General features: G+C 74.2%; 51 protein-coding genes, 1 other RNA gene and 1 pseudogene (1 of these 53 running past the window's edge). 29 read left to right on the top strand and 24 right to left on the bottom strand.

Features of this window, described 5'->3' with window-relative positions:
• Positions 1-602 precede the first annotated feature (602 nt).
• The 3 genes and pseudogenes from OG994_RS01575 to OG994_RS01565 all read left to right on the top strand — a co-directional run.
• Positions 603-1,778 (top strand): annotated as a pseudogene (locus OG994_RS01575) (quaternary amine ABC transporter ATP-binding protein); the annotation flags it as partial.
• Between the two features lie 74 nt (positions 1,779-1,852).
• Positions 1,853-2,746 (top strand): ABC transporter permease, encoded by an 894-nt coding sequence (locus OG994_RS01570; RefSeq protein ID WP_120327144.1) that lies wholly within the window; start codon positions 1,853-1,855, stop codon positions 2,744-2,746.
• Positions 2,747-2,825: 79 nt separating this feature from the next.
• Entirely contained in the window at positions 2,826-3,710 is an 885-nt protein-coding gene (locus OG994_RS01565) for a glycine betaine ABC transporter substrate-binding protein (protein WP_328851980.1), read from the top strand.
• A 57-nt stretch (positions 3,711-3,767) separates the two neighbouring features.
• Here OG994_RS01565 and OG994_RS01560 read toward each other — a convergent pair whose 3' ends face one another.
• Entirely contained in the window at positions 3,768-4,718 is a 951-nt protein-coding gene (locus OG994_RS01560; protein ID WP_328853638.1) for an SDR family NAD(P)-dependent oxidoreductase, read from the bottom strand.
• Positions 4,719-4,863: 145 nt separating this feature from the next.
• Here OG994_RS01560 and OG994_RS01555 point away from each other — a divergent pair, with 145 nt between their 5' ends.
• From OG994_RS01555 to OG994_RS01535, 5 genes are all read left to right on the top strand, one after another.
• Positions 4,864-5,442 (top strand): TetR/AcrR family transcriptional regulator, encoded by a 579-nt coding sequence (locus tag OG994_RS01555; protein WP_328851979.1) that lies wholly within the window; start codon positions 4,864-4,866, stop codon positions 5,440-5,442.
• 46 nt (positions 5,443-5,488) lie between these two features.
• A complete protein-coding gene (locus OG994_RS01550; RefSeq protein WP_328851978.1) occupies positions 5,489-6,823 on the top strand; it encodes a low temperature requirement protein A in 1,335 nt (444 codons plus the stop codon).
• 85 nt (positions 6,824-6,908) lie between these two features.
• A complete protein-coding gene (locus OG994_RS01545; protein WP_328851977.1) occupies positions 6,909-7,832 on the top strand; it encodes an LLM class flavin-dependent oxidoreductase in 924 nt (307 codons plus the stop codon).
• A 170-nt stretch (positions 7,833-8,002) separates the two neighbouring features.
• Positions 8,003-8,362 (top strand): hypothetical protein, encoded by a 360-nt coding sequence (locus OG994_RS01540; RefSeq protein WP_328851976.1) that lies wholly within the window; start codon positions 8,003-8,005, stop codon positions 8,360-8,362.
• Positions 8,363-8,380: 18 nt separating this feature from the next.
• Entirely contained in the window at positions 8,381-9,856 is a 1,476-nt protein-coding gene (locus OG994_RS01535) for a hypothetical protein (RefSeq protein WP_328851975.1), read from the top strand.
• A gap of 40 nt (positions 9,857-9,896) precedes the next feature.
• Here the strand turns inward: OG994_RS01535 and OG994_RS01530 are convergent, their stop codons facing one another.
• Positions 9,897-10,124 (bottom strand): GntR family transcriptional regulator, encoded by a 228-nt coding sequence (locus OG994_RS01530; protein ID WP_328851974.1) that lies wholly within the window; start codon positions 10,122-10,124, stop codon positions 9,897-9,899.
• Positions 10,125-10,643: 519 nt separating this feature from the next.
• On the opposite strand from OG994_RS01530, the gene OG994_RS01525 reads away from it, so the two are divergent.
• Complete coding sequence (locus OG994_RS01525) at positions 10,644-11,006, top strand: hypothetical protein (protein ID WP_328851973.1); 363 nt, start codon at positions 10,644-10,646, stop codon at positions 11,004-11,006.
• On the opposite strand, the gene OG994_RS01520 is transcribed toward OG994_RS01525, so the two are convergent.
• Entirely contained in the window at positions 10,982-11,341 is a 360-nt protein-coding gene (locus OG994_RS01520; protein WP_120327136.1) for a MerR family transcriptional regulator, read from the bottom strand. The two genes, OG994_RS01525 and OG994_RS01520, sit on opposite strands and share 25 nt — an antisense overlap.
• Positions 11,342-11,394: 53 nt before the next feature.
• Between OG994_RS01520 and OG994_RS01515 the strand changes: the two genes are divergently transcribed.
• Complete coding sequence (locus tag OG994_RS01515) at positions 11,395-12,393, top strand: aldo/keto reductase (protein ID WP_328851972.1); 999 nt, start codon at positions 11,395-11,397, stop codon at positions 12,391-12,393.
• Between the two features lie 91 nt (positions 12,394-12,484).
• Complete coding sequence (locus tag OG994_RS01510; RefSeq protein WP_120327134.1) at positions 12,485-13,384, top strand: TIGR01777 family oxidoreductase; 900 nt, start codon at positions 12,485-12,487, stop codon at positions 13,382-13,384.
• Between the two features lie 135 nt (positions 13,385-13,519).
• Here the strand turns inward: OG994_RS01510 and OG994_RS01505 are convergent, their stop codons facing one another.
• The gene (locus OG994_RS01505; RefSeq protein WP_120327133.1) at positions 13,520-14,716 is read right to left on the bottom strand and encodes an extracellular catalytic domain type 1 short-chain-length polyhydroxyalkanoate depolymerase; all 1,197 of its coding nucleotides are present in this window, start codon (positions 14,714-14,716) and stop codon (positions 13,520-13,522) included.
• A 241-nt stretch (positions 14,717-14,957) separates the two neighbouring features.
• Here OG994_RS01505 and OG994_RS01500 point away from each other — a divergent pair, with 241 nt between their 5' ends.
• The 3 genes from OG994_RS01500 to OG994_RS01490 all read left to right on the top strand — a co-directional run bounded on the left by OG994_RS01500 (position 14,958) and on the right by OG994_RS01490 (position 18,056).
• Entirely contained in the window at positions 14,958-16,784 is a 1,827-nt protein-coding gene (locus tag OG994_RS01500; RefSeq protein ID WP_120327132.1) for a DUF2079 domain-containing protein, read from the top strand.
• Between the two features lie 167 nt (positions 16,785-16,951).
• Positions 16,952-17,593, top strand: coding sequence for a lipoyl(octanoyl) transferase LipB (lipB, locus tag OG994_RS01495; RefSeq protein ID WP_120327131.1), 642 nt, complete (start codon positions 16,952-16,954; stop codon positions 17,591-17,593).
• A gap of 70 nt (positions 17,594-17,663) precedes the next feature.
• Positions 17,664-18,056 carry a VOC family protein gene (locus OG994_RS01490; RefSeq protein WP_120327130.1) on the top strand — a complete coding sequence of 131 codons (393 nt, stop codon included), beginning with the start codon at positions 17,664-17,666 and terminating at the stop codon, positions 18,054-18,056.
• Positions 18,057-18,111: 55 nt separating this feature from the next.
• Here the strand turns inward: OG994_RS01490 and OG994_RS01485 are convergent, their stop codons facing one another.
• Both OG994_RS01485 and aspS read right to left on the bottom strand, forming a co-directional pair.
• Positions 18,112-19,140 carry an FUSC family protein gene (locus tag OG994_RS01485; protein ID WP_328851971.1) on the bottom strand — a complete coding sequence of 343 codons (1,029 nt, stop codon included), beginning with the start codon at positions 19,138-19,140 and terminating at the stop codon, positions 18,112-18,114.
• Positions 19,141-19,253: 113 nt separating this feature from the next.
• A complete protein-coding gene (aspS, locus tag OG994_RS01480) occupies positions 19,254-20,540 on the bottom strand; it encodes an aspartate--tRNA(Asn) ligase (RefSeq protein ID WP_328851970.1) in 1,287 nt (428 codons plus the stop codon).
• A gap of 366 nt (positions 20,541-20,906) precedes the next feature.
• Here aspS and lipA point away from each other — a divergent pair, with 366 nt between their 5' ends.
• Both lipA and OG994_RS01470 read left to right on the top strand, forming a co-directional pair.
• Positions 20,907-21,959 (top strand): lipoyl synthase, encoded by a 1,053-nt coding sequence (gene lipA, locus OG994_RS01475; protein ID WP_120327127.1) that lies wholly within the window; start codon positions 20,907-20,909, stop codon positions 21,957-21,959.
• 75 nt (positions 21,960-22,034) lie between these two features.
• Positions 22,035-23,852 carry a hypothetical protein gene (locus OG994_RS01470; RefSeq protein ID WP_328851969.1) on the top strand — a complete coding sequence of 606 codons (1,818 nt, stop codon included), beginning with the start codon at positions 22,035-22,037 and terminating at the stop codon, positions 23,850-23,852.
• 66 nt (positions 23,853-23,918) lie between these two features.
• On the opposite strand, the gene OG994_RS01465 is transcribed toward OG994_RS01470, so the two are convergent.
• Together OG994_RS01465 and OG994_RS01460 are read right to left on the bottom strand one after the other, a co-directional pair.
• A complete protein-coding gene (locus tag OG994_RS01465) occupies positions 23,919-26,813 on the bottom strand; it encodes an ATP-binding protein (RefSeq protein WP_328851968.1) in 2,895 nt (964 codons plus the stop codon).
• 368 nt (positions 26,814-27,181) lie between these two features.
• Positions 27,182-27,373 carry a hypothetical protein gene (locus tag OG994_RS01460; RefSeq protein WP_120327125.1) on the bottom strand — a complete coding sequence of 64 codons (192 nt, stop codon included), beginning with the start codon at positions 27,371-27,373 and terminating at the stop codon, positions 27,182-27,184.
• A gap of 170 nt (positions 27,374-27,543) precedes the next feature.
• On the opposite strand from OG994_RS01460, the gene OG994_RS01455 reads away from it, so the two are divergent.
• The gene (locus tag OG994_RS01455) at positions 27,544-28,233 is read left to right on the top strand and encodes a DUF4191 domain-containing protein (RefSeq protein ID WP_120327124.1); all 690 of its coding nucleotides are present in this window, start codon (positions 27,544-27,546) and stop codon (positions 28,231-28,233) included.
• 320 nt (positions 28,234-28,553) lie between these two features.
• Here the strand turns inward: OG994_RS01455 and OG994_RS01450 are convergent, their stop codons facing one another.
• Positions 28,554-28,949, bottom strand: a complete 396-nt coding sequence (locus OG994_RS01450) for an RDD family protein (protein WP_192902068.1) — start codon at positions 28,947-28,949, stop codon at positions 28,554-28,556.
• Between the two features lie 263 nt (positions 28,950-29,212).
• Here OG994_RS01450 and glnA (OG994_RS01445) point away from each other — a divergent pair, with 263 nt between their 5' ends.
• The 3 genes from glnA (OG994_RS01445) (at position 29,213) to OG994_RS01435 (ending at position 32,112) form a co-directional block, all read left to right on the top strand.
• Entirely contained in the window at positions 29,213-30,637 is a 1,425-nt protein-coding gene (gene glnA, locus OG994_RS01445) for a type I glutamate--ammonia ligase (RefSeq protein ID WP_120327121.1), read from the top strand.
• 120 nt (positions 30,638-30,757) lie between these two features.
• Positions 30,758-31,123, top strand: a complete 366-nt coding sequence (locus OG994_RS01440; RefSeq protein WP_328851967.1) for a PadR family transcriptional regulator — start codon at positions 30,758-30,760, stop codon at positions 31,121-31,123.
• The gene (locus tag OG994_RS01435; RefSeq protein WP_328851966.1) at positions 31,120-32,112 is read left to right on the top strand and encodes a serine/threonine-protein kinase; all 993 of its coding nucleotides are present in this window, start codon (positions 31,120-31,122) and stop codon (positions 32,110-32,112) included. The genes OG994_RS01440 and OG994_RS01435 overlap by 4 nt, the downstream gene beginning before the upstream one ends.
• Positions 32,113-32,296: 184 nt before the next feature.
• Here OG994_RS01435 and mptB (OG994_RS01430) read toward each other — a convergent pair whose 3' ends face one another.
• Both mptB (OG994_RS01430) and mptB (OG994_RS01425) read right to left on the bottom strand, forming a co-directional pair.
• Positions 32,297-33,871, bottom strand: a complete 1,575-nt coding sequence (gene mptB / locus OG994_RS01430; protein WP_328851965.1) for a polyprenol phosphomannose-dependent alpha 1,6 mannosyltransferase MptB — start codon at positions 33,869-33,871, stop codon at positions 32,297-32,299.
• Positions 33,872-33,884: 13 nt separating this feature from the next.
• Positions 33,885-35,288: a polyprenol phosphomannose-dependent alpha 1,6 mannosyltransferase MptB gene (gene mptB, locus OG994_RS01425; protein WP_192902066.1), complete on the bottom strand. Its 1,404-nt coding sequence runs from the start codon at positions 35,286-35,288 to the stop codon at positions 33,885-33,887.
• Positions 35,289-35,333: 45 nt separating this feature from the next.
• Between mptB (OG994_RS01425) and OG994_RS01420 the strand changes: the two genes are divergently transcribed.
• The 3 genes from OG994_RS01420 (at position 35,334) to OG994_RS01410 (ending at position 38,276) form a co-directional block, all read left to right on the top strand.
• Positions 35,334-36,896: a hypothetical protein gene (locus OG994_RS01420; RefSeq protein ID WP_120327402.1), complete on the top strand. Its 1,563-nt coding sequence runs from the start codon at positions 35,334-35,336 to the stop codon at positions 36,894-36,896.
• Positions 36,897-37,475: 579 nt separating this feature from the next.
• Entirely contained in the window at positions 37,476-37,712 is a 237-nt protein-coding gene (locus tag OG994_RS01415) for a hypothetical protein (protein ID WP_328851964.1), read from the top strand.
• Positions 37,713-37,772: 60 nt separating this feature from the next.
• Complete coding sequence (locus OG994_RS01410) at positions 37,773-38,276, top strand: hypothetical protein (RefSeq protein ID WP_328851963.1); 504 nt, start codon at positions 37,773-37,775, stop codon at positions 38,274-38,276.
• A 49-nt stretch (positions 38,277-38,325) separates the two neighbouring features.
• Here the strand turns inward: OG994_RS01410 and OG994_RS01405 are convergent, their stop codons facing one another.
• Together OG994_RS01405 and OG994_RS01400 are read right to left on the bottom strand one after the other, a co-directional pair.
• The gene (locus OG994_RS01405) at positions 38,326-41,316 is read right to left on the bottom strand and encodes a bifunctional [glutamine synthetase] adenylyltransferase/[glutamine synthetase]-adenylyl-L-tyrosine phosphorylase (RefSeq protein WP_328851962.1); all 2,991 of its coding nucleotides are present in this window, start codon (positions 41,314-41,316) and stop codon (positions 38,326-38,328) included.
• The gene (locus OG994_RS01400; protein WP_328851961.1) at positions 41,316-42,083 is read right to left on the bottom strand and encodes a type 1 glutamine amidotransferase; all 768 of its coding nucleotides are present in this window, start codon (positions 42,081-42,083) and stop codon (positions 41,316-41,318) included. Before OG994_RS01400 ends, OG994_RS01405 begins: the two co-directional genes overlap by 1 nt.
• A 188-nt stretch (positions 42,084-42,271) precedes the next feature.
• On the opposite strand from OG994_RS01400, the gene OG994_RS01395 reads away from it, so the two are divergent.
• Entirely contained in the window at positions 42,272-43,201 is a 930-nt protein-coding gene (locus tag OG994_RS01395) for a S66 peptidase family protein (protein ID WP_120327117.1), read from the top strand.
• 104 nt (positions 43,202-43,305) lie between these two features.
• Here OG994_RS01395 and OG994_RS01390 read toward each other — a convergent pair whose 3' ends face one another.
• Positions 43,306-44,226 (bottom strand): Vgb family protein, encoded by a 921-nt coding sequence (locus OG994_RS01390; protein ID WP_328851960.1) that lies wholly within the window; start codon positions 44,224-44,226, stop codon positions 43,306-43,308.
• 271 nt (positions 44,227-44,497) lie between these two features.
• Between OG994_RS01390 and OG994_RS01385 the strand changes: the two genes are divergently transcribed.
• Positions 44,498-44,995, top strand: coding sequence for a hypothetical protein (locus OG994_RS01385; protein WP_328851959.1), 498 nt, complete (start codon positions 44,498-44,500; stop codon positions 44,993-44,995).
• Positions 44,996-45,052: 57 nt separating this feature from the next.
• On the opposite strand, the gene OG994_RS01380 is transcribed toward OG994_RS01385, so the two are convergent.
• The 4 genes from OG994_RS01380 to glnA (OG994_RS01365) all read right to left on the bottom strand — a co-directional run bounded on the left by OG994_RS01380 (position 45,053) and on the right by glnA (OG994_RS01365) (position 48,231).
• On the bottom strand, positions 45,053-45,430 hold the full coding sequence (locus tag OG994_RS01380; protein ID WP_328851958.1) for a VOC family protein: 378 nt from the start codon (positions 45,428-45,430) through the stop codon (positions 45,053-45,055).
• A 101-nt stretch (positions 45,431-45,531) separates the two neighbouring features.
• Entirely contained in the window at positions 45,532-46,224 is a 693-nt protein-coding gene (locus OG994_RS01375) for a helix-turn-helix transcriptional regulator (protein ID WP_328851957.1), read from the bottom strand.
• 118 nt (positions 46,225-46,342) lie between these two features.
• Positions 46,343-46,768, bottom strand: a complete 426-nt coding sequence (locus OG994_RS01370; RefSeq protein WP_120327112.1) for a DUF350 domain-containing protein — start codon at positions 46,766-46,768, stop codon at positions 46,343-46,345.
• A gap of 113 nt (positions 46,769-46,881) precedes the next feature.
• Positions 46,882-48,231: a type I glutamate--ammonia ligase gene (gene glnA / locus OG994_RS01365; protein WP_120327111.1), complete on the bottom strand. Its 1,350-nt coding sequence runs from the start codon at positions 48,229-48,231 to the stop codon at positions 46,882-46,884.
• A 199-nt stretch (positions 48,232-48,430) separates the two neighbouring features.
• On the opposite strand from glnA (OG994_RS01365), the gene OG994_RS01360 reads away from it, so the two are divergent.
• Positions 48,431-50,191, top strand: coding sequence for an NAD+ synthase (locus OG994_RS01360; protein ID WP_328851956.1), 1,761 nt, complete (start codon positions 48,431-48,433; stop codon positions 50,189-50,191).
• Positions 50,192-50,304: 113 nt separating this feature from the next.
• Entirely contained in the window at positions 50,305-51,150 is an 846-nt protein-coding gene (gene panB / locus OG994_RS01355; protein ID WP_120327109.1) for a 3-methyl-2-oxobutanoate hydroxymethyltransferase, read from the top strand.
• Positions 51,151-51,343: 193 nt separating this feature from the next.
• Here panB and npdG read toward each other — a convergent pair whose 3' ends face one another.
• The 4 genes from npdG to OG994_RS01335 all read right to left on the bottom strand — a co-directional run bounded on the left by npdG (position 51,344) and on the right by OG994_RS01335 (position 54,856).
• Entirely contained in the window at positions 51,344-52,042 is a 699-nt protein-coding gene (gene npdG / locus OG994_RS01350; RefSeq protein WP_120327108.1) for an NADPH-dependent F420 reductase, read from the bottom strand.
• 277 nt (positions 52,043-52,319) lie between these two features.
• Positions 52,320-53,750 carry an RNB domain-containing ribonuclease gene (locus OG994_RS01345; RefSeq protein ID WP_328851955.1) on the bottom strand — a complete coding sequence of 477 codons (1,431 nt, stop codon included), beginning with the start codon at positions 53,748-53,750 and terminating at the stop codon, positions 52,320-52,322.
• 73 nt (positions 53,751-53,823) lie between these two features.
• The gene (locus tag OG994_RS01340; RefSeq protein WP_120327106.1) at positions 53,824-54,570 is read right to left on the bottom strand and encodes a histone; all 747 of its coding nucleotides are present in this window, start codon (positions 54,568-54,570) and stop codon (positions 53,824-53,826) included.
• Between the two features lie 82 nt (positions 54,571-54,652).
• Positions 54,653-54,856: a hypothetical protein gene (locus OG994_RS01335; RefSeq protein WP_192902065.1), complete on the bottom strand. Its 204-nt coding sequence runs from the start codon at positions 54,854-54,856 to the stop codon at positions 54,653-54,655.
• A gap of 379 nt (positions 54,857-55,235) precedes the next feature.
• On the opposite strand from OG994_RS01335, the gene OG994_RS01330 reads away from it, so the two are divergent.
• Together OG994_RS01330 and OG994_RS01325 are read left to right on the top strand one after the other, a co-directional pair.
• Positions 55,236-55,739, top strand: a complete 504-nt coding sequence (locus OG994_RS01330; protein WP_328851954.1) for an NUDIX hydrolase — start codon at positions 55,236-55,238, stop codon at positions 55,737-55,739.
• A 227-nt stretch (positions 55,740-55,966) separates the two neighbouring features.
• Entirely contained in the window at positions 55,967-56,092 is a 126-nt protein-coding gene (locus OG994_RS01325) for a hypothetical protein (protein WP_275670812.1), read from the top strand.
• A 530-nt stretch (positions 56,093-56,622) separates the two neighbouring features.
• Here the strand turns inward: OG994_RS01325 and OG994_RS01320 are convergent.
• Together OG994_RS01320 and rnpB are read right to left on the bottom strand one after the other, a co-directional pair.
• Positions 56,623-57,018, bottom strand: a complete 396-nt coding sequence (locus OG994_RS01320; RefSeq protein WP_328851953.1) for an NUDIX domain-containing protein — start codon at positions 57,016-57,018, stop codon at positions 56,623-56,625.
• A 196-nt stretch (positions 57,019-57,214) separates the two neighbouring features.
• Positions 57,215-57,364: RNase P RNA component class A (gene rnpB / locus OG994_RS01315), an RNA gene on the bottom strand; it runs 264 nt beyond the window's last position.

Genomic DNA, 57,364 nt, shown 5'->3' with positions numbered 1-57,364 from the left:
CGGCGCTGTCGGCATGAAGGGCATCCGAGGTAGTCGATGGTTGCCGCGCCGCCGGCACCGATCCGGTCGGCCCGCCGGGTCGCGCGCCGACCCGCGCCGCGGCACTGTTCTGTCGGCGTCCCCGGTGGACACCCGGCACTTCGGTGCGGCCGGCACCGCGCCTCGGCGACGCCGAAACCGGTAATCGGAATGCGTCGGCCGAGTGCACCGCGGGGCTCGTGCCGAATATGACGAACGCATGACAGTTCTCTATCAACGCCTTCATATTCGGGGACGGGCGTCCGCGGCTGATCACGCGGCTCCGCGTTCCGTGTCGCGGGGACAAACGGTGCAGGAAGGACCCAACCACCCGCGCCGCGACCACGGACAGTACGTACGTCCTGCGTACCGTGACCGAATTCGACAATTGGGATCGCCCATTTTTTGTGGTCAGTTCCACAATCCGCGCGGGACCGGCTGGATTTACGGCGATGACGCCGGTAGGTTTTCCGCCCAGGCCGGGATGGCCCACCGAATGTGATCGGTGTTGATATCGACGGACGAGACGCGAAGATGGTCATCGATGGCGTGATCCGCCACCGGTTTCCGTCGGAGAGGGGATCGTGCCCGCACTCGCAGTGAAGTCGCTCTACAAGGTGTTCGGCAGCCGGACGGACGAGGCGATGAGGCGCCTCGCGGACGGCGCCCCCCGGGACGAGGCGCTCGCCGGGCTCCCGGCCACGGCCGCCGTCATCGACGCGAACTTCGAGGTACGCCCCGGCGAGATCTTCGTCGTGATGGGCCTCTCCGGTTCCGGCAAGTCCACCCTCATCCGGATGCTCAACGGCCTGCTCCGCCCGACCCAGGGCAGCGTGCGGGTCGACGGGGTGGAACTGACCACGCTCCGCCCCGCCGCGCTGCGCAAGCTGCGGCGGGAGAAGATCAGCATGGTCTTCCAGCACTTCGCGCTGATGCCGCACCGGACGGTGCTGGAGAACGCCGGGTACGCGTTGGAGGTCGCCGGCCTGCCGAAGGCCGAGCGGCGCGAGCGGGCCATGGACGCGCTGCGCATGGTGGGCCTGGCGGACTGGGCGGACAAGCTGCCGCACAACCTCTCCGGCGGCATGCGGCAGCGGGTGGGGCTGGCCCGCGCGCTCGCGGCCGGCACGGACATCCTGCTGATGGACGAGGCGTTCTCCGCGCTGGACCCGCTCATCCGCCGCGAGGTCCAGGACCAGCTCCTGGAGCTCCAGGCCGAGCTGGGCAAGACGATCGTCTTCATCACTCACGACCTCAACGAGGCCATGCGGCTCGGCGACCGGATCGCCGTGATGCGGGACGGGCGGATCGTCCAGATCGGCACGGCCGAGGAGATCCTCACCGACCCCGCCAACGACTACGTGGCGCAGTTCGTCGCGGACGTCGACCGCACCCGGATCCTCACCGCCTCCTCGGTCATGGAGAAGGCGCAGACCACGCTGGACGTCAACGTCGGTCCCCGGGTGGCGGCCCGCGCGCTGCGGGAGAACCAGACCTCGGTGGTCTACGTGACCGGTCCGCGGAAGCAGTTCCTCGGCACGGTCACCGAGGACGAGGTGCTGCGCGCGCTGCGCGAGGGCCGGCAGAGCCTCGACGGGTACGTCTCGACCGAGCGGGTCCGGACGGTCACCGAGGACACGGCCGTCGCCGATCTGTTCGCCGACTGCGCCGAGAGCCAGCACCCCGTGGCCGTGCTGGACGCGAAGGGCCGGCTGGCCGGTGTGATCCCACGGATCACCCTGCTCAGCGCCCTGGCCAGCACCACACCGCACGAGGTGCCCGCGCTGGACGGCCCGGCCGAGGTCGATCTCGTCGGCGCGAAGGGAGATCCGGCATGAGCCAGCACGAGTCGCCGCTCGACGGTTGGCTGCCCCGGGTGCCGCTGGGCACCTGGACCGAGTCCGCCGTCGACTGGGCCACCGGCACCCTCGGCCCCGCCTTCGACGCGATCGCCGCCGTGGTCGACGCCCTGGTCCGCCCGCTCGACGACCTGCTCACCGGCGTGCCGGCGGTCGTGGTCGTCCTCGTCCTGGCGGGGCTCGGCTGGTGGCTGCGCGGCTGGAAGTTCGGCCTGGGCACCGCGGTCGGCCTCGGCCTGGTGGCCGGCATGCCGTACTGGGAGGAGACCATGAGCACCCTGGCCCAGGTGCTCGTGGCCAGCGCGCTCGCCCTGGTGCTGGCGATCCCGTTGGGCGTCTTCATCGCGGAGAACCGGCGGGCCTCGGCCGTGGCCCGGCCGGTGCTGGACCTCATGCAGACCATGCCGGCGTTCGTCTACCTGATCCCGGCGATCTTCTTCTTCGGCATCGGCACCGTGCCCGGTGTGCTCGCCACGCTGGTGTTCAGCATGCCGCCCGGCGTACGCCTCACCGAGCTGGGCCTCCGCCAGGTCGACAAGGAGATCGTGCAGGCCGCCGAGTCGTTCGGGGCACCTCCGTGGATGGTGCTGCTCCGGACCAAGCTGCCGCTGGCCCTGCCGACCATCATGACCGGGGTCAACCAGGTCATCATGCTGGCGCTGTCCATGGTCGTCATCGCCGGCATGGTCGGCGCCGGCGGCCTCGGCGACGTGATCATGTTCGCGTTGTCCCAGGTCGAGGTGGGCAGCGGCTTCGAGGGCGGCATCGCCGTCGTGGTCCTCGCCGTGGTGCTCGACCGGCTGACCGATTCCGTGGGCGAGCGGTTCCCGTCCGCGCGGGCGCAGCGCCTCGCGCGGCAGGCCGCCTGATCGTCGCCCTCCGCGCCGGCGTCGCGGATCCTTCGGACACGTGGGACGCCGGCGACTCTCTACAGGAAGGACAAATAGGTTGTTTTCCACGCTGAAGCGCGTCCTCGCCGTGGCGGTGACCGCGACCCTGGCCCTGGGTGGCGCCGCCGCCTGCAGCGAGTCGGATGACGCGTCCGGCGACGGCAAGAAGATCACGATCGGCTACATGGCCTGGGACGAGGCCATCGCCGCCTCCCACCTGTGGCAGCACATCCTGGAGGAGAAGGGCTACCAGGTCGAGCTCAAGAACCTGGAGGCCGGTCTGGTCTACGGCGGTCTCGCGGGCGGCGACATCGACCTGTTCCTCGACGGCTGGCTGCCCCAGACGCACGCCTCCTACCTGGAGAAGTACGGCGACAAGCTGGAGAAGCTCGGCGTCTGGTACGACGACGCCAGCCTGAGCATCGCGGTGCCGGCGTACGTCGACGGCATCGACTCCCTGGAGGATCTGGCGGCCAAGGCCGACACCTTCGGCGGGGAGATCATCGGCATCGAGCCGGGCGCCGGCCTCACCAAGGCCACGCAGGAGCAGGTGATCCCCGGCTACGGCCTCGACAGCGCCATGAAGCTGAAGACCTCGTCCACCCCGGCCATGCTGGCGGCTCTGGACGGCGCGATCGCCGAGAAGAAGCCGATCGTGGTCACGCTGTGGCACCCGCACTGGGCCTACGCAAAGTACGAGCTGAAGGACCTGGCCGACCCGAAGGGCACCCTGGGCCAGGCCGAGCAGATCAACACGTTCGCCCGGAAGGGCTTCGGCGAGGACTTCCCCGAGGTCACCTCGATGCTGAAGGCGTTCAAGATGGACGGCGACCAGCTCGCGTCGCTGGAGGACCTGATGTTCAACACCCACAAGGGTGACGAGAAGAAGGCCGTCGAGGAGTGGCTGAAGGCCAACCCCGACTACGTGTCGTCGCTCGCTTGAGCCGGTGAACGACAGGGCCCCCTCCCGACGCGGCGTCGGGAGGGGGCCCGTCCGCGCTCAGTCGCGCAGCATGTCCTCCGACACCTGCCAGAGCCGCTCGGCGGCCTCCGGGTCCACGGCGTACGGGGCGTACCCGGTGCGGGTGCCCGGCTGGTTCGGCCCGGCCTCCTGGCAGTCCTCGAAGTAGCGCCCACCGACGCCGTCGAGCAGCGGCGACGCGGCGAGCAGCACGGACGTCGCGGCGCCCTGCTCGGTGGTCTTCCAGTAGCCGGCCCCGGCGGTGCCGCCCGTCTGGGCGCGCATCCGCTCCAGCTCCTCGTCGCTCACGTACCGCTGGAGGTTGGTCCGGATCGCGCCCGGGTGCAGCGCGTTGACGAGGATGCCGTCGCCGGCCCAGCGCCGGGTCGCCTCGACGGCGAAGAGCACGTTGGCGGTCTTGGACTGTCCGTACGCCAGCCACGGGTCGTACGCGCGGCGCGCGAAGTGGATGTCGTCGAAGACGACCGGCGAGCGCAGGTGGGCCGCCGAGCTGACCGAGACGATCCGGGCGCCCCCGGCCGCGGCCAGCGCCGGGTGCAGCCCGGTGGCCAGCGCGAAGTGCCCGAGGTGGTTGGTGGCGAACTGCATCTCCCAGCCCTGCGGGGTGCGCATCTCCGGCGCGGCCATGATCCCGGCGTTGTCGACGAGGATGTGCAGCGGGCCGTCCCAGTTCGCCACGAACGCCGCCACGGAGCCCAGGTCGGCCAGGTCCAGCGGGGCGACGAGGATCCGGTCGTTGCCGGTGGTGGCCGTGATGTCGGCGAGCGCCTCCTGACCGGCGGACGGGTTGCGGACGGCGAGGGTGACGTCGGCGCCGGCCTGGGCGAGCGCCCGGGCGGTCTCCACGCCGATGCCGGAGGCGCCGCCCGTGACGACGGCCCGGCGGCCGGTGAGGTCGACGCCGCGCACCACCTCGAGTGCCGTGGTCTCGTTCGTGAACGGGGTGCTCACTCGTGTACTGGTCATGATCCGTCCTTGTCGGCGTCGGCCGGCGCCCGCCGGCCGGCCACTACGATGGGAAGCGGAGGATCCTCCGTTACGATCGACACTAACCGGAGGCTCCTCCGTTTGCCAACCGGCCGGCTCACACCTCGGGCCACCATCAGGAGGCGACATGGGCGACAACGCCCCCCGACCACGACGGGCGGACGCCCAGCGCAACCGCCAGCGACTGCTCGACGCCGCCGTGCGGGCGTTTTCCCAGGGCGGGCCGCACGTAACGCTGGAGTCCGTCGCCCGCGAGGCGGGCGTCGGCATCGGCACCCTCTACCGGCACTTCCCTACCCGGGAGGCGCTCGTCGAGGCCGCCTACCGCAGCGAACTGGCCAAGCTCTGTGACGCCGCCCCCGACCTGCTCGCCGCGTCGCCACCCGACGAGGCGCTGCGGACCTGGATGGACCTCTTCATCGACTACCTCGCCACGAAGCGGGGCATGGCCGACGCGCTGCGGCTCGTGATCGAGGCGGGCGCCAACCCGTACGCCGAGAGCCGCGACCGGCTGCACGGCGCGCTCGACCTGCTCCTGTCGGCGGGCGCCGCGGCCGGGACCCTGCGGGGGGACGTCGCCACCGCCGACGTGCTGGCGAGCCTGAGCGGCGTGTCCCTCGCCGCCGGGGAGCCCACCCGCCGGGAGCAGGCCGGACGGCTGCTCGACCTGCTCATGGACGGCCTCCGGTACCGCCGCGGGAGCTGATCCGATTCCGGCCCGTGCCCACCCGCGGCGCTGGCAGACTCGTCCGGTGGGTGGCGAGCGGTGGCGGGGGCGGCTGGGACCGGCCGTCGCCGTCGCGCCGGGAGCCCGGGTCGACCGGTTCGAGGTCTTCTTCGACCTGGTCTTCGTGTTCTCGTTCTTCATCATCACCCGCGCCACGGCCATGGACATCAGCAGCCGGAGCCTGCTGCACGGCCTGCTCGTGCTCGCCGTGCTCTGGTGGTGCTGGGTGGTGCACAGTGTCGTGGCGACCCGCGTCCGGCTCGGCGAGGGTTTCGTCCCGGTCCTCATGGTCATCGGGATGGCCGCCCTGTTCTGCTTCGCGCTGTCCCTGCCGCAGGCGTTCGGCGATCCCCGGCAGGCCGCCGCCGGCCCGATGGTGGTGGCCATCAGCTACGTGGTGATCCGGGCCGTCCACCTGCTGCTCTACTGGCACATCGCCAAGGAGAAGCCCGGCGAACGGCGGCTGCTGCTCAGGTACTCGCCGGAGGTGATCATCAGCACGGTGCTGCTGCTCGGCGCCGCGCTCATCCCGCCCTCCCTCGATCACGAGGGCACGGCGACGATGCTCCGCGACGCGCTCTGGGTCGCGGTGGTCCTGATGCAGTACGGGAGCGGGCTCGTCTCCGGCGCCTGGGGGTGGACGGTGGCCTCCGCCGAGCACTGGACCGAGCGGTACGACCTCATCCTGATCATCGCGCTCGGCGAGTCGATCATCTCGGTCGGCGTCGGCGGCAACCTGCTCGGCCAGCCGGTCACCTGGGGCGCGGTCAGCGCCGCCGTCTGCGGCGTCGTCTTCACGGCGGCGCTGTGGTGGGCGCACTTCGACGTGATCGGCCCGGCCGCGCGGATCGCCCAGCACGCCGCTCTGGGCCGGCCCCGCGTGGCGATGGCCCGCGACGCGTACGCCTACCTCTACCTCGTGATGATCGCGGGGATCATCATCTTCGCCCTCGGCGCCGAGGAGGTCGTCCGCCAGATCAGCGACCCGCACATCGGGGCCGACGAGCGGCCCCACGGTCCGGGCGTGCCGCTGCTCTACGGCGGGGTCATCGTCTACTTCGTCGGCGACATGCTGTTCCAGGCCCGCACCCTGCGCACGCTCTCCTGGACCCGGGTGGGCGTGGTGGTCGCCCTGGCCGCGGCGATCCCCGTCGCCGCCCTCCTGCCCGCGCTGGCCGCGTTCGCCCTGCTCGCCGTCATCTGCGTCGGCCTGGTGGCCGCCGAGGTGGTGGTCATGGCCGACTCGCGCAGCGCCCTGCGCGAGGCGGTGTTCAAGGAGAAGACCAGCCACGAGGCGCACGAGGTCGCCTTCCGGGCCGCCTGGCACGAGTCCGAGGACGTAGGACGCGACCGCGAGTGACCCGGGCCGCACGCGGGTCTGCCGGTAGCAGAATCGGCCGCGTCCGGCTGGCCTCCGGCCCGCGCGGGCCGGCAGGCTGGACGCCATGGTCACCTTCTCCCTCCAGGCGAGCCCGTCCGACGCCGCGAGCTGGACCGAGCTGGCGCGGCGCGCCGAGGCCGCCGGTTACGACGCCCTCCTCGCCGCCGACCACCCGGGGGCGGTGGCCACGCCGTTCGTGGCCCTGGCCGCCGCCGCGTCGGTGACGACCACCATCGGTCTCGGCTCGTACGTGGCCAACGCCGGCATCCGGGAACCGATGCTGCTGGCGGCGGACGTGGCCACCCTCGACCTGGTCTCCGGCGGCCGGGCCCGACTCGGCATCGGCGCGGGGCACACCCCCGCCGAGTGGCGCGCGGTCGGTCGGGAGCGGCCGGACGTGGCCGGGCGGGTGCGCCGCGCCGTGGCCGTCACCGAGGCCGTCCGCGCCCTGCTCGACGGCGACGAGGTCACGGTGGACACCGACGACCTGGTCGTCCGTGCCGCCCGGCTGGACACGCCCCGGCCGGTGCAGCGGCGCGTCCCGGTCACCGTCGGCACGGCGAACTCGACGTTGCTGCGCTGGGCCGGCGCGCACGCCGACGTCGTCGGGCTGGCCGGCCTCGGCCGTACGCTGCCCGACGGCTACATGCACGAGGTGCGCTGGCGCGTCGCGGACATCGAGGCGCAGCTCGCCCACGTCGCGGCCGGCGCCGAGGGTCGCGCCGAGCCGCCGGCGCTGGAGGCGCTCGTGCAGCGCGTCGTGGTCACCGACGACGCGGAGGCCGCCGCCGCCGAGCTGGCCGGGCAGACCGGGCTGGACGTGGAGGAGCTGCTCGCCACCCCGTACGTGCTGATCGGCACCGAGGACGAGATCGTCGCCGCCGTCGACGGCCACCGTCGCCGCTGGGGCATCACCCGCTACGTCGTCCGCGCCGACGCCCTCGACGCCCTCGCCCCGGTGCTGCCCCGCGTCGCCGCGCTGTCCTGACGCCGGCACCGCGGTGACGCCGGCACCGCTGCCGCGCCGGCCCACTGCGGTGCCCGCCGGCACCGCTGTCGTGACGCCGACACCATCCACGCCGTCACCTGCCCGAACGGTCACTTGACGCGGCACCCCACCACCCCCACAGTGAAGGTGTCGTGGAGAGGTGACGCACCGTGAACATCGAGATCGCTCATCCGGCGGATCTCGATCGGGTGGAGGCGCTGGTCTCGTGGCTGAAGCGTCCCCATCTCGACCGGGTCACCATCACGATGCCCGGGCTCGATGCCACCGAGAGTGATCGAGCCGCCCGGACCATCCGCCACCTGTTCAACGACTGCGGCTGCGCCTGGGGAGCGTCGGCCCTCGTCGTCGCGGTGGCCGGCGCGGTCCTGGCCCGACCGGGCGGTGTCGCGGCGCTCGCCACCGCCGCCCTCGCCTGCCTCGCAGCGGCCGTCGCCGGCAAGCTCCTCGGCCTGGCGTGGAGCCGCCAGCGCCTGCTCGCACGGCTGCGCGCCCTGCGAACCGCCGCCTGACCCCGGAAGGGGGTTGTCATGGCACTGGTCTGCACCGAAGTCACCGAATGGATCGAGGAGGAGGTCTCCAAGCCCGTCGAGGAGTGGGATGAGCGGCAGGAGAAGCGCTGCAAGGACTACCCCTGGTACGACCCGCGGGGATGGGTGTGCTGGTTCGTCACCGTCCTCGTGAAGGTCGTCCGGTGGGTGGTCGTGATCGTCGGCAAGTGGGTGACGCGGACGGTCTGCACGATCGTCGGCGTGGTCGTCGAGGCGGTCGTGGACATCGCCGCCGGGCTCTGGGACATGGTCGTCGGCATCGTGACGCTCGACTGGCGGCGGATCCTCGACGGCTTCCTCCGCATCGTGATCGGCGGCGTACTGGGGATCATCCGGCTGGCCCGCGTCGCGCTGCTCGGCGACACGATCGACTACATCATCGAGGAGATCAACAAGGAGCGGCTCCGCCGCTACGTGCGCGGCCTGCTGGAGGCGAAGTACTCCGGCGACACCCTGAGCCAGATCAAGGAGGCGATCCGCCTCGACCACGGGGCGTTCGGGCTGCGCCTGCACGGGACCGCGTACCGGACGAAGCTCGACTCGCAGACCCCGTCGACGCGGGAACCGGGGGTGCCCAACCTCGTCATCCTGCACGAGCAGGGCGCCATCAACCTGCGGGCGCTCTGCGGCTTCGAGTTCCCCGAGGGCTACTGGAACCGCAAGCGCTACAAGACCCTCAAGAAGGAGACCGTCGTGGGCGGGGGCGGCGGCGGGGAGTTCGACAACCCGATCTCCGCCGACGAGCTGGACACGTACCTCAGCTCCCGAGGGGCGGAGGGACCGGCGTTCGTCGTGCTGGCCATGCGCGACGGGGTGCGGGACTCGAAGCTGTCGGTGGCCCGTGAGAAGGGGCGCGAGCTGGCGCTCATGCTGGACTTCGACACCGAGGACCGCGAGGTCACCGAGGCGGCCCACATCGTCCACACCGGAGTCCCGGTGGCGCAGACGCGGTTCCTCGTCGACGTGTTCGGCCGGCGGGACAAGGGCGTCGACCCGGACGGGGCCACCGCCGACCTCTGCCACCCGGTCGCCGTCGGCGTGTTCCGGTACACGAACACGCTGCGCGGGCTGGCCAGCAACCTGCACGAGAGCCGGTGCGGCCTGGACGGCAAGAGCGCCTCCGGCGTCACGTTCGTCGACAACCTGCCCGACGACATCTGGAAGTACGTGCCGATCCACGAACTCGGCCACTACTTCGGGCTCTGTCACACCGACGGCGTCGACCGCATCATGTACTCGCCGAAGACCAACAGCTGGTGGCGCGGCTGGGCCATCCCCCGCACGCTGCTGAACCTCTGGTTGCAGGGCGAGCCGACCTTCACGTACGGCGAGGCGAAGGCGACCTGGGACTACGTGGTGGCGCACTTCGCGCCGCAGTGCCTGGGCGCGCGGCCCGTCGTGATCGAGGCCCGGCCCGCCGCCGCCGGCACGGGAGCGGCCGACACGGTCGCCTGACCGGGCGTACGCCGGGGCGCCCACCGCGCCCCGGCCAGCCTCAGTTCTCGGCGCGCTCCGCCACGAAGACCCCGACGCCGTGCACGCCCTCGACCAGCCCCTGCGTCTGGAGGACGAGGATCGCCTGCCGCACGACGGTCTGCGACACGCCGTGCTCCTCCTTGAGCTGGGCGGTCGACGGCAACTTGTCTCCCGGCGCCCACTCGCCTGACTCGATCCGGGCACGGATGTGGTCGGCGAGCTGCGCCCACTTCGGCTTGGCGGGCATGCACGCTCCCAGGTCTGCGCCGCCATTCGACCATGAACAACTAGTCGGGACAAGTAGCGCCGACCTGGTCCTTGCTTTGTACAACATGGTGTGTAAAGCTCTCGATGACCGGTTCCCAGGTCTGCAAACCCCCGGGCTGGTCACCCCCGAGATCGCACCCGGCCGGCGTCTTTCCCCGGTCGCCGGTCGGGTGCGCCCACACGTCCGCAGCCGTTCCGTACGCCGCTTTTCCCGACGGCGCGGACGGCACGACCGGCAGCAGCAGATGGAGGCGTCCATGTGGCCGATCCGGCGGCGCGGCCTGTCGCCCGTACCCCTCGCGCCGAGACATCGGCGCACCTGGCGCGGCGTGCGGCGCTGGTGTTCCTGCGGCCTGCGCTGGGCCGCCTGCCCGGACCGGCACGCGCCGATACCCACCGAGCCCGCCCCACCGCGCGACACCCGTTCGTGGACGAGGCGCACGGCCCTTCATTGGCTCGCGCGGCACGCCCGGACGTGGCGCGCCAACGGCGGTCGCCGGTGACCGCCCCCGGGGCCGGCGGCCCGGGCGTGTCGCACCTGCCGTTGCGTCCACTGTGGCTGTGCCGGGCCTGCGCCGCACCGTGGCCGTGCGCGCCCGCGAAGCTGCGCCTGGCCCGCGAGTACGCCGGCAACCGCGTGGCGCTCTGCCTCTACCTGAGCAGCGTGCTGCACGACGCGGCCACCGACCTGCACCTGCTCGACCCGCACGGCGCTCCCGGCCCGCAGCAGCTCTTCGACCGCTTCATCGGCTGGGCCACCCCTTCCCGCCCGGGCGTCGAGCCGGAGTCGGGGCGGCCGGACGGCGGACCCGCGCCGGCGTCCGGCACGCCCGCGGGTCAGGACTCGGCCAGCCCCTCGTAGTAGCGGATCTTCTCGCGGAGGTGGTCGTACTGGCGCCGGAGCAGGCTCATCTGCTCCTCCACCCGGACGGCGTGCTCCTCCAGCAGCGCCTTTCGCTCGGCGGCCGTGTGGTCGCCCTCGCGCGCCAGCTCCGCGTAGCGGCACATCTGCGCGATGGGCATGCCCGTGTCGCGCAGGCAACGGAACAGCTCCAGCCAGCCGAGGTCGTCGTCGGTGAAGACGCGCCGCCCGCTGGAGGTGCGGCCGATGCCGCTGAGCAGGCCGATCTTCTCGTAGTACCGGAGGGTGTCGAGGCTGAAGCCGCTGCGGCGGGCGGCCTCCGAGGGTGCGTACATGCCCGCATGCTAGGGCTTGACCTGGAGCGCGCTCCAGGTTGAAGGCTGGGCGCATGAGCATGACACGGACACTGGGCCGCAGCGGCATCGAGGTCAGCGCGATCGGCATGGGCTGCTGGGCCATCGGCGGACCACTGTGGGGCGACGGCGGGCAGCCGTTCGGCTGGGGCGAGGTCGACGACGACGAGTCGATCCGCACCATCCACGCCGCGCTCGACGCGGGCGTGACGCTCTTCGACACAGCCAGCAACTACGGCGCCGGGCACAGCGAGCGGATCCTCGGCCGGGCACTCGCCGGCCGCCGGGACCGGGCGGTCATCGCCACGAAGTTCGGCAACCGCGCCGACGAGGCGACCCGCCGGTGGACCGGCACCGACCCGAGCCCCGCGTACGCCGTGCAGAGCCTGGAGGAGTCGCTGCGGCGGCTCGGCACCGACCACGTCGACCTGTACCAGCTGCACATCAACGACCTTCCGGCGACCGCCGCGCTCGACCTGGTCGACACGCTCGAGGGCCTGGTCGCCCAGGGCAAGATCCGGGCGTACGGGTGGAGCACCGACCACCCCGACTCGGCCGAGGCGTTCGCGAAGGCCGGGACGCACTGCACCGCTGTCCAGCACGACCAGTCGGTGCTGCTGGACAACGCGGCGATGCTGGCGGTCTGCGACGCGTACGACCTGGCCAGCCTCAACCGGGGACCGCTGGCGATGGGCCTGCTCACCGGCTCGAAGCGGGCGGTCGGCCGCGACGACGTCCGCGGGATGGCGCCGGAGTGGCTGGTCTGGTTCACCGACGGCCGGCCGACCCCCGAGTGGGCCGCCCGCGTCGAGCGGATCCGGGCGGCGCTGACCTCCGACGGTCGTACCCTCGCCCAGGGCGCGCTGGGCTGGCTGCTGGCCCGCAGCCCCCGGACGGTGCCGATCCCCGGTGCCCGGACGGTCGCGCAGGTGCGGGAGAACGCCGCCACCCTCGCGCTCGGCCCGCTGGGCGCCGACGCCGTCGCCGAGGTGGAGCGCCTGCTGTCCGACGTGCGGCCCGCACCAGCGGCGTGAGCCCGCGCCGGCCCGGTGCGGCGGCTGCCGCATCGGGCGGCCATCCGGACTCGACGCGTGCGGCACCCCGTCCGTACCGGAAGATGTGAGCATGCGGATCCTCATGGCCGGCGCGTCCGGCTTCCTCGGCACCCGGCTGGTCGACCGGTTCGTCGCCGACGGCCACCAGGTGACGCGGCTGGTCCGCCGCCCGCCGCGCGCACCCGACGAGCGGCAGTGGAACCCGTCCGCCGCGCAGCTCGACCCGGCGCTGGTGGCCGAGGCCGACGCCGTGGTCAACCTGGCGGGCGCGGGCGTCGGCGACCGGCGGTGGACCGACGAGTACCGGCGGATCATCCGGACCAGTCGGGTCGACACCACGACGACGGTGGCCATCACCATCGCGGGGCTGCCGGCGGAGGACCGGCCCGCGGTGCTGATCAACGCGTCGGCCGTCGGCTGGTACGGCGACACCGGCGACCGGGCCGTGGAGGAGGACGCGCCGGCCGGCGAGGGATTCCTCGCCGACGTGGCCCGGGTGTGGGAGGCGGCCACCCGGCCGGCCGAGGATGCCGGCGTCCGCGTGGCGCGGCTGCGCACCGGGCTGCCGCTGGACCGCGACGGAGGGATGCTCAAGCCGCAACTGCTGCCGATGCGGCTGGGCGTCTCCGGACGGCTGGGCAGCGGCCGGCAGTGGTGGCCCTGCCTGTCGATGGCCGACTTCCTCGACGCCGTGGCGTTCGTGCTGGCACGCGACGACGTGGCCGGGCCGGTCAACGTGGTCGGCCCGGCCCCGGTCACCAACGCGGAGTTCACCCGGGAGCTGGCGCGGCAGCTGCACCGGCCCGCGTTCCTGCGGGTCCCGGCGGTGGCGCTGAAGGTCGCGCTGGGCGGCTTCGCCGTCGAGGCCCTGTCCAGCTCCCGGGTGCTCCCCGGCGTCCTGACCCGCGCCGGCTTCCAGTACCGCCACCCCGACCTGCCGTCCGCCCTCCACGCCGCCCTGACCACCTGACCCCGCCCGTCCCCGGGTCCAGCCCCGGTGATCATGAGGTTGTCGTCACCGGTCACGGCGTGTCGGGACGACAACCTCATGATCGACCGGGGCAGGCGGGGCGGGGCCGGCGGCGCGGGCGGGCGGGCGCGGGGGTCAGCAGCCGATCACCCAGTAGTTGGGGCCGGTCTGCTTCAGCGTGCTCGTGTAGAAGGTGTTGTAGAGGCCCATCCGCTGGCCGGAGCCGTTCGCGTACGCGTAGCCCCCGGACTGGTACGCCCTCCCCGCGGTGACGTGCGCGTAGTTGCTCGCGGTCACGCAGGTCGGCGCCGGCGGCGGGGTCGTGGTGGGCGGCGGGGTCGTGGGGTCTCCTCCGCCGCCGTCCAGGCCGAAGAAGAGCGCGTCCCGGTACGCCGAACAGATGGTGTCGAGGAAGTACGCCCCGGCGGTGCCGCACTGGTCGGCGCCGCTGCCCGGGTCGACCGGGGTGCCGTGGCCCATCCCGGAGACGCGGTAGAGGCGTACGTCGTCGTTGCCGTACACCTCCAGGCTCGTGCCGCCGGGCAGGGACGTGGTGCTGGTCGGCGTCTGCGACACGCCGCGGACGTTCGTCCACTGGTCGCGTGACTCGGCGCCGTTGAGCGGGGCCACCGTCGTGTCCGAGGTGCCGTGCCAGATGGCCACCCGCGGCCGCGGTCCGCCGTAGCCGGGGTACGCGCCGCGGACCAGGTCGCCCCACGCCGCCGGGCTCTTGTCGGTGCCCGGGTTCATGCAGCCGAACGCGTTGACCATGCTGGTGGCGCAGCGGTACGGGATGCCGGCCACGATCGACCCGGCCGCGAAGACGTCGGGGTAGGCGGCGAGCATGACGGCGCTCATGGCGGCGCCGGCCGACAGGCCGCTCACGAAGACCCGACCCGCGTCGACGCCGAAGTTCGCCGTGGCGTGGTCGACCATCTGCTTGATCGACAGCGCCTCGCCCTGGCCGCGGGCGGTGTCCCCCGGCTCGAACCAGTTGAAGCAGCTGGTGGCGTTGTTGGCGGACTTCTGCTCCGCCACGATGAGCGCGAACTTCCACTGGTCGGCGTACTTTCGCCAGCCGGAGTTGGTGAAGTAGGCGTTGGCGTTCTGGGTGCAGCCGTGCAGCAGCACGACGGCGGGTGGGTTGGCCGGGAGGTTGTCCGGCCGGTACGCGTACATGGCGAGGTTGCCGGGGTTCGAGCCGAAGCTCGTCACCTGGGTGAGGCTGGCGGCCTGGGCGGGTGCGGCGAGGGTGACCGCGCCGGCCACGGCGAGGACGAACCCGGCGACCACCGCGGTCAGCCGGGTGAGCAGGGGTGCGGAGCGGCGCACGGCGGCCTCCGGGAACGAAATGTGAACTGGGTCACGTGCGAATTGCCGCGACGTTACGACGCCATGACATCGATGTGACATGGGTCGCGGTCACACATTCGTGAGCGCCGTTGTGTACGCCGGACGTGAGGAGTGCTCGCCCCGGGCGGCACGGGCCTCTACCCCACCGAGAGCGACAAGAAGGAGCCCCTCCTTGCACGTATGACCGGTACTTCCAGGTCCGATTGGTAACGTCCGCTGCGTGCCGACCTCCCCGTCCGTGGCCACCGGGCCCGCACCCGCGTCCCCGCCACGCACCGCCCGAGGCCGCCGCGCCGACCTGATCGTGGTCCTGGCCGCGCTCGTCCTCGCCGTCTGGGTGACCAGCGGCCTGTGGCGGGACCCCAACGTCCGCGCCGTCACGGTCAACTCCAGCGACCAGGCCCTCTTCGAGTGGTTGCTGGCGTTCGGCGGGCACGCGCTGACCCACGGCGAGAACCCGTTCTTCACGCACCTCATCAACGTCCCCGACGGCGTGAACCTCGCGGTCAACACCTCGGTCACCGTCTACGCGGTGGTCTTCGCGCCGCTCACCTACCTGGTCGGGCCGCCGGTGACGTTCCTGGTGATCCTCACCCTGAACCTGGCCGCCACGGCGGTCGCCTGGTACCTGCTGCTGTCCCGGCAGTACGTCCGCAGCCGCCTGGCCGCCGGCGTCGGCGGCCTGTTCATCGCCTACTCCCCCGGCATGGTCTCGCACGCCAACGCGCACCTGAACTGGACCGCCGGCTGGCTGGTGCCGCTGCTGATCTGGCGGTTGTTCGCGCTGCGCCGGCCCGGCCACTGGCTGCGCGACGGGACGATCTTCGGCGTGCTCGTGGCGGTCGCGTTCTCCATCGCCGCCGAGGGGCTGTTCTTCACCGCGCTGGCGCTGGGCGTCTTCGTCGTCGTCTGGTCGCTGCACCCGGCCCGCCGCGCCGAGGCGCGCGCGGCGCTGCCGACCTTCCTGCGCGGGCTCGGAGTGGCCGCCGTGGTGGCGGGTGCGCTGCTCGCGTACCCGCTGTGGCTGCACTTCGCCGGTCCGCAACGCTTCCACGGCACCGGTTTCGATCCGGTGATCCACTCGGAGGACATCGCCGCGTTCGTCTCGTACCCGCGCCGGTCCCTGGCCGGCGAGGCGGGCCTGGGCACCTCGCTGGCGCCCAACCCCACGGAGGAGAACTCGTTCTTCGGCGCGCCGCTGCTGCTGCTCACCGTGGTCTGCTTCGTGGCGCTCTGGCGTCGCGCCGACCCGGGCCGCCGGGCCACCCTCTGGGCGCTGGGCGTCCTCGCGGTCGTGTTCAGCGTGCTGTCGTGGGGGCCGGTCGCCAAGGTCGATGGGGACCGCACCGACGTGCCGATGCCGTTCGACCTGCTCGGGCAGCTTCCGGTGGTGAACGCCGCGTTGCCCGCCCGGCTTGCGCTCGTGGTGGCGCCGGTGATCGGGCTGCTGCTCGCGTACACGATCGACCAGCTACGGACCGCACCGCCCCGGCACCGCTTCAGCGAGGCGGCCTGGGCGCTCGGCTTCGTGGTCGCGCTGCTGCCGCTGGTGCCGACGCCGCTGCTGACCAGCGAGCGCGAGCCGATCCCCCGGTTCATCACCGCCGGCACCTGGAAGGAGTACGTCTCCCCGGGCGGCGTGCTCACCCCGGTGCCGGTGGCCGTGGACGTCTACCCCGACGGCCAGCGCTGGCAGGCGTACGCCCTCGCCCACCGGCAGGGGGAGTTCCGCATCCCGGCCGGCTTCTTCCTCGGCCCGGGCGGGCCCGACGGCCGGGGCCGGATCGGGCCCGTGCCGCGGCCCTTCAACGCGCTGATGGACCAGGCCGCCCGGACCGGCATGGTGCCGATCGTCACCGACGGGACGCTGCGGGAGGTTCGGGCCGACCTGGCGTACTGGCGGGTCGAGGCGGTGGTGCTCCCCGACCGGGTGCACGGCGCGAAGTTCGACGTCGACGAGGACGCGGTGCTCCGCACGGCCACCGCGCTGCTCGGGCGGCCCGAGCGGGTGGACGACGTCTGGCTCTGGCGGATCCCCCGCTCCTGAGCCGCGCCGCCGCCTCCGTGTCGTCGTCACCTACGCCGCACCGCGCCCTTCCCCGCACGCCGCGAGCGCCCGCCCGGCCGGCGCCGCCGCGCCGACCCGCGGGGCACGGCCGTCGGTGAGGCGGCTCACGAGCGCCACCGGGCCGTCCCGGGTCTACGCTGAACGGCGTGAGCACGACGACCTCCGGCCTCACGGCCGTCCGCGCCGGTGTCCTCGACTACCAGGCCGCCTGGGACGAGCAGCGCCGCCTGCACGAGCGGGTGGTGGCCGGCGAGCAGGGCGACACGGTCCTGCTGCTGGAGCACCCGAGCGTCTACACGGCCGGCAAGCGCACCGAACCGTGGGACCGGCCCATGGACGGCACCCCGGTCGTCGACGTCGACCGGGGCGGCAAGATCACCTGGCACGGGCCGGGCCAGCTCGTCGGTTACCCGATCGTGCGGCTCCCCGACCCGGTGGACGTGGTCGCGTACGTGCGGCGCACCGAGCAGATGCTCATCGACGTCTGCGCCGAGTTCGGCCTGACCGCGGGCCGGGTCGAGGGACGCAGCGGGGTCTGGGTGCCCGAGGACGACCGGGGCCCCGCCCGCAAGGTCGCCGCCATCGGCATCCGCGTCGCCCGCGGGGTGACCCTGCACGGCTTCGCCATCAACTGCGACTGCGACCTCGCGTACTTCGACCGGATCGTGCCGTGCGGCATCCGGGACGCGGGCACCACCTCGCTCACGGCCGAGCTGGGCCGCCCGGTCACCGTGGCCGACGTGCTGCCGGTGGTGGAGCGCCACCTGCCCACCCTCGTGCAGGTCTGAGGCGAGGGCAGGCCGGCAGCCCCGCCCCGGCGCCGGCCGAGCCGGCAGCCTGATCGCGTACCCTCGCCCGGTGCGGATCGATCTCGTCACCCTGGTCGTCGCCGAGTACGACCCGGCGATCACGTTCTTCACCGAGGTGCTCGGGTTCGAGCTCGTGGAGGACTCCCCGTCGCTCACCAACGACGGCCGGCCGAAGCGCTGGGTGGTCGTCCGCCCGCCGGGCGGCGGCACGGGCCTGCTGCTGGCCCGCGCCGACGGGGAGCGGCAGGAGGCCGTGGTCGGCGACCAGACGGCCGGCCGGGTCGGATTCTTCCTCCAGGTGGACGACTTCGACGCCACCTACCGACGGATGGTCGACGCGAAGGTCGAGTTCGTACGGCCGCCGCGCACCGAACCGTACGGCCGGGTGGCGGTCTTCCGCGACATCGCCGGCAACCGCTGGGACCTCCTCGGCCCCGCCTGACCGCTCGACCCGGCCGGACCGCTCGACCCGGCCTCTCGGCCCCGCCTGACCGGCGTCAGCGCTCCGGTGCCCACGCGCCGGTGGGGCTCCGCCGCCACAGCCACGGTTCCGCGAGCACGATGGCGCCGCCGACGGCCGCCCCGATCACCGTCTCCACCCCCCGGTCGAAGAGCAGCTCCCCCGGCGGCCGGGCCACCGCGAGCTGCCCCATGAGCAGCGCCATCGGTGTGACGAACAGCAGGGCCAGCCCGTAGTTCCGCCCCACGAGCAGCTCCGTGACGATCTGGAGTCCCGCGACGACGAGCACCGTGGCGTACGGCGACAGGTGCGGCGCCAGCAGCGCCGCGCTGGTCAGCAGCCCGAGCAGCGTGCCGAGGGCGCGGTGCGCGGCGCGGACGAGCTGGGCGGTCACACCCACGGCGCTCAGTGGGGCCACCGCCGCCACCATCGCCCAGTACGGGTGGCCGATCCCCGCCGCCGTCGCCACGCCGCCGGCCAGCACGACGGCGAGGGCGTAGCGCACCGGTTGCCACGTCCACACGTGTGCGAGCCGGGCCGGCCGGCTCCGCCGGCGGGAGAGGACGCTGCCCACGTTGCCGACCACCAGCGCGAACAGCGCGCTGAGCCCGGCCACGGCGGCGGCCACCGGCACGTCCGCGACCGTGCGCGGGGCCGACGCGACGGCCCCGAACGCGAAGACGAGGAACAGCGGCCCCGGCGGGTGCCAGTCCTGCGCGGCGGCCAGCAGCGCGCCGAGCGCCGCGACGGCCGCGGCCACCGGCACGGCGACCCACGCCCGCGCCTCCAGCGACCCGACGAGCACGCCCACCACGACCGAGCAGGTGAGCGCCGCTCCGGCGCTCACCTGCATGACCGCCCGCGACAGGTGCACGTGGTTGCGCCCGTACAGGGAGGTGAACGCACCGAAGGCCGCGTACACCGACCAGCCCGGGCGGCCGAGCGCCAGCACGGTGAGCAGCGGGACGCCGACGCTGATCCCGGCCCGCAGCGCGACCCGGTGTGCGCCCGGCACCGGACGGACGGACAGGAGGCCGCGCAGCGCCGCCCGCGTCCGCTCGCCCATCCCGTCCGTCACCCCCGCCCGTCGCCCGGGGCGGGGTACCCGCACGCCGGGCGCGCTCACCCGCGCCCGGCCGCGTGTCGCACCGGAGGCCGTCGCCCCCGGTGCGCCGGTCGTCAGGGCGTCAGGCGGTGCAGGTCGCGCGGGAAGGCCGTGACCTCGCGGACGTTGGCCGCCCCGGTCAGCCGGGCGACGAACCGTTCCAGACCGATGGCGAACCCGCCGTGCGGCGGCATGCCGTGCCGGAACGCGTCGAGGTAGCCGGCGTACGGCGCGACGGGCTCGCCCCGCGCGGCCAGCGCCGCCAGGTAGTCGGCGTGCCGGTGCAGCCGCTGCCCGCCGGTGACCAGCTCGACGCCGCGGAACAGCAGGTCGAACCCGTTGCTGTACGCGGGCCGCTCCGGGTCCGGGTGGGTGTAGAACGGGCGCTTCGCCATCGGGTACCCGGTGACGAAGAGGAAGTCCGAGCCGTGCTCGCGGCGGGCCCACTCCCCCAGCGCGCGCTCGTGCGCCGGGGCGAGGTCTGGCTCGTCGGTGGGGGCGCCGGCGATCGCCAGCGCCTCGGTGAAGTCGACGGCCGGGATCCGCGCCGGAACGGCCGGCAGCGTGATCCCCAGCGTGGCCACCGCGCCGGCGGCCCGGTCCGCCACGGCCGCGAGCATCCCGGCGAGGACGTCCCGCAGCACCCGCATCACGTCCCGGTGGTCGGCGAGGAAGCCCAACTCGACGTCGAGCGAGGTGTACTGGGCCAGGTGCCGGGCGGTGTCGTGCGGCTCGGCCCGGAAGACGGGCCCCACCTCGTAGACGCGCTCGAACACGCCGACCATCAGCTGCTTGTAGAACTGCGGTGACTGCGCCAGGTACGCCGGCCGCCCGAACCAGTCCAGCGCGAAGACGTTCGCCCCGGACTCGGTGGACGAACTGACCACCTTCGGCGTGTGGATCTCGACGAAGCCGGCGGCGTCCAGCGTGGCCCGGAAGCCGCCGACGGCCGCCGCCGAGATGCGCAGCGCCGCCGACCGTGTCCGGTGGCGCAGGGCGACCGGTGCGTGGTCGAGCTGGGTGGGCAGGCTCGCGGTGAGCGCCGGCCGGTACAGGTCGAACGGGGGCGGCACCGCGGGCGGGCCGAGCGGTCGCACGACCGGGGCGGTCAGCTCGACCCCGGCGGGCGCCGCCGGGTTCGCGACCACCGTGGCCGTCACCTCGACGACGGTCTCCTCGGTCAACTCCTCGATACCGGCGCGGACCGCCGGGTCGGTGACCACCACCTGCGCCAGGCCGGCGGCGTCCCGCACGACGAGGAAGGCCACCGACTTGAGCAGGCGGCGGCGGTGCACCCAGCCGGCGATCCGGACGGTCCCGCCGACGTGGGCGGGGAGCTGGGCGGAGAGGACGCGTTGCATGGCGGACACCTCCTGTTCGGTCGCAACGCGATCCCAGGGAGGTGTGGGCGAGCGGGAACCTCGCGGTGCCACCACACCTTCACCCCCGCGCGGGCGGGGGCCTCGTTCGTCGCCCGTGACGTGGGCCAGCCGGCGGGCTCTACTGGACGCGGCCGTTCGGGCGCGCCGTTCTTCCCGCTGCTCGGGAGGGTCTTCGCGGGCCCGTCGCCAGACCGCCTCCCAGCACATCGGCGGCTCTCTGCACTGGCGGGTCGGGCCGCTACTCGGCTCCGTCGTCGCAGTTGCGGGAGACCCTAGCAGCAGCTCCCCTCAGGTTGTGACGGATTTTCACCCCGAGCCGGTGTGCGGCGTCACAGGCTCCCGGACGTGACGCCGGTCGCCCGAGGTACATCGACAGGCACCGTCGGGCGTAGGCTCGGTTTCGTGACGATCGAGCACTCCGCGCCGACGACCGGCCAGGCCGCGCGTACCGCGACGCCCGCCCCCGAGGGGCGGCGCATGCTGCGGATCGAGGCCCGCAACGCCGAGACGCCGATCGAGCGCAAGCCACCGTGGATCAAGGTCAAGGCCAAGATGGGGCCGGAGTACACCCAGCTGCGCGGGCTCGTCTCGCGGGAGGGGCTGCACACCGTCTGCCAGGAGGCCGGCTGTCCCAACATCTACGAGTGCTGGGAGGACCGGGAGGCCACCTTCCTCATCGGCGGTGACCAGTGCACCCGCCGCTGCGACTTCTGCCAGATCGACACCGGCAAGCCGGCCGAGTTCGACGCCGACGAGCCGCGCCGCGTCGCCGAGTCGGTCGTGTCGATGGGCCTGCGCTACGCCACCGTGACGGGCGTGGCCCGCGACGACCTCCCCGACGGCGGCGCCTGGCTCTACGCCGAGACCGTCCGGCAGATCCACGCACTCCAGCCCGGCTGCGGGGTGGAGCTGCTGATCCCCGACTTCAACGCGGTCCCCGAGCAGCTCGCCGAGGTGTTCGGCTCCCGCCCCGAGGTGCTCGCGCACAACGTCGAGACCGTGCCGCGGATCTTCAAGCGGATCCGGCCGGCGTTCCGCTACGAGCGGTCGCTCGACGTGATCCGCCAGGCGCGCGCCGCCGGCCTGGTCACCAAGAGCAACCTCATCCTCGGCATGGGCGAGGAGCGGGCCGAGGTCTCCCAGGCGCTGCGCGACCTGCACGACGCCGGGTGCGAGCTGGTGACCATCACCCAGTACCTGCGTCCGAGCCCCCGGCACCACCCCGTCGAGCGGTGGGTGAAGCCGGAGGAGTTCGTGGAACTGCGCGAGGAGGCCGAGCAGATCGGCTTCGCCGGGGTGATGAGCGGGCCGCTGGTGCGCTCGTCGTACCGCGCGGGCCGGCTCTACCAGCAGGCGCTCGCCGCCCGCGACAGCAGCGCCGTCGCCACCGCCCGCTGATCCACCGCGGCACCGGCGCCGACCGATCCGGCGCCGGTGCGCGGCCCGCCCGCCCGCGGGTGTCATGATCGGGCCATGACGGCCGGCGTACGCGAGGAGCCCCGCGACGCGCGGGGCGTGCCGCCGCGTCCCCGGTGGGCCCGGCCGGTCGGCGTGCTCACCGTCCTCGCGGTGCTCGGCGGGATCGGCTACCGGCTCGCCCTGCTGGCCTGGGACGCCCCGCCGACGAACAGCGACGAGGCCATCATGGGGCTGGCCGCGCTGCACATCGGCCGCGGCCAGAAGTTCCCCGTCTGGTTCTACGGGCAGGCGTACATGGGGACGCTGGAGGCGTGGCTGGCCGCCCCCGTGCTCGCGCTCACCGGGCCGTCGGTGTTCGGGCTGCGCCTGGTCACGCTGGCGCTGTACGCGGTCTTCGCGCTGCTCGCCTGGCGGCTCACGCTCCGGCTGACCGGCGACCGGTGGTTCGCGCTGCTCGTCGCGGTGCTGCTCGCGTTCGGCTCCGACCGGATCGTGAAGAACCAGCTCATCGCGGGCGGCGGCTACCCCGAGATGAACGCCGCCGGGGTGGCCCTCGCCGTGCTCGCGTACGACCTGGCGGCCGGCCGGCCGGGCCGCCGCCTGGCCCGCTGGGCGGCCTGGGGCCTCCTCGCCGGCCTGATGATCTGGGTGGACCCGCTCGTCCTGCCGTACGTGGCGGCCACCGGGGCGGTGCTGGTCGCGTTCCGCCGGCACGAACTGCGCGGCCGGGCCGGCGCGCTGCTCGGCGTCGCGGCCCTCGTGGGCGCCGCCCCGCTGCTCGTCAACAGCCTGCTGACCGGCCGCAACCCGCTGACCGCCGTGTTCGCCGCGGCGGGGGGCGCCGGCGAGCCCGCCGGCTGGCCGGAGCGACTGCACGGCGGCCTGCTGGTCGGCCCTCCACTCGGCATGGGCTTCTGCGCGCCGAGCCACTGCGCCCCGTGGCAGCTCTGGTGGGCGTTCGCGCTGCCCGTGCTGCTCGTCGTCGGCGCGGTCACGGCCTGGCGTGCGCTGCGGGCCCCGACCGCCCCCGCCCGAGGGGCGCGGCACGCCGCCGCCGATCCTGCTTCCGCCGGAGGTGCGCGGCACGTCGATCCCGTTCCCGCCGTGCCGCCCGCCGCCGTTCAAGTTCCCGGCGGGCGGGCGCGGCACGCCGCCGCCGGGCGGGTGCCGCACGGCCCCGCCGGGTCGGGCCCGCGGGTGGCCGCCGCGCTGCGGCTCGCCCTGCTGGCGGCCGCGGCGGCCACCCTCGCCGCGTACGCGCTGAGCAGCGCCGCGGGCCGGACCCCGGTGGAGAGTTCGCGCTACCTGTCCTGCCTGCTCGTCTCGCTGCCGGCGCTGCTCTGGCCGCTCTGGCGGGCCGCCCGCGACCTGCTCTCGCGGCGCGGGCACGACTCCCGCGAGGGTTGCCCGGACACGGGCGCGGCGGCGCGGCCGGGCGGGCGACGTTCCGCGCGCCGCGCACTCGCCGCCGTGGCGGCGGCCGTGCTCGCCGCGACCGTGGCGAGCGCCGGCTGGGCGACGTACCGGGCGGCCGCCGCGGCCCCTGCCGCCCGGGCCGCCGAGGCCCGGCACGCCGTGCTCGTCGACACGCTGCGCGACCTGGGCGTACGACACGTCTACGGCGGCTACTGGACGTGCAACCGGCTCACCTTCGCCAGCGGCGAGGACGTCGTCTGCGCCGTGGTGCGCGACGACCTGCGCCCCGGGTTCGACCGGTACGCCCCCTACCGCCGGGCGGTGGCGGCCGCGCCGGCACCGGCGTGGGTGGCCCCGACGGGCTCGCCGCTGGCGGTGCGGCTGGACGAGCGGGTACGCGCCGGCGGCCTCCGCCCGGTCGACGTCGACGGCTGGCGGATCTACCTGCCGCGGTGACGCCTCCGGCCGGGGCGCACCGGTCGACGTGGCAGCCCCACGGCAGGTGGCCGCGCGGGCGTCAGGTCAGCGGGCGGCCGGGTCGCCGAGCAGGCCGAGGCGGTGGGCCAGGGCGGCGGCCTCGACCCGGTTGCTCACGTCGAGCTTCGCGATGATCCGCGACACGTGCACGCTCGCGGTCTTCGGCGAGATGAAGAGCGCCTCGGCGATCCGGCTGTTGCTGTGCCCCTCCGCCACCAGCCGCAGCACCTCCCGCTCCCGCTCGGTGAGCAGGTCGGCGCCGGGGCGGCCCCCGGCGGCGCCGCGCAGGCCGACGCGGCGGGCCAGGGTGGCGGCCTGCGCGGCCAGTCGCGGGGTGCCGAGGCCGCCGGCGATCCGGGTCGCCTCCTCGATCGCCGCGGACGCCTCGTCCCGCTCGCCGGCCGCGGCGGCGGCCTCGGCCAGCGCGAGCAGCGCCCGGCCGAGGAGCCAGGGCTGGCCGTCCGCCCGCCGGGCGCTGACCGCCCGACGCCACGCGGCCAGCCGATCCGTACCGGGGGCCACCGTGGCGGCGACCTCGGCGGCGTGCGCCCGCTCGGCCGGGAACCGCGCCGGCACGGTGGCCGCGAGCGCCGCGACCCGGGCCGCCAGCGGCGCGTCCGCCGTGTCCGCGGCGGTGCGGGACAGCGCCGTGAGCACCGGCCAGGCGTACCGGGGGCACTCGGGCACGGCCGGGTCGGCGAGCGCCGCCTCGGCCGCGCGCGCGGCCTCGTCCCGGTCACCGGCGACCAGGGCCGCCTCCAGTTGCAGCTCCCGCAGCGGCAGCCGCTGGTGCGGGTGCAGGTACGGCCGGCTCAGGTAGCTGAGGGCCCGGCCGACCGCCTCGTCGGCACCCGGGTGTCCCTGCGCCAGCCGCTGCCCGGCCCGCAACTGCAGCCAGTGCAGTCCGGAGACCCCCGGCGGGTCGAGCCGGGCCGCCTCCGCGCAGGTCTCCTCCGCCTCCGCCCAGCGGCCGAGGGCGAGCAGCGCCTCGGCCTGGTTGGAGAGCAGGTAGGCGCCGGTGGAACGGCTGATCCCGAACCGTCGCGCCTCGCTGACACCGTCCGCGGCGGCCTGCGCCGACTCGGCGTACCGGCCCAGCTCGTAGAGGACGTCGGACAGGTAGACCAGCGCGACGACCAGGCTCTCCGCGTCGCCGGTGGCCCGCGCCACCTGCTCGGCGCGACGCAGCTCCGCGAGCCCCAGATCGGCGGAGCCCTGTCGGCGGGCCAGCACCGTGAGCTGCACGGGCAGCAGCGCCCGGTCCACGCCCGACGCCTGCGCGGTCGCCAGCACCTCGGACGCGAGCCGGGTCCCGTCGACCGGGTCGATCCGGGCGAGCTGGGCGGCGATCCCGGCGAGCAGCGGCAACCGCAGGGTGTCGTCCGGGACCCGCCCGGCCAGCCGGTACGCCTCCCGTAGCTCGGCGGCGCCGTCCGCCTTGCCGAGCATGGCCAGCATCCGGGCCCGCCGGTCGAGGAGCCGGGCGGCGCGCAGCGGCTCGGCGTCGGCGTCCACCTCGGCCAGGGCGGCCCGGGTGAGCGTGAGGGCCCGCTGGTAGTCGCCGGCGGTGACGGTGGCGGCCACCGTCTCCTCCAGCAGCGCGAGGTGGTCCATGCCCAGCCGGTCGGCCGCGTCGGGCACCAGCTCCCACAGTTCGAGGACCCGTTCCAGGAGCCGGCTCTGCTCGGCGTACGCGTACCGGTCGGCGGCCGCGCACGCCGCCGCGCGGGCGGCCACCAGGGCACGGGGGTGGTCGTGCGCGGCGTACCAGTGGTGGGCGATCTCCGCCGGCGCGCGGCCGGCGGCGACCAGGCGCGGCTGCGCCTCGATGGCGGCGGCGAACCGGGCGTGCAGCCGCGCGTGCTCGCCCGGCAGCAGCTCGTCGTGCACCGCCTCCCGGACGAGGGCGTGCCGGAACTCGTAGCCCCCGTCGGGATCGGCGACGACCAGTTGCGCGGCCACCGCGGCGCGCAGGGCGTCCTCCAGCTCCGCCTCGGGCAGCCCGCTCGCCTCGGCGATCAGGTCGTGGGCGAAGCGGGTGCCGCCGGCGGCGGCGATGCGCAGCACCCGCTGGGCGGCGTCCGGAAGCCGGTCGACCCGGGCCAGCAGCAGGTCGCGGAGGGTCTGCGGGAGCGCGGCGCAGCCGACGGGGTCACCGGCGGCCACCAGCTCCTCGATGAAGAACGGGTTGCCCTGCGTACGGTCGTGGACGTCGTCGACCGCCCGCGCCGACGGTTCGGCGCCGAGCAGGTCGGTGAGGATCGCGGCGGTGCCGTCCCGGTCGAGGCGGCCGAGGTCGAGCCGTTCGACGCCGCGCACCCGGTCCAGCTCGGCGACGAACGGGCGCAGCGGGTGACCGCGGTGCAGTTCGTCGGTGCGGTACGTGCAGACCAGCAGGAGTTGGCCGGGGCGGCCGCTGCGCACCAGGAACCCGATCAGGTCCCGGGTCGACCGGTCGGCCCAGTGCAGGTCCTCGATGACGAGCACCAGCGGACGCGCCGCGGCGAGCCGGTGCAGCAGGTCCGCGACCAGGTCGAACAGGTAGCCGCGCGGCGCGTCGGAGACGGACACGGGCAGCGGCGCCCCGACGACGGCCGGCACCCGGGACAGCTCCGGCAGCAGGCGCGCGAACTCGGCCTCGTACCCCTCCAGGACGCCCGGCCCGTCCTGGCGCAGCACCTCCCGCAGCGCCGACGCGAACGGCGCGAACGGCAGGCCGGCCTCGCCCAGTTCGAGGCACTGGCCGACGAGCAGCCGGGCGCCGTGGGCGGTGGCCACGGCGCCGAACTCCTCCAGCAGGCGGGTCTTGCCCACGCCGGCCTCACCGCCGACGAGGACGGTGCCCGGCTCCCCGCCGCGGGCGCGGGCCAGCGCCGCGCGGAGCGCCGACAGCTCGGTCTGGCGGCCGACGAGGACGGTGCTGGCGGCGCGTACGGTCACGGGTTCGAGGATGCCACGACCGGGACCGGCGGCGGACCCGCCGCCCGCCGGACCGGCCGAGGGTGCGGCCTGCCCGGCGCGACCGGCCGGGGGTGCGGCCGACCCGGCGCGGCCGGCCGAGGGTACGGCCGACCCGGCGCGACCGGCCGAGGGTGCGGCCGACCCGGCGCGACCGGCCGAGGGTGCGGCCGACCCGGCGCGACCGGCCGAGGGTGCGGCCGACCCGGCGCGGCCGGCCGGGGGTGCGGCCTGCCCGGCGCGACCGGCCGAGGGTGCGGCCTTCCCGGCGCGACCGGCCGGGGGTGCGGCCGACCCGGCGCGACCGGCCGAGGGTGCGGCCTGCCCGGCGTGGTCGGCCCCGGGCGCGGTCACCGGCGGTCGTCGTCGCGCGCCTGGTGGCGCCGGCCGAACCAGCCGCGGGCGCCACGGCGGGGCAGTGACCGGGCCAGCCGGTCCGCCGCCGCCTCGGCCCGCAGCTCGGCGGCGTGGGCACGGTGCAGGGAGAGGATGAAGTCCGGGTCGGTGCCGAACATGGCGTACTCCTGTTTCGTCGAGGTCATCTGACAACCTCGACTCTTCGCCCGAAGGTGCCGGCGAGACATGGGTACGCCGCCCGATCTTCGACGGTCGCCCCCTCCTTACGCGACCCGGCGGGAGGGCTCGGCGGCCGTAAGGTACTCAGCCCGGCCACGGATCAACGGGGTGCGCGCGGCCCACTAGACTCTGGCGCATGGCAAAGCCCCAGGAGAAGGTCTCGTTCGGCCAGCGGCTGAAGCAGATCGGCATGGTGTTCCAGTTCACCGCCAAGCAGGACCGGTGGTTCGCGCCGCTGGTCGCCGGCGCCGTGCTGATCCCGCTCGCGCTGACCGTCGTCGCGGTGATCCTCTGGGGCTGGATCTGGCTGCCGCTGGGCATCCTGTTCACGCTGCTCGCGGTGCTCATCGTGCTGAACCTGCGCTCCAACAAGGCGATGATGAACGCCGCCGAGGGGCAGCCCGGCGCGGCCGCCCAGATCATGGAGAGCATGCGGGGCGACTGGCGGGTGACCCCGGCCGTCACCGCCACCACGCAGATGGACATGGTGCACCTGGTCGTCGGCCGCCCGGGCGTGATCCTGCTGGCCGAGGGCAACCCGCAGCGGGTCCGCGGCCTGCTCGGCCAGGAGAAGCGCCGGCTCGCCAAGGTGATCGGCTCGGCGCCGCTGCACGACTACGTGATCGGCCAGGGTGAGGGCGAGCTGCCGATCCGCAAGCTGCGGATGACGCTCATGCGGCTGCCGCGCGCCCTCAGCGGCAAGGACGTCAACGCGCTCGACAAGCGGCTCAAGGCGCTCAGCGCTCGGCCGCAGCTGCCCAAGGGCGCGATCCCGAAGAACATGCGGCCGCCGCGCAGCGCGTTCCGCCAGATGCGGGGCCGCTGACCCGCACGCGTACGCCAGGAGGGCCGGACCCGAGGGGGTCCGGCCCTCCTGCTGTCGGCAGCCGTGACCCAGGCACTGCTGCACCGGAGCCGTGCCAGCACGGCGCGCCGCCCCACGCCCCGCCCCACGCCCCGCGCCGCGCCGCGCCGCCGCCCAAGCCCCAAGCCCCAAGGCCCAAGGCCCAAGGCCCAGCGATCTTGCACTTTCGGCCCTCGTTCTGCGACTTCCGCCCCTTATGTCGGGGCAGAAACTGCAAGATCGCCGAGGACGGGGCGGGGCACGGCGCGCGGGGGGCGCGGGGGCGCGGGGCGGAGGGCGGGTTACGCGGGGGTGATTACCGAGTGGGCGGCGCGGTCGTGCAGGCCGCGGCGGTGCGTGTCCATGACGAGCGCCGGCACGACCAGGGCGAGGAGCAGGCCGCGCAGCAGGCCGCGCAGTACGCCGATCCGCCCGCCGTCGAGCCAGTGCACGCAGCGGATGCGGGTGATGTACATGCCCGGGGTCTGGGCGAAGAGGCCGATGAAGAAGCCGTACTCGAGGATCAGCACGAGCACCGGGGCCCAGCCGTCCCGGACCGGGTCGGCGAAGATCCGCGACAGCAGCAGGCAGAGGATCCAGTCGATGAGCAGCGCGCCGAACCGCCGGCCGATGCTGGGCGGCGTGAACGAGGGGTCGGCGGCGGGCGGCACCGGGTGCTGGTCGCGGGGGTTCGTCACAGCGGTCAAGGGTAACCAGCGGGGCTGGCCGGGCCCCGGCCGGCCGCGAGCGTTCCACGCCAATTCGGACCAATAGGAGCATTCATCATTAGAATGGCACGGGCCGACGCCGTACCCACGCCGGCCCGGGGAAGAGGAGCAGCGTCGATGACGCTCCGCGAGGGACGTAACACGGCAGAAACACTCAAGACACGGCCGGGCAACCGCCCGGCCATAGCGTCGCCAGCAGACTGAGACAACGAGTGGACGTGCCAGGAGGACGTGTGTTCGCCAACCCCGAGGAACTTCTGCGCTACCTCAAGAACGAGGACGTGAAGTTCGTCGACGTACGCTTCTGTGACCTGCCGGGCGTGATGCAGCACTTCAACCTGCCGGTCGAGTCCGTCGACGACGACATCTTCACCGAGGGCCTCGCGTTCGACGGTTCGTCGATCCGCGGCTTCCAGGCAATCCACGAGTCGGACATGCTCCTGCTGCCCGACGTGGCCACCGCCTTCATCGACCCGTTCCGCGCGCAGAAGACCCTCGCGCTGAACTTCTTCATCCACGACCCGTTCACCCGGGAGGCGTACTCGCGGGACCCGCGGAACGTGGCGAAGAAGGCCGAGGCCTACCTGGCGGCCAGCGGAATCGCCGACACCGCGTACTTCGGCCCCGAGGCGGAGTTCTACATCTTCGACTCGATCCGACACGAGACGTCCCCGCACCAGTCGTTCTACTACATCGACTCGATCGAGGGCTGGTGGAACACCGGCCGCGACGAGGAGGGCGGCAACCGCGGTTACAAGACCGCGTACAAGGGCGGCTACTTCCCGGTGCCTCCGGTCGACCACTACGCCGACCTGCGCGACAAGATCGTCCGTCGCCTGGTCGACGCCGGGTTCAGCGTGGAGCGCTCGCACCACGAGGTGGGCACCGCCGGCCAGGCCGAGATCAACTACAGGTTCTCCACCCTGCTGCACGCCGGCGACCAGCTCCAGCTCTTCAAGTACATCGTGAAGAACGAGGCGTGGGCGAACGGCAAGACGGCCACCTTCATGCCGAAGCCGCTGTTCGGCGACAACGGCTCCGGCATGCACACCCACCAGAGCCTCTGGCTCAACGGTGAGCCGCTGTTCTACGACGAGACCGGCTACGCCGGCCTGTCGGACACCGCCCGCTGGTACATCGGCGGCCTGCTGCACCACGCCCCGTCGCTGCTGGCGTTCACCAACCCGACCGTCAACTCGTACCGCCGGCTCGTGCCGGGCTTCGAGGCCCCGGTCAACCTGGTGTACTCGCAGCGCAACCGCTCCGCCTGCACCCGCATCCCGGTGACCGGCAGCAACCCGAAGGCCAAGCGCGTCGAGTTCCGGGTCCCGGACCCGTCGGCGAACGTCTACCTCGCCTTCTCGGCGATGCTGATGGCCGGCCTGGACGGCATCCGCAACAAGATCGAGCCGCCGGCGCCGATCGACAAGGACCTGTACGACCTGCCGCCGGAGGAGTGGGGCGACGTCAAGCAGGTTCCGGGCTCGCTGCCGGAGGTGCTCGACCGGCTGGAGAGCGACCACGACTACCTGCTGGAGGGCGGCGTCTTCACGCCGGACCTGATCTCGACGTGGATCGAGTGGAAGCGGGCCAACGAGGTCGACCCGGTGCGTCTGCGCCCGACCCCGCACGAGTTCGCCATGTACTTCGACTGCTGAGCCTCACGCTCCATCCCGGCCGGGCCGGTTCCGCACCCCGCGGAGCCGGCCCGGTCGCCGTTCCGGCAACATCCCCCGTATCGGCACCCGGTATACCTTCGCGTCCGATATATTGGCGCCGTGGACACACCGTTGCGCGAACCCACCTTCCTCATCCTCACCGCGCTGGCCGCCGCGCCGATGCACGGCTACGGCCTGATCCGCGAGGTCGCCGCCCTCTCCGACGGCCGCGTCTCGCTGCGCCCCGGCACCCTCTACGGCGCGCTCGACCGGCTGGTCGACGCCGGCCTCGTCGCCGTCGAGCGGGAGGAGGTGGTCGACGGCCGACTGCGCCGCTACTACCGCCTCACCGGCGACGGCGAGGCCACGCTGACCGCCGAGACCGAGCGCCTGCGCCGCAACGTCGAGGCCGCCAGCACCCGGCTGCGCGCACGCTCCGGCGCCGCCCCGGCCGCCGCGCCCCGTCTCGCGGGAGGGCTCGCATGAGCGACCTGGAACGCCGCTACCTGCGCCTGCTGCGCGCGTACCCCGCCGACTACCGCCGGGCGCGCGGCGCCGAGATCGTCGGGACGTACCTCGACCTCGCCGACCCGGACCGCCGCTGGCCGTCGGTCGCGGACGCCGCGGACCTGCTGCGCGGCGGCCTGCGCCAGCGGTTGCGCGCCGCCGGGGCCGCCGACCTGCTTCCGGGCGTACGCCTCGCGGCCCTGATCGCCCTCCCCGCCGCGACCGGCGTGGCGGGCGTCTGGGCCAGCGCGGAGATCGCCGCGCCGAGCGTGGACTGGGTGGCGTTCGGCCCGTTCGCCACCGTCGGCGTGGCCTGCTGGCTGGCGTGGCTGCTCACCGCCGTCGTCGCCGCCGTGGCGCCCGTCCGGTGGACCCGGGTGGCGGTGGGCCTCGCCCTGGCCGTCACCGTGGCGGTCGTACCGGTCAGCGCGGCCGCCGGCCTTCCCCGGCCGCCGCTGTTCGTGCTGCTGCCGCAGGTGGTCCTGGGCCTGCTGGCGCTCGCGCTCCCGACGGACGGCGGCTGGTGGCTCCGGCTGCCGCCCCTCGCGGCCGGGGCCACGGCCGCCGCCACGACGACCCACGGACTGGGTGACTGGTCCTACCGCTGGGGCGACCCGGGAACGGCCCTCACCACCTCCGCCCCGGCCCTGCTGGTCGTCGCCATGCTGATCGCCGTGGCCCGGGTGCTGGCCGATGATCGGCGGGGGCTGTGGGCCATGCTGCTGCTCGTCGCGCCCGGCGGGCTGCTGGCGCTGCGCCCCCTGGCGTTCCTGACCGGCAAGGCGTCGGGCTGGAATCCGCAGGACGACGTCACGTTCGCCGTCACCGCCGGCGGGGTCGTGGCACTGAACCTGGCGGTGCTGTGGCTGGCACTGGCCGCCGGCCGCGCCGCGCGGCACCGTGGCCGTCGACCGGCCGGCCTCCCGCCCACCGCACACACCTGCCCGACCTGCGGCTCCCCCCGCTGATCCGGGACCGCCCGGTCCGCGCCGCGCTCCGCCCGTGTGCGCCCGTGTGCGGCCGTCTGTGCGCCCGTGTGCGGCCGTCTGTGCGCCCGTGTGCGTCGATCATGAGGTTGGCGGGGTCTTCGATCTCCAATCGCCCCGCCAACCTCATGATCAACCGGGGTCGGTGCGGGGGTCGGCGGGGTGATCAACCGGGGTCGTTGCGGGGGTCGGGGCGGCGGGTTGCGGCGCGGGTCAGGAGGGCCGCCAGGGTCAGCGCGAGGGCGGTCATCGTGATCGCGCCGGGGGCCTTCGTGAACCGGGCCAGGTTGGTGCCGTCGGGCAGCGTGAGGAGCGCGGCGACCGCGCACGGCAGCACCACCCACGTGGTCCGCGTCCCGAGGCGGGGCCTGCGCTCGCCCGGTCCGGCCGCGGTGACGGCCAGCAGCGCCAGGGGCCAGGTGGCGTACCAGGGGTGGAACACCGGGGCGAGCACCACGGCCGCGGCCAGGGCCAGGCCGGCGGCGCGCAGCGCGACCCGGGGCCGGGCGGCGGCCAGCCGGGCCACCCGCTGCTGGGCGTCACCCAGCCGGCGCAGCGTCCCCCACGCCCGCCACCACAGCATCACGAGGAACGCGGCCAGCACGAGCAGCGCCACGGCCCGGAACACCGGGACGGCGTCCGGGCTCCGGCCGGCGAGCCCGCCGGCGTAGTCGACGACGAACCCCACGGCGGTCGGTGGCGAGGTCCACTGCTCGGAGTCGCCGCTGCGGCTCAGCCCGCGCACCCAGCCGAGCCCGAGACCGGAGGCGAGTGAGCCGCCGGCCAGCGCCGCGAGCACCCCGGCGGCCAGCCAGCCGCCGTCGCGCAGCAGCGCCCGTACGGTGTAGCGGCCGTGCACGGCCGCCAGCGCGGCGTACGGGAGCACGACGGCGGCGCTCGCCTTGACGGCCACCGCGAGCCCGAGCAGCGCGCCGGCGACCAGCAGCGCGCCGGGCCGGCCCGGGAGGCGGACCAGCACCAGCAACCCGAGCAGCAGCAGCCCGAGCATCACCGCGTCGTTGTGCGCGCCGGCCAGCAGGTGCACCCCGACCAGCGGGCTGGCCAGCAGCAGCCACGCCGCCCGCCGGGTCGGCACGCCGGCGGCCCGCGCCAGCCCGGGCAGGCAGAGCGCGGCGAGCAGCACCCCGGCGAGCGCGAAGAGCCGCAGCAGCACGACGGTGCCGGTCAGCCCACCGCCCAGCACCGTCGCCAGCGCCGCCAGCAGCACGAACAGCGGCCCGTACGGGGCCGGGGTGTCCCGCCAGATCGGCGCCACGGCGTCCACCCACGGGCAGCCGGCCGCCGCGACCCCGGTCACGTACGGGTCGACGCCGTGCGCGTACGCCCAGCCCTGGCACGCGTACGAGTAGACGTCGCGGCTGCCGAGCGGGGCGGTCGCGAGCAGCGGCAGTGCCCAGAGCCCGGCGGTGCGGTACGCCCAACCGGTCGACGGGGCGCCCCGGCGCAGCGACCACCAGGCGCCGACGATCAGCAGGGTGCCGAGCGCCCAGGCGACGAGCACCAGTGGCCCGTGCCGGCCCTGCCAGACGGTGACCGGGGTGACCCGGGACAGCGGCGCGGACGGCAGTGCTCCGCCGAGCCACCCGGCGATGGCGAGCAGCACCGCGCCGGCGAGGCCGGCGTACCGCGCCGCGCGGGCCCGGTGGTCGGCGTGCCGTGTCCGGGGCGTCGAAACCGGGCCCCCCTCGGCCGGGTGCGGACGGGCGCCGGGTCCGGTCACCGGCGCCGCCTCCTCAGTTCCCGGCGACCGGCCGGCGGGCCGCCCGAGCCGACCGTACCAAGCGGACCACCACCACGATCACCAACAGCGTCATGAGCGGCGCCCCGACCGTCTTGGTGTACCGGGGCAGGCCGGTGCCGTCCGGCAGCACCAGGAACGCCGACGCCAGCGCGACCGCCGCGAACCACCCGGTGCGCCGCCGCGAGGTGGCGGCGAGCACCGCGAGCGGCCAGGTCCAGTACCAGGGGTGGTAGAGCGGGGCGAGCGCCACCGTGGCGGCCAGTGCCAGCCCGGCGTGCCAGAGCGGGTCCCGAGTGCGGGCGCGCCACCAGAGCCAGACCAGCAGGATCGCCAGGGCCGCCATCCCGATGGCCCGGGTGACCGGCAGCGCGTCGCTGTGCCACCCGAACAGGCGCCCCAGGTAGTCGACGGTCTGCCCGACGCCCGTGGTGGGCGAGCTCCAGGCGACCACGAGGTTGCCCTGTTCGAGGCCGCTGATCCAGCCGAAGTCGAGGCCGGCGGCGAACGTCGCCCCCACGACCGTGGCGACCGCGCCGCCGACCACCCAGCCGCCGTCGCGCACCAGCGCCCGGATCGAGAACCCGCCGGCGATGGCGGCCAGCGCCGCGAACGGCACCACGACCAGCGCGGTCGCCTTGATCCCGCCGGCGAGCCCGAGCAGTACGCCGCTGGCCAGCAGCGGGCCGGCGCGCCCCGGCCGTGCCGCGACCACCGCCAGCCCGGCGACGAGCAGCCCCACCATCATGGCGTCGTTGTGCGCGCCGGAGATCAGGTGCACACCGATCACGGGGCCGCCCAGCGCCAGCCAGACCGCCCGGCCGGCCGGTACGCCGCAGCGGCGGGCCAGCACCGGCAGGCAGGCCGCGGCCAACCCCATACCGGCCACCGCGAGCAGCCGGAACAGCACGATGCTGCCGACGAGGGATCCGGTGGCCCGGACCACCGCCCCGGCGATCATCACGAACAGCGGACCGTACGGCGCGGGGGTGTCCCGCCAGATGTACGAGATGCTGTCCAGCCAGGGGCAGGGCAGCGCCGAGACGCCCTGCTCGTACGGGTTGATCCCGGCCGCGTAGCTGGCGCCCTGGCACGCGTAGGCGTAGACGTCCCGGCTGCCCAGCGGTGGCGTGAACAGCAGCGGCAGCAGCCAGAGCCCGACGGTGACCAGTGCCCACCGGGTCGAGGGCACCCGGTCACGCAGCGACCACCAGGCCCAGCTCAGCAGAGCCGTGCCGGCCAGCCAGACGCCGATGATCAACGGCCCGTTCGGGCCCTGCCAGATGCTGACGGGGGTGGGGCGCAGGTCGGCGTGCGGCAGCGCGCCGCCGAGGTACGCGGCGGCGGCGAGCAGCACCGACCCGGCCAGTCCGAGCCAGCGCGAGAGGTGGTGAGGCACGCCCGCCATGCTGCCAGTACGGTGGGGCGCGAACGGGAGGTGGGCATGCGGGGTGGCCGGGTGGTGGCGGTGTCCGCCGCGTCGGCGTCCGTCCTGGGTGTGCTGTATGTCACCCTGCCGCCGCTGGGTTCGGACCTGTCGGCGCAGGTGGCCCGCGCCGACTTCTTCGCCGACCATGGGCCGGCCCTGGTGGATCTGCGCTGGTACGGCGGCGTCCACCCGTGGGGCTACAGCCTGATCTCGTCGCCGCTGATGACCCTGCTCGGGGTCCGGCCCACCGGCGCGCTCGCGCTGCTCGCCTCGGCGACCGCGTTCGCCGCGCTGCTGGTCCGCGCCCGGGTGGCACGCCCCCTGCTGGGCAGCCTGCTCGGAGTGCTCACGATCGCCAGCAACCTGGTCTCCGGCCGGGTCACGTACGCCCTCGGGGTCGCCTTCGGCCTGGCGGCACTGCTGGCCCTCACCCTGCCCGCCGCCCGGCGTCCCGGGTGGCCGCGCGGCGCGCTGGCCGGCGCGGCGGCCCTGCTCGCCTCGGCGGCCAGCCCGGTGGCCGGGCTCTTCGTCGGCCTGGCCGGTGCCGCGCTGCTGCTCACCCGCCGGTACGCCGACGGCCTGCTGCTCGCTGTCCCGGCCGCCGTGCCGCTCGCGGTGACCGGGCTGCTCTTCGGCGAGGGCGGCTGGATGAACATCAGCCGCACCGACACCGTCCACGCCGTGCTCACCAGCCTGCTGGTGGCCGCGCTCGCGGCCCACCGGCCGGTTCGGGTGGGCGCGCTGCTGTCGGCGGCCGGGGTGCTCGCCGCGGCCCTGGTGCACACCCCGGTCGGCCTGAATGCCACCCGCCTGGTGGTGATGTTCGCCCTGCCCGTGCTGGCGGCCACTGCCCGGCTCCCCGGGTGGCTGCCGGCTCCTCGCCCGGCGGCCGGCGCTGTCGGGCTGGCCGCGCTGCTCGCGGCCGTCTGTTGGTGGCAGCCGCCGGTGGTCACCGCCGACCTGCGCGCCGACGACCCGGCCGCCGACCCGGCGTACTTCGCGCCGCTGCGGGCGGAACTGGCCCGGCGCGGGCTGGCCGGGCGGGTGGAGGTGCCGCCGACCCGCAACTACTGGGAGGCGGCCCATCTCGGCGGCGAGGTGCCGCTGGCCCGGGGCTGGCTGCGGCAGGCGGACATCGCCCGCAACCCGCTCTTCTTCACCACGGTCCCGGGCGCGGCGGGCACCGGCGTCCCGCTCACCCCGGCGAGCTACCGCGCCTGGCTGGCCGACAACGCGGTGCAGTACGTGGCCGTGCCCGACGCCGAGCTGTCCTGGGTGGGCCGCGCGGAGGCAGAGCTGGTCGAGGCGGGCCTCCCGTACCTCACCCGGGTCTGGTCCGGGGCGCACTGGCGGCTCTACGCGGTGGCCGACCCGACGCCGCTGGTGGGCTCGCCCGGTGAGCTGGTCCGGCAGGACGCCGCCTCGGTGACCTTCCGCGCGCCGGGCCCCGGCCGGGTGCCGGTGCGCGTCCGGTACGACCGCTGGCTGTCGGTGAGCGGGGGCGCGACACTCAGCGCCGACGGCGAGTGGACGGCGGTGACCGTCCCCGGCGCCGGCACGTACGCCCTCGGCGGCTGACGCTGGCACGCGAGCTCGTCCCGGCCCCGCCCAGGCACGGCTCGCCACCGACAGGTCGAAAGACCTGACGCCCAATCGGCGGTCCTGTTGGCGTCTCTGGCGGCTGATGGTCCCGGATTCGGACGTGGAAGGCCGCACGCGACGGCGCGGCCGGACAGCCGAAGCGTGACCACCGCCAATGAGAGCTAGCGCTCTGGCCTGTGATGCTCATCACATTCATTTTCGCATCACCCATCGTGCTTAGAAGTTCAGGGGAAACGGCTGCATGGTCACGATGCGTAGACCAATACGTCAATGTCACCCTCGAGCATCCCTTGTCTGATCTAAGTGTAAGGACTCCGAGGACACACGAGAGCAACGTCGCCTGCTAATGTCTTGCGCACACCTCGCGGGGGCCTGATAACAACGTTAGACGGAAGGTGCGACTTGAAACGCGTCCTCATGCGACTTGGCGCAGCGGCAGGTGCTGTGATCGCAACTCTCGTTGTTGCGCCCAGCGCTGCCCATGCAGCCCAGTAGAACAACATCTCACAAACGCTCAACGGGACTTACTGGACAACCGAGAACTACGTCCGGACCGTGACGACCAGCGGCGTGGACATTCTGCTGGATCTGCAGAACCGGCCCGGTTGCTGCCTCGATCTGAGGCTGAAGCGCAATTCCGATGGCCTCATCTTCGCCACGAAGTACAACATGCAGAGCAACGGCACCTACACGATCGCCACTAACGTTGCCTCGAATACTCGGTTCAACGTCGAGGGCCGAAACTCGGTGAGCGGCACCGACCGCTACTGGTCCGGGCGCCTCTACTACTAGTGGCAGGAGGGCCGTGGTTGTTCCACGTGGAGCAACCACGGCCCTCGGAGGTGAACCTCAATGATCAAGATCAGGAAACTGCACAAACATCAGCAGCGAGTCGCACAGGCAGTCATATGCCTAACTGCGCTTTGCGCTACCGGCTGCACGCAGGACGGCAATGCACCGGACAGGAACGAAAGTCTTTACCAAGATTTCGACAGATACATCGCCGAATACAGGGAGACGACCCGGCGTCTGACGCTGCCGCCCGGGACTTCTTGGGGGACAGAACCGACTAAGCCGCCAGAGCCCATGCTGTATGCACAGGGAGCGGGATCCACGAAGGCTGAGCTCCATTGGTTTTGTTCCTGGGAGAAAGAGTGGATTTCGACGGCAGGCAGCGGTCCCGACGAAGCCAGACACAGAGTGGCTCTGGAGCAACTGGAGAAGGTTAAGGAGTTGCAGGTCTATCAAGTTGCACTAGACCCAGCGGGCCGTGCACTGATAGACAAGGGCCTCGAAGAAGCACGGCGAGGCGTGGCCACGACCATCACGAGCGACGTTGCAGCAAACTGCGTCTGAACTAGCGCGAACGGCACATCAAGAGCGCACGGTTGGTTGTTGGTAGCCGTCAAGCATCGAGGACCCGCTCCATCGCCGCCCGTGAGCGGCGGGTGGTGCGCAGGTAGTCGTCGAGGAACTGCCCCGGGTCGTCGGCACCGAGCAGTCGTACCACGCCGGCCAGCTCCACCCCGTGCCGGGGCAGCTGGTCACCGGCCCGGCCGCGGACGAGCATGAGCGCGTTGCGCACCTGGGCGGCGAGCGTCCAGCCGGCGGCCATGGCCGCGGCGTCGGCCGCGTCGACCAGCCCGGCGTCGCGGGCGGCGGCGAGCGCGTCGAGCGTACGCGTGCCCCGCAGCGCCGGCACGGTCCCGCCGTGGCGCAGCTGCAGCAGCTGCACGGCCCACTCGACGTCGGCGAGCCCGCCGCGACCCAGCTTCGTGTGGGTGGCGGGGTCGGCGCCCCGGGGCAGCCGCTCGTGCTCGACCCGCGCCTTGATCCGGCGGATCTCCACGACCTGGTCGCGGGTCAGCCCGTCGGCCGGGTAGCGGACCGGGTCGACCAGCGCCTCGAACTCGGCGCCCAGGTCGGCGTCACCGCAGACGAAGCGGGCACGCAGCAGGGCCTGCGCCTCCCACACCCGCGACCAGCGCGCGTAGTACTGCGCGTACGCGGCGAGGCTGCGCACCAGCGGCCCTTGCCGCCCCTCGGGACGCAGGTCCGCGTCGACGCCGAGCGGCGGGTCGGGCGCCGGGATGCCGAGCAGCCGGCGCAGCTCCTCGGCGACGGCGTGCGCCGCGGCGCTGGCCGCGCTCTCGTCCCCGGCCGGCGCGTCGTAGACGAAGAGCACGTCGGCGTCGGAGAGGTAGTTCGACTCGTACCCGCCGAGCCGGCCCATGCCGATCACGGCGAAGCGCAGCCCGGGCGGGGTGGGCTGGGTGGCCCGGGCGATGTGCAGGGCGGCGGCCAGGGTGGCGTCGGTGACGTCCGCCAGCGCGGTGCCCACCGCCGCGATCTCGGTGAGGGCGGCGCCGTCGGGGCCGCTCGGCGCGAGCGATCCGGCCCGGCAGAGCACGTCGGCGCACGCGATGCGCACCAGCTCCCGGCGGCGCAGCGCGCGGACGGCCCGGATGGCCTCGACCGGGTCGGCGTACCGGGCCGCCGCCGCGGTGAAGCCCTCGTGCAGCACCTCCCGGGGCCGGGGCGCCAGCTCGTGCTCCTCGGCCAGCAGCCGCAGCGCCTCCGGCTCCCGGGCGAGCAGGTCGGCGGCGTACCGCGAGGACGAGAGCACCCGCGCCAGCCGGCGGGCCACGGGGCCGGAGTCGCGCAGCAGCCGCAGGTACCACGGTGTGCTGCCGAGCTTCTCGGAGACCTGCCGGTAGTTGAGCAGCCCCCGGTCCGGCTCGGGGGCGTCGGCGAACTCGCTGAGCAGCACCGGCAGCAGCGTGCGCTGGATGGCCGCGGTGCGGCTCACCCCGCCGGTGAGGGCCTGGAGGTGCCGCAGCGCCCCGGCCGGGTCGCCGAAACCGAGGATCTCCAGGCGGTGCCGGGCCGCCTCCGGGGTGAGCCGCAGCCCGTCGGCGGGCACCCGGGCCACCGCCTCCAGCAGCGGCCGGTACAGCAGCTTGGCGTGCAGCCGGCGTACCTCGGTGGCGTGGGTGACCCACTCGGCGCGGAACTCCTCGACGGCGCTGCGCCCCGGCGTGGCCGTGTAGCCGAGGGCGGCGGCGAGCCACCGCAGGGCGGCCGGGTCCGTCGGCACGGTGTGGGTGCGGCGCAGCCCCTGCAACTGGAGCCGGTGCTCCACCCCCCGCAGGAACCGGTAGCCGCGCAGCAGCGCCTCACCGTCGGCCCGGCCCACGTAGCCGCCGGTGACGAGCGCGCGCAGCGCGGGGATCGTGCCCGGCACGCGCAGCGACTCGTCGCCGCGGCCGTGCACCAGTTGCAGCAGCTGCACGGCGAACTCGATGTCGCGGAGCCCGCCGGGGCCGCGCTTGATCTCGCGCTCCAGCTCCTTCGGCGGGATGTTGTCGATGATCTTCCGGCGCATGGCGCGGACGTCCTCGACCGCCTCGGGCCGCTCGGCGGCCCGCCACAGCAGCGGGGCGAGCTCGTCGATCCACTCCTGGCCGAGCGCGAGGTCACCGGCCGCCGGACGGGCCTTGAGCAGCGCCTGGAACTCCCACGTGCGGGCCCAGCGCTGGTAGTAGGCCAGGTGGCTGGCGAGCGTACGCACCAGCGGCCCCCGGTTGCCCTCCGGCCGCAGCGCCGCGTCCACCGGCCAGGCGACCAGCCCGCAGACGTGGATCAGCCGGGTGGCCACCGTCGTGGCGGCCGGCAGGTCGTCGTCGGACGCGGCCACGAAGATGACGTCCACGTCGGAGACGTAGTTCAGCTCGTCGCCGCCGCACTTGCCCATCGCCACCACGGCCAGCCGCGGCCGGGGCGTGCCCTCCGGCAGCTCGTCCACGGCGATCCCGTACGCCGCCCGCAGCGTCGCGTCGGCCAGCGCGGAGAGCGCCGCCATCGTCTGCTCCAGCCCCCGGCCACCGGTCAGGTCCGCGGCCGCGATCCCCAGCAGCGCCAGCCGGTACGCCCGCCGCAGCCCCGCGATCGGGTTGCCGTCGCCGAGCGGCTCCAGCCGCCCCTCGGCGGCCGGCGCGAGCCCGTCCGGGGCGGTGCGCAGCACCGTCCAGTCGTCCGGGTTCGCCACGAGGTGGTCGCCGAGCGCCGAGGACGCGCCGAGCACGGCGATCAGCCGCCGGCGCAGTCCCGCGTCCTCGGACAGCTCGGTGAGCAGCGCCGAGCCGTCGCCGTGCGCGCGGCGTTCGGCCTCGACGATGCGGTGCAGCTGGCGCAGCGCCAGGTCCGGGTCGGCCGCCCGGGACAGCGCGGTGAGCAGCTCACCCGCCCGCTCGTCGACCGGCTCCTGACCGTCCGGCCGCCACAGGCCGAGCCCGTCCGGGCCGAGCAGGTCCGCCGCGCGGGCGCCGCCGTCGCCCTGCGTCGTGCCGAACCCGTACCGGGCGAGCCGGCCGGGGGCGCTGGTCGGCCGGGTCATCAGTGCCCGAGCAACGGCAGGCTGTGTCGCGGGCCGCTGTCGTCCAGCTCGCCCAGAGCGAGGGCCGCGAACCGGGCGGCGAACGGCTGCCAGACCTCCTCGATGTCGGCCATCACCTCGTTGCAGGCGGCGACGACCAGCTCGGGCTCGTAGCCGAGCTCGGCGAGGAGCGTGGAGTCGGTGGCCCACTCGGCGATCTGGGCCGTGTCGCACTCGATGTGGAACTGGAGCCCCCAGGCCCGGTCGCCGAGCCGGAACGCCTGGTGGGGGTAGCGGGTGGACGCGGCCAGCAGGGTCGCCCCGTGCGGCAGCTCGGTGATCTCGTCGGCGTGCCACTGGAGCACGTCCGGGATGAGCGGCACGTACCGGAACAGCGGGTCCTGCTCGGCCGCGTCCCGCCGGCCCACCACCGAGGGCCCGATCTCCGGCCCGGACGGGCTGCGCTCGACCTGGCCGGCGTGCGCGGCGGCGAGCAGCTGCGCGCCGAGGCAGATCGCCAGCGTGGGCACCCGGTGCCGGACCGCCTTGCGCAGCAGGCCCTCCAGGGCGGGGAACCAGGGCGCGCCGGGCGAGCCGTCCGGCAGCGGGTACGCCTGCTGCGGGCCGCCGAGCACCACCAGCGCGGCGTAGCCCTCCAGGTCGGCGGGAAGCTCGTCACCGGCGTACGGGCGCACGACCCACAGGTCCAGGCCGGCCTCGGTCAGCCACTCGCCCAGCCGGCGCAGGTCGTCGGTCGGGTCGTTCTCGATCACCAGCGCGGTTGCCACGGCATCGAGGCTATCCGGTCCCGGCTGACACGCCGGGAGCGGCTCGCTCCCGCCCGCGACCACGGGGCCGGACGCGGCGCGCTTCCTGCCCACCGGCTCGCCTGCCCGCCGGCTCGCCCCGCGACCAGCCGCCCTGTTGGCGGCCGCCCGCGACCACCCTCGCCCCGGCCGCACTAGGCTCGCCCTCTGTGATCACCGACGAGATACTGCGCCCGCCGGCGCTGCGTCCCGGCGACACGGTGATGCTCGTGTCCCCGTCCGGCCCGACCCGTCCCGAGCGGGTCGCCCGGGGCATCGAGCTGCTCACCGGCTGGGGGCTGCGTCCCGTGCTCGCGCCGCACGCGTACGCCCGGCACGGCTACCTGGCCGGCACGGACGATCTGCGGGCGGCCGACCTGAACGCGGCCTTCGCCGACCCCGAGGTCCGGGGGGTGATCTGCACCCGGGGCGGCTACGGTGCGCAGCGGATCGTCGACGCCCTCGACATGGCCGCGGTGCGGCGGGACCCGAAGGTGGTGGCGGGCTTCTCCGACATCACGGCCCTGCAGTTGGCGCTGTGGCGCGGCGCCCGCCTGGCCACCGTGCACGGACCGGGCGCGGCGTGGACGGACGAGCGGACGCCGCTGCGGTCCGCCGAGTCGCTGCACGCCGCCCTGATGACCACCGAGCCGGTGACCGTGGCCGCCGTGCCGGAGGAGGAGACCTACCCCGTCCGCGTCCCCGGCCGCGCCACCGGCCGGTTGCTCGGCGGCAACCTGTGCCTAGTCGCCGCCTCGGTCGGCACCCCGGACATGCCCGACCTGACCGGGGCGGTCCTGCTCGTCGAGGACGTGCAGGAACCCCCGTACAAGGTCGACCGGATGCTCACCCAGCTGCGCCGCGCCGGGGCGCTGGACGGCCTGGCCGGGGTCGCCGTCGGTCAGTTCACCGACTGCGCGGACGGCTGGGCGGTCACCGTCGCCGACGTGCTCGCCGAACGCCTCGGCGACCTCGGCGTCCCCGTGCTCGGCGGCCTGCCCGTCGGCCACGGCGTCGGCCAGCTCACCGTGCCCGTCGGCACCGAGGCGACCCTCGACGCCACGGCCGGAACCCTGACGGTCGCCCCCGCCGTCCGCTAGGCCCCGCCGATCCCCCGCCGCTCCCCGTCGCTTCCCGTCGCTTCCCCCGTCGATCATGAGGTTGGCGGGGTCGAACCGGACAGTTCGCCCCGCCAACCTCATGATCACGCGACGGGCCGGGACGGCGGTGCGAGGCGGGACGGCGGCGGTGTGAGCTGGGCCAGGCGGCCGATCTCCAGGGCGGTCCACACCGTGCCGTCGGGCGCCACGGCGAGACCGTGCGGTTCGGCGGCCGGGGTGGGCAGGTCGTACGTCTCGATCCGCCCGTCCGGGTCGACGTGGCCGATCCGGTTGCCGCCCCACTCCGTGTACCAGGCGCCGCCGGCCGGGTCGGCGACGATCGCGTGGGGCCGCGCGGAGCGGTCCGGCAGCGCGTACTCCTCGATCCGGCCCTCGGGGTCGATGCGGCCGAGCTGGCCGGCGGCGATCTCCACGAACCACACCGCGCCGTCGCCCGCCGCGACGCCCACCGGGCCCGCCGCCTCCGTGGGCAGCGGATGCACCGCCACGTCGCCGTCGGTGCCGACCCGGGCGATCGCGTTCGCCTGGTTGAGCGTGCACCAGAGCGCGCCGTCGGGGCCGGCGGCCATCATCGAGGCGTACGCCCCGGTCACCGGCAGCGGGAACGTCGCCACCGTGCCGTCGGCGTCGACCCGGCCGACGCTGTCGGAGTTCATGCCGGCGTACCAGAGCGCGCCGTCCGGGCCGGTGACGACGCCGCACGGCCCGGTCCCGGCCGGCAGGGCGACCGCGCTGAGGTCGCCTTCCGTGGTGATCCGGCCGAGCCGGTCGTCGCCGGAGCGGGTGAACCAGAGCGCGCCGTCGGGGCCGGGCGTGATGATCAGCGGACGGCTCTCCGGCGCGTCGAGCGACCAGGTCCGCACGTCGCCGTCGGGTGCCACCCGGGCGATGCCGCCGGCGTGCACCAACGTCACCCAGAGCGCGCCGTCGGGCCCGACGGTGATGCCGTACGGGCCGGCGCCCGGGTCGGTCAACGGGATCTCGCGGATGACGGTGTGGGTCACGCTGTTTCCTCTCGTCGTCGGCGGGTCGAGGGCCACCCTGCCCGCGCGGCCTCGGCCCGGGCAACCCGTTTTGTCCGGTCGCGGGGCGGGCTCTCCTCACCGGGCTGGTGCCGCCCGCCGGGTTCGTGCTGCTCGCCGGGTTCGTGCCGCACGCCGGGGATCCTGCTCGCGGCGGCGATTGCCAGCTCGCTGACAGGTTCGTCACGGGTGGCGTCAAGCCCACCCGGTCACCGTCGGTGACGTCAACGCACACCGACGAGCTGGAGGACTGATGTCCCGCACGTTCAGGAAGAAGCACCTCCTGGCCGGTCTGGCCACGGCGGGCGTACTCGGCGTCGGGATCGCCGCGCCCACCATGGCGTTCGCCGCCGACAACGCCAGCCCGGCGCCGAGCGCCAGCACGACCGACGACGGCCAGCGGCAGAAGGCGTCCGACCGCCAGTCGGCGTTCGCCGAGGAGCTCGCCAAGGAGCTGGGCGTCTCCACCGACAAGGTGACCGCCGCCCTGGAGAAGCTGCGCGAGCAGCACAAGGCCGACCGGCCCGAGCGCCCGTCCGCCGAGGACCGGCAGGCGCGACTCGAGGAGCGGCTGGACCAGGCCGTCGAGGACGGCAAGCTCACCCAGGAGCAGGCCGACGCGATCCTCGAGGCGGTCGAGTCCGGCGTCCTCGGTGGCGGCGGCTTCGGCGGCCCCGGCAAGCACGGCGGCTGGGGCGGTCACGGTGACCGGGACGGCTCCGGCAGCCCCGAGGGTACGACCGGCAGCTGAACGCCGGCGGCCCCGACCGGTCACCCGGTCGGGGCCGCCACACCGGCCCGGCGTGCGTCAGGCGCCGGGGGCCGGCGGGGGCGTGAACACCCCGAACCGGTTGCCGGCCGGGTCGCGCAGGTGCGCCGACGTGAGCCCGTTGGGGTTCGTCTTCGCGGGCACCACCACCGCGCCGCCGGCCGCCTCGACGCGCCGGCACGTCGCCTCGACGTCGGTCACCTGGACGTAGAAGATCGCGTAGGTCGACGCGGCCCCGTCGGTGCCCCGGATCGCGCCACCGATCCCGCCGTCGGCGGCCTCGGTCGTCCGGTACGTGGCGCCACCGCCGCCCTCCTCCGTGAAGCGCCAGCCGAACACGTCGCCGTAGAACCGCTGCGCCTCGTCCGGCCGCTCGGTGCCGATCTCGAACCAGGTGACACCGTTGCTGACGGTCATGTCTGTCCTCCCGTTCCACGCGCCGGCCACCCGGCCGGCGCCGTCAGGAGTCAGCCTCGCGGCCGCCCGCGACACCGTCCTGTCGGTGTTTCCACATTCCCTCAGACAAGGCTCAGCGGGCGCACACGCTCGCGAGGGATGTCGAGGTCGTCGGGGCACAGCTCCCGGGTCACCAGCTCCGACAGCGGTCGCACCGACAGGATCCGGTCGGTACGGAAGGCGCGGACGCCGTCGCGCAGCCGGCACCAGGCCAGCAGGTACCAGTGCCGCGGGTTGCCCAGGTAGCCCAGCGGCTCCACGTCGCGCTCCGAGGCGGCGCCGGCGCGGTCGGCGTACCGGATGCGCAGCACCCGCCGCGCGAGCACCGCGTCGGCGACGCTGGCCGGGACGGGCGCCGCCGGCCCGTCGCCGATCAGGTGCACCCGGCCGGCGAGCCGGTGCGCCTCGACGGCGTCCGCGGCGGGCATCACGGCGAGCAGCTTGCGCAGCCCGCTGGCGGCCGCCGAGGCGAACGGCGTGCCGCGCAGCCGGTGCAGCGCCACCGCCATGGCCACCGCCTCACCTGCCGTCAGGTTCACCGGCGGCAGGGTGCGGGCGCGGTCGAGCACGTAACCGCCGGTGCGGCCGGGCTCGGCCCAGATCGGCACCCCGGACTGCTGGAGCGCGCCGATGTCGCGCTCGATGGTGCGGCTGCTCACCTCGAAGCGGGTCGCCAGCCACCGGGCGCTGCGCGGCCTCGGCGACACCGCGCGCAACTCCTCGACGATGGCGTAGAGGCGATCGGTGCGGTTCACCGCGCCAGGCTAGGCCGGGGGTACGACGCCGACAGCGCGCCGGACGCCCGGCCGACCCCGGGCACGGCCGGGCGGCGGCCGGGCTCTGCCGGCCGCCGCGGATCGGCCGGTCCGGGCCTCAGGCGATGCAGGCGCAGACGATCAGCGCGGCGCCGAGGTGCGTGGCGGCGCTGACCCGGGCCGCCGGATGCGGCTCGTCGGCGCAGATGATCTCGCCGAGCCGGCCCGGCGTGAGCAGGTCCAGCACGAAGAAGGCCAACGCCATGATCAGCAGCCCGATGAGGCCGAAGATCAGAGTGGACGCCAGCCCCTTGGCGAAGTCGCTGTAGCTCGTCAGCACCGCGGTGAACACGATCCCCGCGATGCCCAGCTGGTTGGCGGCCAGCAGCAGGGCGGCGTTGCCGTTGCGCCGCACCCAGATCAGTTCCCGCAACCGTCCGGGCGTCAGCAGGTCCACCAGCAGGAACCCGGCCGCCATGAGGGCGACCCCGACGACCCCGAACACGATGCTCTGCCAGGCCCCGCCGAGCAGATCCTCCAGCACCGATCGCCTCCCCGGTCACGCGCGGCCGGCGCGGTGCCGGCACGGTGATCGAGACGATAGCGGTGCCGCACAAGCGGCGGCGGACCCGAGTGCCGCGCCCGCCGCTGACCGGCTCAGAGGGAGAGGTAGCGCTGCCGCTCGTACGGGGTGACCTCGCGGCGGTACTGCTCCCACTCGGCCCGCTTGTTGCGCAGGAAGAAGTCGAAGACGTGCTCGCCGAGCACCTCGGCCACCAGCTCCGAGCCGGCCATCACGTCGATCGCCTCGGCCAGGTTCTCCGGCAGGGCCTCGTACCCCATGGCCCGCCGCTCGGCGCTCGTCAGCGACCAGACGTCGTCCTCGGCCCCCGGCGGCAGCTCGTAGCCCTCCTCGATCCCCTTCAGCCCGGCGCCGAGCAGCACGGCGAAGGCCAGGTACGGGTTGGCCGCCGAGTCCGGCGAGCGCACCTCGACCCGGGCCGAGTTCGGCTTGCCGTACGCGGGCACCCGGACCAGCGCCGACCGGTTGAGGTGGCCCCAGCAGACGTACGCCGGGCTCTCGGTGATGCGGTCCGGCAGCGCCTGGGGGAAGAGCCGCTTGTAGGAGTTGACCCACTGGTTGGTGACGGCCGTGTACTCGCGGGCGTGCGTGAGCAGCCCGGCGATGAACGACTTCGCCACCTTGGAGAGCTTCATGGGGTCGCCGCCGTCGTGGAAGGCGTTGCGCTCCCCCTCGAACAGGGACAGGTGGGTGTGCATGCCGCTGCCCGGCTGGTCGGTGAACGGCTTCGGCATGAACGTGGCCCGTACGCCGGTGGAGAGCGCCACCTCCTTGACCACGTGCCGGAACGTCATGATGTTGTCGGCGGTGGTGAGCGCGTCGGCGTAGCGCAGGTCGATCTCCTGCTGGCCGGGCGCCACCTCGTGGTGGCTGAACTCGACCGAGATGCCGATCCGCTCCAGGGCGAGCACGGCCTGGCGGCGGAAGTCCCGCGCCACCGCGTGGGTGGTGTGCTCGAAGTAGCCGCCGGTGTCGACCGGGGTGGGCAGGGAGCCGTCCGTCGGGCCGTTCTCCAGCAGGAAGAACTCGATCTCCGGGTGGGTGTAGAACGTGAAGCCCTTGTCGGCGGCCTTGGAGAGCGCCCGGCGCAGCACGTGGCGGGGGTCGGCCCAGGACGGGCTGCCGTCGGGGAGCAGGATGTCGCAGAACATCCGGGCGCTCTCGCCGCTCACCCCGCCCTCGAACGGGAAGACCTGGAACGTCGTCGGGTCGGGCATGGCCACCATGTCGGACTCGAAGACCCGGGCGAAGCCCTCGATCGCCGAGCCGTCGAAGCCGATGCCCTCCTCGAACGCCGCCTCCAACTCGGCCGGGGCCACCGAGACGCTCTTGAGGGTGCCGAGCACGTCGGTGAACCACAGCCGGACGAACCGGATGTCCCGCTCTTCCAGCGTACGGAGGACGAACTCCTGCTGACGGTCCACTTCCACCCCTCGCAGCACTCTTCTCCGCCACCGGCCGGGCCGGCGCGGCCTGACCGACCAGTCTCCACGGGTCTGGTTACGCCGACGTTACGCGAGCCGCACCCGGCCCGTCCGGGGTGTCCCGGGCCCCGTCCGCGCGTGGCCCGTCTCTCGCCGCGCCCGCCGTGTCGCTCCCGGGCCCCTGGGGCAAGATGAGGACATGCCCACCCTGCGTATCGCCCTGTCCCAGGTCAACCCGACCGTCGGCGACCTCGCCGGCAACGCGCACCTCGTCCGCACCTGGGCCCGGCGGGCCGCCGACGCCGGCGCCCACCTCGTCGCGTTCCCCGAGATGATGCTGACCGGTTACCCGGTGGAGGACCTGGTGTTCCGGCGGTCGTTCGTGGCGGCGTCGCGGGCGGCGCTGGACCGGCTCGCGGCCGACCTCGCGGGCGACGGGCTGGGCGAGCTGCCGGTGGTGGTCGGCTACCTGGACGCCGACGGCCCGCCGCAGGTCTCCGGGGACGCCGAGCCGGGCCGGGGCGCCCGCAACGCGGCCGCCCTGCTGCACCGCGGCGCCGTGGTGGCCACCTACTTCAAGCACCACCTGCCGAACTACGGGGTCTTCGACGAGGACCGCTACTTCGTGCCGGGCGACATGCTCACCGTGGTGCGCGTCGGCGGGGTGGACGTGGCGCTGACGATCTGCGAGGACCTGTGGCAGGCGGGCGGCCCGTTCACCGCGGCCCGGCAGGCCCACGTCGGCCTGGTGGTCAACATCAACGGATCGCCGTACGAGCTGAACAAGGACGACATCCGGCTGCCGCTGGTCCGCCGCCGGGCCGCCGAGGCGGGTGCCGCCATCGCGTACGTCAACATGGTCGGCGGCCAGGACGAGCTGGTCTTCGAGGGCGACTCGATGATCGTCTCGGCCGACGGCGAGCTGCTCACCCGCGCGCCGCAGTTCGTGGAGCACCTGCTGGTGCACGACGTCGAGCTGCCGGCGGCCGGTGAGCCGGTGGCCGAGGGCACCGAGATCGCCGACGGGATGCGGGTGGTCCGGGCCACGGTCAGCGAGAGCGTCCCGGCGCCGGCCGGCCCGCCGGCGGTGGGCGGTCTCATCGAGCCGGTCGCCGACGAGGCCGAGGTCTGGCAGGCGCTCGTGCTCGGCCTGCGCGACTACGTCAACAAGAACCGCTTCCCGTCGGTGGTGCTCGGCCTGTCGGGCGGCATCGACTCGGCCGTCGTGGCCGCGCTGGCCGTCGACGCGCTCGGGCCGGACCGGGTGGTCGGGGTGTCGCTGCCCAGCCAGCACTCCTCCGAGCACTCCCGCGAGGACGCGGCCGACCTCGCCAAGCGGACCGGGCTGGACTACCGGATCGAGCCGATCCAGCCGATGGTGGACGCCTTCCTGGCCAACCTGTCGCTCTCCGGCGTGACGGTCGAGAACCTCCAGGCCCGGGTACGCGGGGTGATCCTCATGGCACTGTCGAACCAGGAGGGCCACCTGGTGCTGACCACCGGCAACAAGAGCGAGCTGGCGGTGGGCTACTCGACGCTCTACGGCGACTCGGTGGGCGGCTTCAACCCGGTCAAGGACGTCTGGAAGACCCTCATCTGGCGCCTGGCCCGGTGGCGCAACGCCGACGCCGCCCGGCGCGGCGAGACCCCGCCGATCCCCGAGAGCTCCATCGGCAAGCCGCCGAGCGCCGAGCTGAGCCCGGGCCAGCTCGACAGCGACACGCTGCCCGAGTACGACGTGCTCGACCCCATCCTGATCGGCTACGTCGACGGCGACCTCGGCCGCGACGGGCTCGTGGCGGCCGGGCACGACCCGGCGGTGGTCGACCGGGTGCTGCGGATGGTGGATACCGCCGAGTACAAGCGGCGGCAGTCGGCCCCGGGCACGAAGATCTCGATGAAGGCGTTCGGCCGGGACCGGCGGCTGCCGGTCACCAACCGCTGGCGTGAGGACGGCTGACCCGTCCCGGGAGTGAGATCCTCCACTGCGCCCTGCCGCCGACGGCCGATCCGGTGCGACGATCGCGGCGGAACCCGGGGACCGCGTACGCGGCCTCGAGGAAGGAGACAGTCATGGTGGAATCCACCCCGACCGAGGTGACCGCCCTCTACGGCGGGCCGGCGACCCGGCGCGTCCGCACCCGTGACCTCGTCGCCGCCAAGGAGCGCGGCGAGCGGTGGGCGATGCTCACCTCGTACGACCAGTACACCGCGTCGATCTTCGACCAGGCCGGCATCCCGGTGCTGCTGGTCGGCGACTCGGCGGCCAACAACGTCTTCGGCTACGAGACGACGGTCCCGATCACCGCCGAGGAACTGCTGCCGCTCGTACGCGCGGTGGTGCGGGCCACCCGGCAGGCGCTGATCGTCGCCGACCTGCCGTTCGGCTCGTACGAGGAGGGGCCGACCCAGGCCCTGCGCACGGCGGTGCGGTTCATGAAGGAGGGCGGCTGCCACGCCGTGAAGCTGGAGGGCGGCCGGCGCTGCGCGGCGCAGATCGCCGCCATCACGTCGGCGGGCATCCCGGTCATGGCGCACATCGGCTTCACACCGCAGAGCGAGCACGCCATCGGCGGCTACCGCGTCCAGGGGCGCGGCGACGCCGCCGAGGAGGTAATCGCCGACGCCCGGGCCGTCGCGGAGGCGGGCGCGTTCGCCGTCGTCCTGGAGATGGTGCCCGGCGAGGTCGCCAAGCGGATCACCAACGAACTGCACATCCCCACGGTGGGCATCGGCGCCGGCCCGGACACCGACGCGCAGGTGCTCGTCTGGCAGGACATGGCCGGCCTGCGCAGCGGCCGGACGCCGCGCTTCGTCAAGCGGTACGCCGACCTGGCCGGCACCCTCGCCGACGCCACCCGCCGCTTCGCCGACGAGGTCCGCGGGGGGCAGTTCCCGGCCGCCGAGCACACCTTCTAGGCGTACGGAACCGGCACCGTCGCCGTCCCCGTACGCCGGGAACGACGACGGTGCCGGCGGCGATCGACGAGCTGGAGCGGGCGGACGCGGCCGTGCAGGTGCGCGGGCGCGGCCGGGAGATGCCGACCCACCACCCGCCTGCGGACGGCCCATCGAAGCCGGCAGGCGCACCGGTCCGCGCCCGGCCGGGTCCTCACAGGTCGGTGACGCGGATGCCGGCGTGGGCCTTGTAGCGCTTGTTGATGGCGATCAGGTTGGCGGTGAACGCCTCGATCTGGTGGGCGTTGCGCAGCCGGCCCGCGTAGATGCCCCGCATGCCGGGGATCCGGGCGGCCAGCGCGGCGACGGTCGCCGCGACGTCCCGCTCCTCGGTGCAGATCAGGACGTCCAGGTCGATCCGGTCGATCTCCGGGTCGGCCAGCAGCGGCGCGCTGACGTGGTTGAACGCCGCGCACACCCGGGAGTCGGGCAGCAGGCGGGCGGCCTGCTGCACGGCGCTGCCCTCCTCGACCCGGAGGGCGTACGGGCCCTGCTTGTCGAAGCCGAGCGGGTTGACGCAGTCGACGACGATCTTGCCGGCGAGCGGTTCGGCGAGGCCGGCGACCGTGGCGGCGTGCCCGTCCCACGGGACCGCGATGATCACCACGTCGCTGCGGCGGGCCACCTCGGCGTTGTCCGCGCCGGCCACGCTCGTGCCCGCCGGCACGCCGGGCAGGGCGGCGATCTCCTCGGCCGAACGCGCGGCCCGCTCCGCGTCGCGGGACCCGATCAGCACGGTCTGGCCCGCCCGGGCGAACCGGTAGGCGAGGCCCCGTCCCTGGTCACCCGTACCGCCGATGATGCCGACGGTCAGACCGGACACGTCGGGCAGCGTGCTCGCGTCGTATGCCATGGGCTCATCCTCGCAAACCCGGTGGCCCGTCAGCAGTTCCGGCCGTTGTGACAATCCCCGCTGGCGCACCGCCGGCCCGGCCGGCCCCACCGCACGGCCGCGGGTCCGGCCCGACCGCCAAGGTTCAGGCAGCGGCAGCCTGCCCCACATCTGGGGCAGCTCGACAGGACACGAGCGCCCCACCCGGCTCCAGGCCCGGGCGCGGTCCGGATCGACTCCGGGGTCACGCGTCGCGCGGCCGGCGCCGCGCCCCGCCGACGCCCGGCCGGATCCGGGATCAGGCGCGTTCGAAGAGTACGGTCCGGGCGGCCGGGTCGGCGGTGACCAGGCGGACCCGGATCCGTTCGCCGAGCGGCAGGTCGCCGAGGCAGCGGGCGCGTACCGGCGGGGCGTCCAGGGCCACGGTGCCGCCCGGCGGGCGGGGCCGGGACCGTCCGTTCGGTGGGGCGTCGACGTCGAGCACCGCCGCGTCGAACACCTCGCCCACCCGGTCGGCGAGCAGCACCGCCTCGGTGAGTTCGACGGCGCCCCGGGTCGCCGCGGAGGCCGTCCGGTCCGTCGTGGCCATGACGTCCGGCAGCCGGGGCAGCGCCGCGCGCGCCCAGTCCGGCACCGGACGGCCGTCGTGCAGGGCCAGGCAGACCTCGGTCGCGTACCGGTCGGCCAGCCGCCGCAACGGCGCCGTGACATGGGCGTACGCGGCCGCGACCCCGCCGTGCTCCGGCTGCTGCGGGATCTCGCCGTCGAACGCGGTGTACGCGGCGCCGCGCATCAGCTCCGCCGCCTGGTCGATGAACGCCGCCGCCCGGGGCTGGCCCGGGTCGAGCCGCGCGATGACCTCGCCGGGGCCGGCGCCGTCCGGCCAGTGCACGCCCAGCGGGGCGGCGGCGGTGCGCAGCCGCTGCACGGCCTCCGGCTTCGGAGCCGGCATCGTACGCAGCAGGCCGATCCGCCCGGCGAGCATGATGTCGGCCGCGGCCATCCCGGCGAGCAGGGAGATCTGGGCGTTGTGCTCCTCCATGGGCACCGGCGCACGCAGCACCAGCCGCCAGCCGTCGCCGTCGGCTTCCACCTCCTGCTCGGGCAGCGGAAGGTTGATGGCGCCGCGGTCGAGGCCCCGGGCGGTGAGACACGTGCCGATCTCGGGGAGCAGGGCGATGGGTTCGGGCAGCCGGCCGGCGTCGGCGTCGGCCTGGACACCCAGGTAGTCCAGCTTGGCCCGGCTGCGCACGAGGGCGCGTTCCAGCGTGACCGCCACGGTGGCGGCGTCGGCGTCCAGGTCGATGGTCCACACCACGGCGGCACGGTCGGCGTCCGGCAGCAGGCTCGCGGCGCCCTCGCTGAGCGTCTCGGGGTGCAGCGGCACGTTGCCGTCGGGAAGGTAGACCGTCTGCCCCCGCCGCCAGGTCTCCTCGTCCAGCGCCCCGCCCGGGCGTACGTGTGCGGCGACGTCGGCGATCGCGTACCGCACCCGGTAGCCGCCGCCCGGCCGGCGGCTGAGGTGCATCGCCTGGTCCAGGTCGCGTGACCCGGCCGGGTCCACCGTCACGAACGGGACGTCGGTGCGGTCGACCGCCGGCCGTGGCGGGTCGGCCGCCGCGGCGTCCGCCTCACGCCGCGCCGCGGCCGGGAACTCCTCGGGCAGACCCAGCTCGCGGCGCAGCGCGGCGAAGTCGATGCGGGGCGCGAGGACGCGTCGGATGACCACGGGGTCCATCCTGACAGCGCGGCGGACGATCCGCCCGACCAGGATCGGGTGGTCGCCGCGTACCCCCGGAGCGTCAGCGGGCCGACTTGCGGGCGGCTGCCGCCGCGCCCCGGGCGGTGGTGGCCCGCGCGGTGGTCGGCGTCGACTTCTTCGCCGGAGCCTTCCTCGCCGCCGTCTTGCGCGCCGTACCCCCGGCGGCGCCGGCCGTCTTCCGGGCCGGCGCCTTCTTCGCGGCGGTGCCGCGGGCGCCGCCCGCCGGACGGGTGGCGGCGGTGGTGCGCTTGGCCGGCGCCTTCTTCGCGGGCGCCTTCTTCGCCGGAGCCTTCTTCGCCGCGCCCGTGGTCTTCTTCGCCGCGCCCGTGGCGGTCTTCTTGGCGGCGCCCGTCGCCTTGCGGGCCGCCGAGGTCGTCTTCTTCGCCGCCGCCGTGGTGGTCCGCTTCGCGGCGGTCGTGGTCTTCTTCGCGGCGGCGGTGGACTTCCGTGTGGTCGTGCCGGCCTTCTTCGCGGCGGTCGACTTCTTGGCCGGCGCCTTCTTCGCGGCGGCCGACGTCTTCGCCGGTGCCTTCTTCGCCGTGGTGGCGGTCTTCCGGGCGGTGGTGGAGGCCTTGGTCGCCGCCTTCTTCGCGGGGGCCTTGGCCGCGGTCGTCTTCTTCGCCGGGGCGCGCCCCGCCCCACCGGTCGCCTTCGCGGCGGTCGCGCCGCCGGCGGCCCGGCGCGCGGGGGTGGTCCGGCTCGCGGTCGTGTTCCGCTCCGCCGCGGCGGTCTTCTTCGCGGTCGTACGTTTCGCGGCCGGGCGGGTGGCCTTCGGTGTTACGGCCATCTCGGTTCCCTCCTTGGGGACGTGCTCTCGCGTGTCTCCTCGCGGAGCACGGAGTACCTCGACGCGGGCGGTCCCGCGCCGTCTACCTGTCCTCCCCGGCCCAGCGGGCGTCCTCCGCCTCCCACGCTTCGTTGCGCTCCTGCACCCGCTGCAGGGCGTTCTCCGCGTCGGCGGCCGAGGCGTACGGGCCGAGCACGTGCCGTGCCGCACACACGTCGGCGTCGGTCTCGACCCGGTGGTGTCGGGTGCACCAGTAGTAGTGCCCACCACGTCCGCTGTCGCTCATGAGATCACTGTGCATCGCGAACCGCCCGGCCGCCACCGGAACACCACAAGTCGCCGATGGCATCCACAGTAGATCCGCTCCCGCCGGCGCGGGGCAGAAACGGGCAAAAACGACAACCCCGGGAGGCGGAAACTCCTTCGCACCCGCCGATCGGCGATCGGTGGCATCCGCGGGACGGACGGGACCACGGCGCGCCGCGGCGCCTGACAGGAGCCCGCGGTGGTGCTCAGCGAGGAGCGGCTGGCGCGGATCGACGCCGGGCTGGCCAAGGAGTACGAGCGGGTCGGCCGGTCGTTGAGCTGGTCCGGCTGAACCCGAGCCGGGCCGCCAGAGCTGAGCCCGAGCCGGCCGGCACGGCTGGCTGGGCTAGGGTCGCCGGGTGGGCGTACCGGAATACATCCAGCGGATGCGGAAGCACGTCGGCCATGACCTGCTGTGGTTGCCGAGCGTGAGTGCGGTGGTCCGCAACGACGCCGGGGAGCTGCTTCTCGGGAAGCGCGCCGACGACGGCCGCTGGTCGGTGGTGAGCGGCGTCGTCGACCCGGGCGAGCAGCCGGCCACCGCCGTGGTCCGGGAGGTACGGGAGGAGACCGGCGTCGACGTGGAGCCGGTCCGGCTCGCCAGCGTCGTCTCCCACCCGTACACGTACCCGAACGGGGACCGGTGCGAGTACCTCAACCTGGGCTTCGAGTGCCGCTGGCTCGGGGGCACCGCGCGGGTCAACGACGACGAGTCCGAGGCCGTCGAGTGGTTCCCGCCCGAGCGGCTGCCGGACCTCGACGCCCACGCCCGGCTCGTCATCGCACAGGCGCTGGCTCCCGCCGAGCGGGCGTACTTCCTGCCCGTGGGCGCGGTCTGGGACGACCACGCCGACGTCCGCTGACCGGTCGCACCGGCACCGTCCATCGTGGCCCGCGACCGACCGGCGCGCGGGCCACACCCGGCCGTCGATGCCGTGGTCGGGAGCCCGGCGTCGCGGGTCGCCCTTACACGAATGGTTGCGGCCTCATGGGGTACGCGAGCGCCGGATCGTGCCGCACCCGGCGACCTCGTCGCTCGGTGCGGAATCGCCGTGCCTGATCCGACCGGACACGAGAGGGGAGGCGTGCGATGAAGGACCGGATCCTGAGCAGGCTGAAGAAGGGCGCCAAGTCGATCATGATTCGCCGCCGGCGCCGGGACGCCGTGGTCAACAAGCCGACCGGCGCCACCAGGCCCGGCCGCCGCTACCAGTGAGCCGACGCTGCCGGTGCCGGCACATCCCGGCGGTACCCGTGGGCCCAGCGGCGCCCATGCGCCGGCCGTAGGTGCCGGCGGTAGGTGTCGGTAAATCCGGCGCTAGCGGTAGGTCCCGGTGAGCCGGCGCTAGCGGTAGGTCCCGGTGAGCCGGCGTTGGCGGGTGCTGTATCGACGCCCTCGTCGGCGTTCACCACGGCGCCATCGGGTCCGCGTCCGACCGGTCGGGCCCAACTGGCAGCGGACGGTCTGGGGTGTGATCGCGCGAGCCATCACCCGTGCCCGACCGCGACTTCGTTTAGCGACCAGCCGCCCACGTCAGCCCTTCTCCGCGGTCACCCTCCTCCACGAGCCGGGCAACACCCACGCAACCAGCGCGACTGGCCTGGTCAGGGCTGGGCCGGCTCGCCGCCGGCCGGTCGTCGGCACAACCGGCGAGAAGCAGGGTGACGCCGAGCAGACCCATGACGAGTGATCGATTCACCGGCGGATCGTATCCGGAAGATCACGAACGCGGCTGCCGGTCGGGCTCAGGGCAGAGAACCGATCAACGCCGCCAGGTCGCCGTGCACGAGGGGGAGGCCGTCCAGGTCGTTGATCCTGACCCATGCGATGTCGTCGTGCTCGTCGGGTGCGCGGTTGGTCGGTGAGCCGGTCCAGTCCGCGATGTGCCAGACGGCCACGTGAACGGCGTTCTCGCCGCTGCCGGCGTGCCAGTCGCCCAGCCGTGATGAGGATTCCGCCACGATGTGCACACCGAGTTCCTCGTGCATCTCACGGGCGAGGGCTTGTAGTTCCGACTCACCCGCTTCGACGTGCCCGCCGGGCAGATCCCAGAGATCGGGGTAGGCCCGGCGGGTGGGGCTGCGGTGGACGAGCAGGACGGCGCTGTCTTCCACGAGCGCGCCTGTGACGACGACATGCACGACGGGATTGGAGCACAGGGATAGGACAAGCTCGCCCCAGCCAGAGGGGCGCGCTGTCGGGCTCCGCCGCTGCGGACACAAGTCGAGTCTCGGGCTGACGCTGCGAGACCGCCGGGTTCGTGTCGGCGAGTGACGAACCACGGTGCGGTGAGTTCCAGGGCTGCGCCACTCATCGAGGCTGCGACCTGGTGGGCGACGGACGAGTCGACCTGTACGCCGGATTCTGTGCGCGGCGCGCCCCGGAGGGCGGCGCCGGCGGCGGTCATCCATCTCGGCCTGCCGTTGCCGACAGGCTCCAGCGGCCTACCCGCAGACATCGGACGGGCAGCCCTCGAGCGTCTGCGCG

The sequence above is a fragment of the Micromonospora globbae genome, assembly GCF_036184225.1.
Lineage (GTDB): Bacteria > Actinomycetota > Actinomycetes > Mycobacteriales > Micromonosporaceae > Micromonospora > Micromonospora globbae.
This window is presented reverse-complemented; position numbering and strand designations above follow the sequence as displayed.

Coding starts and splice junctions, on each gene's coding strand:
- OG994_RS01360 (WP_328851956.1), top strand. CDS start 48,431: ATGCCCACCCTGCGTATCGCCCTGTCCCAGGTCAACCCGACCGTCGGC.
- OG994_RS01405 (WP_328851962.1), bottom strand. CDS start 41,316: ATGACCCGGCCGACCAGCGCCCCCGGCCGGCTCGCCCGGTACGGGTTC.
- OG994_RS01530 (WP_328851974.1), bottom strand. CDS start 10,124: ATGCCCGCCAAGCCGAAGTGGGCGCAGCTCGCCGACCACATCCGTGCC.
- OG994_RS01485 (WP_328851971.1), bottom strand. CDS start 19,140: ATGGGCGAGCGGACGCGGGCGGCGCTGCGCGGCCTCCTGTCCGTCCGT.
- OG994_RS01435 (WP_328851966.1), top strand. CDS start 31,120: ATGAGCGACCTGGAACGCCGCTACCTGCGCCTGCTGCGCGCGTACCCC.
- OG994_RS01510 (WP_120327134.1), top strand. CDS start 12,485: ATGCGGATCCTCATGGCCGGCGCGTCCGGCTTCCTCGGCACCCGGCTG.
- OG994_RS01460 (WP_120327125.1), bottom strand. CDS start 27,373: ATGACCTCGACGAAACAGGAGTACGCCATGTTCGGCACCGACCCGGAC.
- OG994_RS01410 (WP_328851963.1), top strand. CDS start 37,773: ATGATCAAGATCAGGAAACTGCACAAACATCAGCAGCGAGTCGCACAG.
- OG994_RS01340 (WP_120327106.1), bottom strand. CDS start 54,570: ATGGCCGTAACACCGAAGGCCACCCGCCCGGCCGCGAAACGTACGACC.
- OG994_RS01555 (WP_328851979.1), top strand. CDS start 4,864: ATGGGCGACAACGCCCCCCGACCACGACGGGCGGACGCCCAGCGCAAC.
- OG994_RS01325 (WP_275670812.1), top strand. CDS start 55,967: ATGAAGGACCGGATCCTGAGCAGGCTGAAGAAGGGCGCCAAGTCGATC.
- aspS (WP_328851970.1), bottom strand. CDS start 20,540: ATGCAACGCGTCCTCTCCGCCCAGCTCCCCGCCCACGTCGGCGGGACC.
- OG994_RS01385 (WP_328851959.1), top strand. CDS start 44,498: ATGTCCCGCACGTTCAGGAAGAAGCACCTCCTGGCCGGTCTGGCCACG.
- OG994_RS01515 (WP_328851972.1), top strand. CDS start 11,395: ATGAGCATGACACGGACACTGGGCCGCAGCGGCATCGAGGTCAGCGCG.
- OG994_RS01470 (WP_328851969.1), top strand. CDS start 22,035: ATGACGGCCGGCGTACGCGAGGAGCCCCGCGACGCGCGGGGCGTGCCG.
- OG994_RS01380 (WP_328851958.1), bottom strand. CDS start 45,430: ATGACCGTCAGCAACGGTGTCACCTGGTTCGAGATCGGCACCGAGCGG.
- npdG (WP_120327108.1), bottom strand. CDS start 52,042: ATGGCATACGACGCGAGCACGCTGCCCGACGTGTCCGGTCTGACCGTC.
- OG994_RS01520 (WP_120327136.1), bottom strand. CDS start 11,341: ATGTACGCACCCTCGGAGGCCGCCCGCCGCAGCGGCTTCAGCCTCGAC.
- OG994_RS01455 (WP_120327124.1), top strand. CDS start 27,544: ATGGCAAAGCCCCAGGAGAAGGTCTCGTTCGGCCAGCGGCTGAAGCAG.
- OG994_RS01420 (WP_120327402.1), top strand. CDS start 35,334: ATGCGGGGTGGCCGGGTGGTGGCGGTGTCCGCCGCGTCGGCGTCCGTC.
- OG994_RS01545 (WP_328851977.1), top strand. CDS start 6,909: ATGGTCACCTTCTCCCTCCAGGCGAGCCCGTCCGACGCCGCGAGCTGG.
- OG994_RS01335 (WP_192902065.1), bottom strand. CDS start 54,856: ATGAGCGACAGCGGACGTGGTGGGCACTACTACTGGTGCACCCGACAC.
- OG994_RS01570 (WP_120327144.1), top strand. CDS start 1,853: ATGAGCCAGCACGAGTCGCCGCTCGACGGTTGGCTGCCCCGGGTGCCG.
- OG994_RS01535 (WP_328851975.1), top strand. CDS start 8,381: ATGGCACTGGTCTGCACCGAAGTCACCGAATGGATCGAGGAGGAGGTC.
- panB (WP_120327109.1), top strand. CDS start 50,305: ATGGTGGAATCCACCCCGACCGAGGTGACCGCCCTCTACGGCGGGCCG.